The following is a 57,671-nucleotide window of genomic DNA, read 5'->3' on the forward strand; positions in this document are numbered from 1 at the left end:
AAATCCCCCGTATAAAATAACTTGTAGGTGCGATTCGGTGCATTATATTTCAGCAGCATACAAGTCGCGCCGGGCAGGTGACCAGCAGGAAATAGGGTGATGCTTAGTCCTTCCTTCAGTCGGACTTCTGTTCGCAGCGGTAGGGATTGGCAAAATTTCGGCATTTGCCCTGATGACAGTTCCTCTGGCCAGTTGATGGGTAACAATTGGCTAGTAACATCACTGGCATAAATTGGTAACTCTGGACAGCTTTCATGTAGTGCCAACAAACCCCTAACATGATCCGCATGAGCATGGGAACAAATCACCAAGTCAGCTATACATCCTTGGGAAGATTTTAGCAGCGGCGAAATATCCCGCAAACCACAATCAAGCAAAATGTGATGGGGCCCCATGCGTAACAACAAACATACCCCATCATTTTCGTGTCCAACACTATAGGGAAAACACTCGAGATCAATCACGGTGATTTGAAATAATTGTCGGATGCGTGCTAAGACAATGTTAAGAAGTATCTCACATTTTAATCTTAAATTGTGGGAACCTGCTACGTCGATTTTTGATTGTGGCGTGGTACGGCGATCGCATTATCGGGCGCATTATCGATCGCATTATCGGGCGGGTTGTCGGGTGCGTTGTCGGGCGGGTTTACTAGGCTAACCCCTGTGAACCGAACACGCTACGGCGGAACCCGCCCCTACCATGGCGTGGTGCTGGTTATCGGGTGGGTTCTGGGGCGGGTTTACTAGGCTAACCCCTGTGAACCGAACACGCTACGGCGGAACCCGCCCCTACCATAACTTTCTCTCAGGCGATCGCATCGTGAATTTTATTTTTGTAACAAAATGTTAAGAAATGTTGCAAAAAAATTTTTTTTGGGGGGGTAGGTTGCTTTTGCTTGTGACTTCTGTTATTATTTTAGATAATAGGAATATTTGCAATTTTAAAATTTACGCAAATTATCGATTATAAAAAAAGATTATGTCAATACTATAGCATCAGTTTCCGTATATTGTCAACCCCCCCTATAGGGTTATTTTAACGGTGAATCCAACCATTAATGGTAAATCGGCTATCCTCGAACCTCCCAGAAGGACAGAAAACTGGGAGAACTTCGTGTTTCATGCGACTATCAAAAAAGATGATACTGTTATGGCGAGGTTCCACTGTAACAAACTGTTCACCAATCGTATAACCATCACCATTAATGTAGGTGGGATAAATCCTTAAATCTCCACCATAGAAGGCTTTTGGCTGTTCATAGAAATAGTAGACGTATGTTAAAACTCGATTGGCAATTTTTTCGCCATCCATGTCTTGATGGATATAATAATAATCTCCATGGTTATGGGCTGTCATTTGCATTTCCACCCAGGAAACCAAAAAAGTCGGTAAGTTGAGTTGGGCTAAGATTTGGGGTCTAATTTGCAGAATTTTATGTCTGATTTTGTTATAGTATTCATCAAAGTTTTGCACCAGCAAAACCGAAGATTTGCGGGTGTTTTCTTCGTTGTTGGCGACTCCAGACGGGAAAAACTTATCATGATTTTGGAAGGCTATCTTAAAGGTTTCTGCTTGTTCTTCGGGTGATAAAAAGTTGTCAACCTGGATAAAGTTGGCTTCTAATAACCTAGGGGTGTCTGTGGTGCTAGTCTCAGCAACTTCGGGATCATCATTAGAATTTTGGGGGCGATTTAATTGATGATAGACACCAGAGATATCCAAAATTTTTAAGGCTATTTCGACTCTTTCAGATAGAGATATTTCAGAACTATTTAGGGCATTTTCGACTAAAGTTAGAGAATCTGATAATAAATTATCTAGGCGTTTTTCTGAGGCGATCGCTTTATTGAGGAGAGGGGGTAACTGGTCATTCACAACTTATTTAATCCTCCGATTTGCTGGCATTGTATTTGCTACTAATTAATCTGGAATTGCTGAACGCTTATAGATAAAAAATCAACCAGGTTTTTGATGTGTTAGTCTTACCCCCGCCGCAGCCAACCGTTTAGGGTAAAACGACCGTCTTTAAAGTTGGGGGAATTACAACTAACAGGGATGACCTCGTGTTTGCAACGGCTATCAAAAAACACGATACTATTATTAATGGGTTCAATAGTCTTAAAGGTCTCTTTGTTGTAGGCGACACCATTGCGTAACTCGGTTTCATAAAGTCGCAGTTGTCCGCCGGTAAAGGCTTTGGGTTCGTCATAAAAATAATAGACATAAGTGATGGTGCGAGTTTTGGTTTTGGCACTACTAGAGTCATTATGAATCTTATAATATCCACCATTGTGGTGGGCGGTTAGCTGCATTTCCACTTCTGCGACGGTAAAAGGGGGATGTTTCAACTGAGATAATACCTGCGGTAAAGTTTCTAAAATGCGACCTTTCATAAATTTATAGTATTCGGGGAACTTAGTCGCATATAGAATCGACGATTCTCGGTAGTTGACAGCCCCGGTTGTAGTTGTGGATGCCACAAATTGGTCAGCGGAAGCGATCGCTATTTGTAAAGCCTGTTTATTTTCTGAGGGAGACAAGAAATTTTCCATCTGAACATAACTACCCAAAACTAGGGGAGAGTCGGGGATATTAACATTAACAGATGGTAAAGTTTGACGGAGATCACTCCCCGTCGCTTCCAGGATTTTCAGAGCGATCGCCGCCCGGTCTAAAGGGGAAACTTCCCGGTCTTGTAACAGAGACTCTAACACATCAATAGACCGATCCACTAATCTTTGTAGTCGTGGTGATGTGACATTTAAAGATTTCCGATTTAAGCGATCGCCATTCATAGTCTTACCATAGCACGAACATTAGCCCTCAACTTGCCAAAAAAGTTGTCCTACCATACACAAAGTATTTGACAATCAGTATAATCCATAAGTTAACATTCTCAATTATCCAGATTACCATCACTCTATGCTACCACTAGCGATCGCTCCCCTAATCCTGTCAGTCACCCCCCCGCCGCCAGTAGTCATCACCCGACCCCAAGAAGTGCGTCCCCTTCCTGGTCAACTAGATAATATTCCAGTGTTCAATAGCAATAGCCCGGAAGTTGTACCAGTCGAGGGTATCTTACTATCAACCTTTCCCCCCGAAGGTAAAACCCAAACCAATGCCCATCTTAACTTTCCCTTTGACGGTAGGTTCGACATTTTTGCCCATCATATCGCTCGACCTACCGACCCCGAAGACTTACGCACCCTATATCTGGGCTTATTAGCTTACAACCCCACCAGCGAACCGGTCACCTTAGAGATATTACAAGCAGCCAGCTATCTCAGCCAACCAGACGCACCATTTATCCCCTTACCCCCCGTATTAGACAACAATGATGGGACAGTATTTGCAGGTCCAGGAAGTCGAGTCATGGGGGAGATTTTGCGAGTAGGGGGACAGTCATCACCTCCCGACCAAGTAATCATTCCACCACAGCAGTTTCAGATGGTCTTTAAAGCCCCTATTCCGGTAAAAACATTAGAACCACCTCTCAATGGGCGATCGCTTCTTATGCGGCTCCAGAGTAGCGGTGCAGTGCATATAGCTAGTCTAGCTCAATTTGCCATCCAAAACCCCGACGGTAGCGAATCTAGCCCCGCCCTAGAATCATGGGTAGAATTATTACAGAATGGTTCTCTAGTCACTCCCCGCGACCTAGCACCCACCCCCCCGAATAGTCGAGAGAACATCATTTATGGTCGAGTTGCTGGAGTCGCCCTAGGTTCAGTCTGGAAAGCCGAGATAACTAACCTAACCATTCCCGAACCCGGTCAAGCCATTTCCTATATTTTCAGTTCCCTACCTGGAGGTAAATTAGGAACCAACCAAAACCAAAGCGCCCCCATGGTAGTTCGTTATGAGGATACCGCCTATCAAGCCCATGGGAACTATGGCATTCAATATAGCCTAACCCTCGACTTATCCAATCCCACCAATACCCCTAAAACCGTAGTCCTCACCATGGAAACCCCCCTCAAAAGTAATGAACTCACCGACGGGGGAGTGCAATTTTTCGAGGAACCTCCCAGCCGGGTATTTTTCAGAGGAACAGTGCGTTTCCGCTATACTGATGATTCGGGAACTACAGTTAGCCGATACTTTCACCTAGTCCAAAACCGAGGACAAAAGGGGGAACCTTTGATTGAATTAGACATTCAACCCCGAACACGGCGACAGGTGGAATTTGACTTTCTGTATCCCCCAGACGCGAGTCCGCCCCAAGTGTTAACGATTAAAACATTAGATTAATCACGATTATGCCTTGGTTTGCCAAAATTGAAACTGGAATTGTCGAAAAGGCGGTTTTTGATCAATATGTCCCCGCCCATATCGAGTATGTCAAGCAGTTGGCTGCTAAAGGACATCAAGCGCGCAGCGGCTATTGGGTCCGGCGAGGCGGCGGAATGTTGCTTTTTGAGGCTGAGTCTATGGCCGCCGCCCAAGCTATTGTGGCTGATGACCCTCTGGTGGTTAATAATTGCGTGACTTACGAAATTTTTGAGTGGTGTGTGGTTGCACCGTGAATTTCTGTGTTATAATAAATTTTGTGGCCTGGACCTATGCGGTCAGAACGCCTAAATCTTGTCAGGACCGGAAGGTAGCAGCAACACGGGATGCTTCTGATAGGCGTGGAATCCGGGTCACTCCCATTTTTAACTTCCCCTATTATTGCCTGGAGAGTTTTTCCCTATGCCCGGTTTTGGAGATTTAGTCCAAAAAGCAGTTTACCTTGGGGTTGGTTTGGCTTCCTACGCCGGGGAAAAGGCGGGGAATAAACTGGCTGAGTTACAGGTAGAAGCCCAAAAATTAGCAGATGAACTGGTGAAACGTGGCGAAATGACGACGGAAGAAGCCCGCCGTTTTGTTGACGATGCTCTCCGACAAGCACAAGAACCAGGCGCTGATTATAATCCTACACCACCTCAGTCGGCGCAACCTCGTCGGATCGAAATTATTGATGATGAGGAAGAAGCGCCGGCGAGTGATGATAATATTGAAGACTTGCGCGATCAGGTTGATAAACTCAAGGATGAGTTGCGTAACTTGGAAAATGATTGATTTAATTGATCCAGGAATGCGATCGCTCTGTGTAAGATGGGTTTATCCTTGACACGGCAAAAATTCGGGAGTTTGGTAGCTCCGTCTTTTTAAAGCGGGGCGGAAAAACGACTCGGCGGCTTTAGCCGCAATGACTATGATAGAATGGTATCGCCTTCTCTATGACCCAAATGAAAGGGGCTTAACATCCCGTGAGGGCAGACTTGCATCATGCAGAAATGTCGGCAGCAAAGACGTTTCATTGGCGAGAGACAAAAGGTGATTGAATGAAAATAAGTAAAAGGAAGCCTTCGGGCAACCTATAGAGGCGTATTTGACTTCGCCTAGGAGTCCGACTTGTCGGAAGTTCTGAAATCCCTCCGGGGAATCCCCGTCGCTTTAGCGCGGGGAGTAGTCAAATAATCCTGTAAGACCTGAGTATGGGAAACCAAAAAGGGCTATGATTAGCTCAAGAGCATGATTTCATCTCAAATTAGGTTAACATTTTACGGCCATACGGTATAATACCAAGTATGGTGCGAGACCTTCGGGTATGAAATAGAGCTGAAATGGGCGTGGGGACTACCCGGTGAGGACTTCAACCCCTTGCTTGATTGGGTCGCATCCCTGGCCATCCCATAACACAGCCTGATTTTTTTGCCCACCTTCGAGACTTCCAATATGGTTGCCAAGGTGAAGCGTCTAATCAGGTCTAAGACTGCCCGAGCCATGCTGACATGGGCGCATTATCGATTCAAACTAACCCTGAGACATCAAGCCGAGATAACTGGAACCACAGTTGTAGATGTGACGGAAGAATACACCAGCAAAACCTGTACTCACTGTGGTCATGTGCATTCCCAGCTAGGTGGCTCAAAAGTGTTCCGATGTCCGGAGTGCGGGTTCACTCTACCCAGGGACTGGAACGGTGCTTTTGGAATCTTTCTAAAAGCTTTGCGGGATACCGCCTCTGTTACTTTAACGGGTAATAGTGCTATCGTCGCATTGTCAGGCAATAGCCGGATAAATGTCGCGTAAATGTATCAGTGTCAAATATTGAAGCAGTTAGCCGCTAAAGCCTAATGGAAGATTGGTCTAATGAGTTGGTTAAGAGTATAGAAGCCACAGTTCTTGAGGTGGAAAAGTTATTTGTATATGCGACGGAAGAATTTAATCATATCATGGATGACCTGACCCAATTTTCCGAAGAAATTGCTGAGGAAGTCCAGAATAAGTTGATTCCCGACTTAGACCAGTGTTTAAATGATATCCTTGAGCCGATTCTGGATATATACTTAGATTTGGAACTAGATGATCTTGAGGAAGAGGAAACTTTTGATCCCTTTGTCACCTATGTTCACCCCAGCGCCACCCAAAACCCAGCCTGTCGCGGATGTAATCACTATCATGGTAAAATCTACGGCGGGAATTTGTTAGTTTGTGGAATGCACCCATTAGGTGTGGAGGGTGACTCCTGTCCTGACTGGGAATCAGATCATGATTGATTTTTGATGGGTGATTTTTGATATTTATATAGGGCTTGTGTTTCAGCGGTGAGTCTACCTGGTATCCCTGTCATTCCCCCACAAATACACCTGAGACACTACCAACGTCAGGCGGTGTCCGAATGGTTTGCTAACCAGGGACGGGGAACCCTGAAAATGGCAACGGGTACGGGTAAGACTATCACAGCCTTAGCGATCGCCTCTGAATTATATCATAAAATTGGCTTACAAGTTGTTTTAGTTATCTGTCCCTATCGCCACCTAGTGACTCAGTGGGGACGGGAAGCCCAGAAATTTGGGATGACTCCCCTACTCGCCTTTGAAAGCGTCCACAATTGGCAGAAACACCTATCTACCTCCCTTTATAACATAAGTTCGGGTCATCTCCCCTTTCTCGCAGTCATCACCACTAACGCCACCCTAATTTCCGATAGCTTTCAGTCTCAACTGCGGTATTTCCCCCCCAAAACTTTGATTATTGGCGACGAAGCCCACAACTTAGGTGCGCCTCGCCTAGAAGCTAGTTTACCACGACATATCGGTTTACGTCTAGCACTTTCTGCTACCCCAGAACGTCATTTTGATGACCAGGGTACAAATGCTTTAATGGAGTATTTTGGTCGGGTTTTACAACCGGAACTTACCCTGGCTGAAGCTATCCGCCAAGGGGCGTTAGTTCATTATTTATACTATCCGATTTTGGTAGAATTAACCCCGGCTGAAACTCTGATTTATTCCCGCCTAACTACTCGCATTGGTTGGGCTTTAATGGACAATGATCAGGACTGGGAAACTAACGAAAATATCACGGCGCTATTGATGCAAAGGGCGAGAATAATTGGGGCTGCTAATAATAAAGTTAAAGCCCTGAGACAGTTAATGAGTAATCGTTTACAGACCAGCCACACGCTATTTTATTGTGGGGATGGTATCACGGAAAAAGGCACTCGCTTTGACCGACAACTAGAAGCGATCGTCTTTTTATTAGGGTCAGAATTGGGCTATCGTGTTAATACCTATACCGCCGCTACTCCTATGGCAAAAAGGGAAGAATTGCGGCAACAATTTGAATCAGGACAACTACAGGGTTTGGTAGCTATTCGCTGTCTTGATGAAGGGGTAGATATTCCAGCTATTCGTCATGCGGTAATTCTGGCAAGTAGCAGCAACCCCCGCCAATTTATTCAACGTCGAGGACGGGTTCTTAGACCTCATCCCGGAAAGGATAGGGCGACGGTTTTTGATATGATTGTTTTACCGCCAGACTTGGGCAGAAATACGTTAGATGTTGAACGGAATTTGTTAAAAAAAGAGCTAATCCGGTTTATGGAGTTTGCTGATATTGCGGACAATGCAGGAGAGGCTAGGGTGAAGTTATTACAACTACAAAAACGCTATGGTTTATTGGATTTATAAATCATCCATCATTAACCATCACCCCAGAGGGTGGTTTTCGGGGACGGAAAAACCCGGTTTTTATCGGCCTTTCTGGTTGTTAACCAAGATTTTTATAAAAAACCGAGTTGTTTGACTGATACCAAGTCTAATTAACAGCAGAACCCGCCCCTACATTATCTCTCTCACCCTCGCGGGTTTCGGGGACGGAAAAACCCGGTTTTTATCGGGCTTTCTGGTTGTTAACCAAGATTTTTATAAAAAACCGGATTTTTTGACTGGTGCCAAGTCTAATTAACTGGGGAACCCGCCCAGACATGATCTCTCGTTGTCTCAGAGTTGACGTGATTATGGGGGTTGTGCTAGAATGAAATGTCTTGATGTTAAATCGCCTATTTTTCGCTAGTAAAAAACCATCGATAACTCACGTTTGGAATAGTCTATGTCTTACCAATACTCAGAGGGTTTAATTCACGCGATTTCTAATGTATTCTCGGAGGCAAAATCTACCTATGGAGAAAACGCTAATCAGACATTAGTTCATGACCCGATTACAGATGCACCACCAGAGGTTAGGGAAATTATCGAAAGGGTTTTGCAGGCGGAAAGAGATAAACTATATATGAAAAGTCCCTGGAACATTAATGATGATGTTCTCAAGATTATTAAAGAGGTCATACAATGAATTTACTATCAATTCAGTTGTGTAACTTTCGGCAATTTTACGGAAAAAGCCCGATTATATATTTAGCTAAAGGGGAACGAAATACTACGGTAATTTATGGGAATAATGGTGCGGGTAAGACGACGATACTTAATGCGTTTAGCTGGGTTTTATATGAGAAATTTAGTGCAGCATTTGCGGTTTCGGAACAATTGGTTAATAAGCGATCGCTAACGGAAGCAGAACCGGGGAAGGCGGTAGGTTGCTGGGTGGAAGTTATCTTTGAACATGACCATAAACGCTATCAGGTTAAACGGGTCTGTCGCGCCTATAAACAACATGGGGAAATCGAACATTCTGACAGTGAGTTATATATGCAGGTGGCGGGAGATGATGGGCGCTGGACTTTGCCACCGCAGCCACCAGAAGAGATTATTAATCGCATTTTACCGATGAGTTTACATCAGTATTTCTTTTTTGATGGAGAACGTATAGAGCAAATTGTTAGGGATGAGAGAAAAGCGGAAATTGCGGAAGCTACTAAAGAGTTATTAGGGGTGGAGGTATTAAATAGGGGTATTAAACATTTAAAGGAAGCGAGAAAGTCTTTAGAAACTGATTTATCGATAATTGGTAATCCTGAGACAAAAAAGTTTTTAAACGACAAAAAAAAGCGGGAAGACGAAATCCAAAATTTACAGAATAGACAAAAGGAAATTGAAACAGAATTAGCCCATCATGAACAGTTGAAACGTACCCTAAATGCCCATTTATTAGATTTAAGTGGGGCGGCAGAGTTGCAACAATTGCGAAGTGAGTTAGAGAGTCAAATTATTTCAATCAGAGATAATTTAAAAAAGTCGAAACAATCGATTAATAAACTGTTATCAACTAGGGCTTATCCGGTTTTGTTGTCAGATACGATCGCTGATTTTCGTAACCTATTTTCAGGAATGCGAGAAAAGGGAGAGTTGATGACAGGAATTACTAAGCAATTTGTGAATGAGTTAATTAACCGCCAGCAGTGCATTTGTGGAACTCCTATAATAGAAGGAAGTTCGGAATGCGATCGCCTCAAAAGTTGGTTAAATAAAGCCGGAATGGCAGATATTGAAGAAACCGCTATCCGTATGTCTACCCAAGTTGATGATGTGGATCGCCAACTAGCAGAATTTTGGCAAGAAATTGACCATCATCAAATATCTATCAGCAAAAATAGGGCGGAATTATCCCAAATAGAAACCCGACTAGATGATATTAAGAAAAAACTACGCAATTTCCCAGATGAGGATATTCAAAAACTGCAAAAACGCCTAGATGAAATCGAAAGCAGCATTGGTGAACTGAACCGAGAAATGGGTTCAAATTCTCAACAAATTGAGACTCTCACTCAAGAATGCGAGAAACTATCGAAACAAATAGATCGCCAACAAATGAATGAGATGAAGCAGATAACAGCGCAGCGACGCATTGCGGCGACGGAAGATGCGATCGCCAGATTATCCCAAGTCCTGGAACGTTTAGATCAGCAATTCCGTCAACAGTTAGAAAGCCGAGTGCAAAATATTTTTGCCAAAATTTCTTTTACCCCCTATCAACCGCAACTCAGCCCCAAATACGAACTTAAATTAGTGGAAAGAACCTCTGGAGAAGATGCGCCAGTAGCCTCTTCCACCGGAGAAAATCAAATTCTCAGTCTATCCTTTATTGGCGGAATTATCGAAGGTGTTAGAGAATGGAGTCAAAAAAATACCCTTATGGGACCAGATAGCAGTACATTTCCCATTGTGATGGATTCCCCTTTTGGTAGTTTAGATGAAATTTACCGCCGCCAAATAGCCCGCATTATTCCAGAGTTAGCTAACCAGCTAGTTGTATTAGTCACCAAAACCCAATGGCGAGGAGAAGTCGCTAGAGAAATTCAACCCAAAATTGGGCGAGAATATATCCTAGTTTACAACTCGTCCAAACCCGATTGTGAGGAAGATTTCATTAATTTACAAGGGGTTAACTATCCCCTAGTTAAACTCAGTCCCAATCAGTTTGAGTACACAGAAATCATCGAAGTGGAAGCGGAATTTTAGACATCCCAAGTATGATAATCATCTAACAATCCTGCGAGGAATTATAAAATATCCTGAGTAAATGTGATAGTATGATGTGGTTGTCGCTACTATCTTAAACTATGACTCCAGAAGTTGCGATCGCTGAGATCAGTATCAAAGAGAATCTTGAACAATTTTTGCTGGTCCTGCTGATTTCCCTCAGTGTAGCCACCATGTCTCGTCTATTCCCTTGGCTGCGCAAAATCCCCTTTACCCTATTATTGGTAATTGTCGGATTATTTTTAGCCTTTGAAGACATCCACCTAATCCAATTATCACCGGAACTAATCCTGGAAATTTTCCTGCCTCCCTTACTATTTGAAGCCGCCTGGAATCTGAATTGGCGAGACCTAAAACGAGATTTATTCCCGGTATTTTTATATGCAACTATTGGGGTAGTCATTTGTGTAGTAGGGATAGCTATTGGCTTAGATTTAGCGGTAGGAATGCCGATAGCGATCGCTCTGTTGGTAGGTGCAAGTTTATCAGCCACCGACCCCATCTCAGTAGTCGCCCTAATGAAGGAATTAGGAGCGCCTAAACGTCTGCGAGTCTTAATGGAAGGGGAAAGCCTATTTAATGATGGTATAGCGGTGGTAGCGTTCATCATCTTAGTCGGTTTTCCTATGGGAAACATCGAAATATCCCCGGCGGCGATCGTTTTAAAACTCTTATTATTTACAGGAATTGCGGTAGTTATTGCGGGGATAATTGGGTTTGGGATATCCTATCTAACTCAGCGTTTTGACTCTCCCCTAGTAGAACAATCCCTCACCCTCCTAGCCGCCTATGGAACCTATGTAGTCACCGAAGACTTAGGCGGATCTGGAGTTATTGGCGTAGTAGTAGTAGGGTTAATTTTAGGAAATTTTGGTTCCCGAATTGGTATGAATCCCCGTAGCCGATTAATCGTCAGCGAGTTTTGGGAATTTATGGCATTTTTGGTGAACTCAATCGTCTTCTTATTAATTGGCGCTCAAATTGAATTTGCGAGTTTAGCAACCAACATAAAACCCATTGCGGTTTCCGTCCTAGCCATGATGCTAACTAGGGTAATATCCACATTTACTTTAACCGCCATCAGTAACACATTAGCCAAATCAGAAATAGACCTACAAAATCAAACTATGCTGTGGTGGGGAGGCTTACGAGGTTCTGTTTCTATCGCCCTAGTCTTGAGTGTTCCAGTAGCTATACCTGAACGGGAAAATCTGATCGCGACAGTCTTCGGGGTGGTTTTATTTAGTCTACTATTTCAGGGTTTAACTACCCAGCCTTTGTTAAAGTGGTTAGGACTCCTCAGCGACCAACCCTTGCGTGAAGAATATCTGGAATTAGTAGCCCGTCGTGTAGCCCTAAACCGAGTACAAAACCACCTCTCCCAATCGGTTGTTAAGCAGGAATTAGACCCTGATGCTTATCAACATCAAGCCCAATTGATTAAATCTAAATTAGAAGCTATCACGACCAAAACTCAGCAGTTACTATCACAAGAACCCAAACTGCAAGAGTTGACCATAGAATTACTTCAGGAAGAATTAGTTGATATTGAGGCGGAAACCTATGCGGAATTTGTCAGATCCGGCCGTCTGAATACTCAACTATCAACCCTTTTATCGGAGGTTATGGAAGAGAAAGACCCAGAAACCGCATAAATAGCCAGGAGTCTGGCGCAGTTATATGACTCCCGTTAGAAGCGATCGCCTTAATGGCGAGATGAATTTTGACCAGTAACTAGAGGAAAAAATACCCCCTAGATACTAGGCTTAGGGTAGAACCTAGCTGGGAGAAGAAACCTAGTTTAAAATGCTTGTGGAGTCAGTATGAGGGGGGTTTCAAGAGTAATTGAGTGGTATAGTTAAGAGGCAGTCTGAAAGAAGCAAGAATCCCCCGTTAGATGGCTTTAGCGATTAACGGCGGGAGTTTCAAAGCTATTAACCTTGTTCCAATTTATCAATCGCCAATGAATGTAATACCCGCCATAGACTTATTAGAAGGGCGCTGCGTCCGCTTGTATCAGGGAGACTACACCCAAGCCGAGACTTTTAATGAAGATCCTGTGGCTGTCGCCCAGGAATGGGTGTCCCAGGGCGCTACTCGTCTGCATTTAGTTGATCTTGATGGGGCGAAAACTGGACAACCTACTAACCATGCGGCTATTGGTGCGATCGCCAAAGCTGTCAAAGTCCCGATTCAAGTCGGCGGCGGGTTGCGTAGTCGTGATACTGTCGCCGCCCTATTTGATTTAGGGGTAGAAAGGGCAATTTTGGGGACCGTAGCGGTGGAAAATCCCCAATTGGTAGCTGAGTTATGCGCTGAGTTTCCCGGACGAATTGCTGTGGGAATTGATGCCCGTGATGGTAAAGTGGCGACTAGGGGTTGGCTAGAAACTTCTGAGGTCAAAGCCACAGACCTAGCCCACCAAATGGCACAGTTGGGCGTGGCTACCATTATTTACACTGATATTCACCGGGATGGGACTTTACAGGGTCCCAATAAAGCGGCATTGCGGGAAGTTGCGGAAATCGTCTCAATCCCTATTATTGCCTCCGGCGGTGTCAGTAGCATTACTGATTTATTAGGGTTATTGGGATTAGAACCCTTGGGGGTAACTGATGTCATTGTTGGCCGTGCTTTATATACTGGAGATGTGGTTTTAAAAGAGGCTATACAGGCGATCGGTCCTGGACGTATTCAGGATATACCCCCGGATTTTGGCAATTCAACTTTTGCCTAATCCTCTTCTCCCCAGAGGGCGGATTTATTCATATTATCCCCCTCTGATGTCATTAACGGCAGAACCCCATAAATAGGGCGGGTTAATTATTAATTATCCGGTGGGGCGAGTTAATTATTAATTATTAATTATTAATTATTAATTATTAATTATTAATTATCCGGTGGGGCGGGTTTATTCATCTGATCGCCCTTTGATGTCATTAACGGCAGAACCCCATAAATAGGGCGGGTTAATTATTAATTATTAATTATCCGGTGGGGCGAGTTAATTATTAATTATTAATTATTAATTATTAATTATTAATTATCCGGTGGGGCGGGTTGATTCATCTGATCGCCCTTTGATGTCATTAACAGCAGAACCCCATAAATAGGGCGGGTTAATTATTAATTATTAATTATCCGGTGGGGCGAGTTAATTATTAATTATTAATTATTAATTATTAATTATTAATTATTAATTATTAATTATCGGGTGGGGGTTTATTCATCTGATCGCCCTTTGATGTCATTAACAGCAGAACCCGCCCCTACATGATTTCTGGGCTATTAATTATTCATGGTGAATAACACGATATAATAAAATTTGCTTGGAAATGCGAACCAGTTGATAATTTCCCTGTTCTATTAAAATCGGATAATCTCCCGGTTGTAGTCCAATTCTGGCTAAATCCTTGGCGCGACTAACTACGAGGGCTGTGGGGGATTCTGAGGTGTTTTGTAGGACATCAAGGATATGCAAGAGGGGTTCACCTTCTGCCCTCAAAAAGTCGTTTATTCTGAAAAAATGGACGGGTTGCTGAGAATAGAATACTACGGTAGGTTTAGCAAATCCAATCATCCATAACTCTTCTTGGGGTTGTTGGAAAGTTGCCAAGTTTTGGGCGATATTTTTTAGAGGTATTTGTCGGTATTCATCTACTAAGAATAATCCGGGTACAAACACCATATTAAAGAATAAAATAAAGCCGATGAGGTTGGCTGCAATAATTAGTCGCCACTGACGTTTATTGCCTATTAACCAAGCAATTAAAACAGCAGTAGCTGTCCAGATCATACCACCTTTTATCGGTAAGCCAGAGTTATTAACTACTGATGCTAAATCTTCAACGGCTGGGTCGGGTCCGATAAATTGGGGGCTGTAAATAATGGCGATCGCTAAAACCACTAAAAACAGTATATTAACTAATGCGGTATTAAAAAACCAGCTATTTTTAAGATTAATATAATTCCCAGTTTTGGCAAATTCTTCTCCCCAAAAAATCCCGATTAAAATCGCCGCCGCAGGCATCAAAGGCAGCACATAACTAGGAAGTTTAGTAACGGCGATAGTAAAGAATACAAAAATACAGGCAAACCACACCCAAGCAAATAAACCCAATTGCTGATTTCTGGGTTGATTAATCCATTGATTACGCCGCCAAAATCCCAGCCGATATATGGCTATGGGCAAATAAATAGACCAGGGTAAAAACCCGATTAAAACCACGATAAAATAGAAATACCACGGCGCACTATGACCATTAACAACACTGGTAAATCTCTGGACATTATGATAACCAAAAAACGAATCTATATAGTCTTGACCATTTTCAATAATTACCAAAATATACCAAGGTACAGTAATTAATCCGAAAATAATCCCACCCCAAATCACTCCCATTTCTGGCAAAACTGACCACAGGCGATTTACATAAGCCAGAAAAACCACCACAATTAAGCCGGGGATCACAATACCCACAGGACCTTTGGCTAATACGGCTAATCCTGTAAAAATATAGAATCCTAAATACCATTTATTCGGAAATTGCCAGTGACAACAATTTCTGAGTTTATCCATCAATTTAATAGCGGGACTATGATCCGGTTCCTTAGTAGTGGCATATCCCCAAAAAAAGCTAAAGAGACTCAAACCCATACAGCCACTTAATAACATATCCGAAACTCCCTGACGCGCCCAGATGAGAGTTTGTAAATTCAAAGCCACTAAGGCAGTAGCTATCCAAGCAGAAGGCTTAATCTGGGCAAATTTGAGATGTGGGTGGGTAGTAGTTACGAATTGTTGTACAGTCAAAAAACAGCCTACCATTAAAGCGATCGCTGAGATAGCAGAAGGTAATCTTACCGCCCACTCATTCACCCCCACCATATAATAACCCAGGGCAATTAACCAATAAATCAAAGGCGGTTTATCAAAGCGAGTTTCCTGATTAAAATAGGGAGTAATCCAATTACCGGAGATTTTCATATGACGGGCGGCTTCAGCAAATAAAGGTTCCGTTTCATCCACCAAACCCACACTACCAAGATGCCACAGAAAAGCCATAATGGCGATCGCCACTAACCCAGCCATAGATAAAATCCACCCCGACTTAGGATGACGACCCCACATCATCAAAGTTTTTCCCATATTTCCAGTTAACTTCAACCCGTCTAACTCCCAGAATCTGATCTACAACCCCTTAATTTAACAGCCCAACTCAGAAATCGGTGTACCCTGTGGAAAATGTACAATTTTAATCAACATTTTCCAGCGAGGACGAATGAGAAAAGCCCTATTTCCGACCTATTCCTTACCCCTAATCATTTTCCTAACTAGCTTAGTCCTATTTTTTGGTAGCAGTTGGCGACACGCCCTATTTCAGTCCAACGCCTTCGATTTAGGAATTTTCGATAATGGCATTTATCTAATTAGCCAAGGCGAGAAACCCTTTGTCACCTTTCGGGGTATCCACATACTCGGCGACCATGCAGCTTGGATTTTATACCCCATAGCGCTGCTTTACAAGCTATATCCCGATGTACACTGGCTGTTTGCAGTCCAAGCCATAGCCCTATCAGTCGGGGCGATACCAACCCAATGGCTGGCTTTACAGGCGGGTTTAAAGCCAACCCAAGCTAACTTAATGGCGATAGTTTATTTGCTATATCCCCTGATTTTCAACGTCAACTTATTCGACTTTCACCCAGAAGTTATCGCGCTTCCCCTGTTATTGGTCGCCGTTTACCAAGCCAGGGCGAAACAAGTCCTGTGGTTTTCCCTAGTGGTCCTGGTAATTTTGGGCTGTAAAGCCGTCCTGTCCCTAACCGTGGCGGCGATGGGAGTTTGGTTATTCCTATTTGAAAACAGACGTAGATGTGGTGCGATCGCCATAATTTTAGGGCTGACATGGTTTATAATCGCCACAGGTATCATCATCCCCCACTTCAGCGGCGGTCAACCCGAAGCCGTCGCGCGATATGGTGAATTAGGTAACTCAGTCACAGAAATTGCCAAAAACCTCTTCTTAAAACCCCGACTGGTGGCGCGACAACTCTTCACATTAGCCAACCTAGAATATCTCTTGCTATTGATACTTCCCCTGCTGTGGGGACTCTCACCCCGCCATTTAACCCCCATCATCGGCGCATTACCAATTTTAGCCCTTAACCTCCTTAGCAGTAGTCTCCAACAAAAAAACCTCACCCAGCATTATTCTGTCCCCATACTGCCATTTTTGTTACTAGCCGTAATTTCCGCCCTAGGGAGTAACTCCCATTGGCTACGAAACCCCCGCCATATTATGTTATGGTCGCTACTAGCTTTCTTGGCTTTAGCTAAATACGGTTATTTTTGGTCGCGATATCTCGAACATTTTGACACTGTTTCCCCCTCGCGGGAAGCTGCCGCCCTCGTCAACAGTCCCGGAAGCGTCTTAACCGCAGACCATATCGCCCCCCACCTTACCCACCGCCAGATTTTGATGTTGGCTACCCAAGGGGCGGAAAGTTTGGACCTCACCCAGTTTGAGTGGGTCTTACTAAACTCTACTTACCCAGGCTGGAATAGTTCACAGGAACTTGTGGACGGTCTCATCGTCAAACTTCAAAATATCCCAGAGTTTCAATTGGGATATAGTCGCGACGGGGTACTTTTATTTCACCGGGACACCTCCCCGAAAAATTAAGATTTTCTCAACCGGAATTTGAATTTTCCGGAGTGATGATAAGCAGGTTAGTACCACATTAATTAATAACCTATGTCTAGCACTGATTTGACCCCACCTGTTCACAATTCTGAGGACATTGCTATATCCCGGACTCTTCTACCCACAGAAGAAACCACCACAGGGGATATGGCCTCGCCTTCCCCGAATTGCCCTCGTCAATTGGCCTCAAATACCATGATAGAGTATCTCGGTCATGCTTTTTTCATTGTCATGGCTTTGATTGTCATAGACTGTCTACAATACAGGGAACCTGTATCAACTGAAATAGGAGTAACTCCACATTTACAAGATTTGCAAATTATCAGACGACTGAAAAATAGATTATTGTAATCTCAAATACGCCCCAAAGATTAGGGTCATCATACATCATTTGATGCAGCCGGGAAATCGCACTAAACATTACCCTCACCCTAAATCATTCTCCCCCTCCCTCTCCCCAGAGGGCGGGTTTCTTCATCTTCTGGTTGGGAGCCTAGGAAGCAGCAGAACCCCAGAGGGCGGGTTTCTTCATCTTCTGGTTGGGAGCCTAGGAAGCAGCAGAACCCCAGAGGGCGGGTTTCTTCATCTTCTGGTTGGGAGCCTAGGAAGCAGTAGAACCCCAGAGGGCGGGTTTCTTCATCTTCTGGTTGGGAGCCTAGGAAGCAGTAGAACCCCAGAGGGCGGGTTTCTTCATCTTCTGGTTGGGAGCCTAGGAAGCAGTAGAACCCCAGAGGGCGGGTTTCTTCATCTTCTGGTTGGGAGCCTAGGAAGCAGTAGAACCCGCCCCTACAATTATTAATTATTCATTATTAATTATTCATTATTAATTATTCATTAATATTAGACTGATATAATTTCAGTAAGATTTCTTGATGATATTCTCTGGTAATTGGATAAAAATAGGTAAGGATAATTCCCACGATAGATAAGATCATAGGTAGAGGTCCGATCGCCAATCGAATTGCCAATAATACTGATTCGGGTTGAGTTGGTATAGGTTGACCAGCTACGGATTCAATAAAACCCGCCCAATCCAAAGTTTTACCTACCATAAAAATACCCAAAGCCAAACCAATTTTTTGCAGGAGAACCATAAAAGAATAGAAAATTCCCTCGCGGCGCTGTCCGGTTTTTAGTTCATCATAATCAATAACATCCGTAATCATAGACCAGGGAATCAGATAAGCGGTAGATACTCCCAATCCGGCAATAAAACAGAGAAAATACATCAAAAACAACTGTCCTGGCTGTAGAAAAAATAAAGATAATTGAGCAATTATCCAAAATCCCATGCCGCTGATATATACAATTCTTCTGCCGTATTTTTCACTAATTTTACTCCACATAAATAAGGTTAATAAAGCGGTTCCCTGAACGACGATCGCCACTTGAGTAAAATAGACTTCGGGAAGTTCCATACAATAGACTACAAAATATTGGAGAATTGCAGCCGTCAGTTGTACCGCCAACCAAGAACATAAATAAATGCCGATGACAAACAAAAAAGGACGGGTACTAAAAGCAATTTTGACCTGTTCCGAGAGGGGTAAAGATGTAGGTTCATCAACTTCTCCCATGGCCGCCTGTACCTGGGCGACGCGATCGCGAGTTCCCCAAACACATAAAAATATGGGTGGGACTGCTATAATAGTACAGAGTAAACCCAAAACCATATATCTGGTAGCTGGGTCTTCAATAGCATCAAAAATCACAAAAGCTAAAACTAGAGACAGGATGCTACCACCAAGAGAAAAAGAAAAGCGAAACCCATTGAGGCTAGTACGTTCGTTGTAGTCGCGAGTTAATTCGGGGGTGAGGGTGGCATAGGGGAGATTAACTGCGGTGTAAGCGGTATGAAAGCCGATCGCAATAATTACATAATACCAAAACAGAGTCTGGGTATTGGTACTAGGTACGATCCACATTAAAAAGAAAAATATGCCAAAGGGAACCGCAGCAAAAATCATCCAGGGATAGCGCCGTCCCCATGGGTGCTTAGTGCGATCGCTTAAAACCCCGATAATTGGGTCGTTAACCGCATCCCAAATTTTACCCACCATGGGTACACTGGCGGCCATTCCTGCTGGTAGTCCCGCGACAGTGGTCAGAAAAAACAACAGGAAAAAAGCGAAAATATTAGCAGTCATCGCCGTCCCCAGGTCTCCCACCCCAAAAGCTAACTTGGTGGAAAACTTCATTTTGGGAATAGTAGGACTAGCAGAAGATGACTCAAAGGAGGAAGAATGACTCATAATTTTTGTCCCAAGAGGTTCCAGGATAGACAAAAGATCGCGATATCCTAAAAACATAACTGATCTGTTTGCAGTAATCCAATGAGGAGTCAATTATGGCCAGCTTAGGCGATCGCTTTAATAAAATGATGGGTAAGACCCGCTTTGTCGTCTGTCGGCTATTCCTACACTTAGGCGGCGCTGAAGTTGCGCCACTACTAGGTATTCTTAACCAAGTCACCCGCGAAGCCATAGACCACGATGGAGATCTGGAAATCATGGGAGAGGGACTCGTAGAAGTCTGTCAAAGCCTTCTCCAGTACAATACCTATTGGCAGTCCGCTGGTAATGAAGGAGACGTGATCTGGGATGAAGAAGAAGCCGGGGACTATGTGAACGAGTTATTCACGGACTCCGCCCAAAGGTATCTCAGTCAACCGGACTTGAACCAAGAAGAAATCGATCCAGACGAACCCCTGTCCCTACCTATCACCTATAACTTGGTTGTAATAGTTACAATAGCTTGTGAGGGGGAAGTTCCTGACCTTGAAACTGACCTAGCCAGTTTTGAAGCCATGGAAGCTGGACTGAAAAGCATCATTAACCTCCACTACCAAGGGAGTTTACGCGCCATTCAAATTCACTTTTCCCCGGCGCGGTTGGGTGATGTACTCACGGAAGACCAGCTTTTACAAAACTTTCCCGAACTCGTACCCCTATAAAGGGTGCAGAGAAATTTCCTAAGTTAACTTTAGCTAAAATTATGTTACCCAAAAAAGTAATCACGGTTTTAATGGTATTTGCGCTCTGTTGGACAACCGTGGCTTGTGGGTCTTCCTCACAGACCACCACTCAACAAACAGTCCGCAGTTCAGCATCGGCGACTAACCGACTCGCTGATGGCAAATATCCCGTTCAACAAGCGCAATATGATGATGCTACTGGAGAGTATCGCTTAATGCTACTGAACGCCAGACCGCCAGTATTTCAGACCTCTGAGTTGCAAATGGCGCGTCTGACGGACGAACAAATTGAAGCTGGTGAAAAAAGTCATCTGTTGATCGAAAATAATCAGCCAGTTTTTTACCTGACGGAAGATTTCCAGATTGAGTATGTCCACAATGTGACTGAAACCCGCACCGATCCTCAAACTGGTCAGACTCAAACGGTGGTGGTGCGCCGAGAGTCTAATTTCTGGACTCCTTTTGCGGCTTCCTTTGTGGGTAGTGCGATCGCCACTAGCTTATTTTCCCCCCGTTACTATGTTCCCCCCGCATATCAGTCCGGTAGTTCATTAGTTGGCTATGGCGGTTCTGGTAACACCTACAACCAGGCGGTCACCCAATATCGCACTAGGTACAATGAACCTCCCGCCTCCGTTAGAAATCGGCAAACCTTCCGCACTACTGGAACCGCTCGCAGTTCTTCCCCTAGTTCTACTACTCGCCAAACTAACCCCAATGTTAATCGCTCAACCGGTTCTGGCGCGGGAACTAGCAATTTGCGTCAGTCTCAGCAGGCTCGTCCCCAAAGACAACGTACACCCAGTTTTGGTAGTGGTAGTAGAAGTCCCAGCCGTTCCGGTTCCTCTGGAAGACGGCGACGTTAATTGACATCATGATCTAGGGGGTGGGTTCGAGAGCATGATTTAATCTCAAATTCGGTTAATATTTTAGGGCAATAGGGTATAATAAGCGAGAAGGGTTGAGGATAAACCTATTGCCAGATATGTCAAACCCAAGGAAGCGGCTCAAATCCTTCGAGTCCATGAAAGAACACTCCGCAGATGGGACGACAATGGCTCAATCGACACCATCAGAACCCCCGCTGGGCAACGACGATACAACGTTGAGTGATATACTGCCAAATCAGGCAGTGACAAACGCAAAGTCGTTATCTATGCCAGAGTTAGTAGCCGCGCCCAGCAGTCCGACCTCAACCGACAGGTGGCCGCACTGTCCAACCTCTACCCCGAAGCAGAAGTCGTCTCAGAAATCCGAGGCGGGCTCAACTTCAAGGGAAAGAAAATGCTGGCCTTACTGGGACATCATTTGTCAGGAGATGTCGGCATGGTTGTCGTTGCCCACAAAGACCGATTGGCAATATGGGGATTTGACTTGTTTCGATGGCTCTGTGAGCAAAACAGGTGCTCACTCATGGTTCTCAACGAGACAAGTCTCAGTCCAGAACCAGAAATGGTTGAGGACATCCTCGCCATCCTCCACTGCTTCAGTTCCCGATTATACGGAGTGCGTAAATACAAAACTCAGGTCAAAGAAGATCCGGATTTACCCCAGCCCCGAGCTAAATCAAGTCTGGCGTAAATGGCTGGCTGCTTGTAGGTATTGCTACAACCAAGCAATTGCATTATCTAGGAGTGGTAAACGACTAAGCAAGTTAAAGTTACGCAATAAAGTGATGCAGAGTGACTTACCCGAATGGGTCAAAGAAACACCCTGCCACATTCGGCAAAATGCCATCTTTGATGCCTATCAGGCTTTGAGCGCCAGTCCTGATGCCAGGTTTAGAAGTTGTCGTGACAGCTCTCAAGGGATTAAGTTCAATAATACTAATTTCTCTTCAGGGAGTTGGTATCCAAGACTAACGAAAGGATTAATTTTCATGGTTTCCGAACCCATCCCTAAAGCTTGCGGGCAAGGGACTCAGTTGGTGTTTACCAAAGGTCGATGGTTGGCGATTTTCCCTGAACCAGTTGCCGTTACCCCAACTGAAGCTACTGGCGTAATTGCATTAGACCCGGGTGTGCGAACTTTCATAACTGGGTTTGATGGCTCTCGGTTTCTGGAATTGGGCTCCGGGGATATTGGAGGCATTACTAGGCTATGTCAACATTTGGATGATTTGATGAGCCGAATCGCCAAGGAACCCTGTCGTTCAAGAAGGCGACGGATGAGGCAAGCGGCTCAACGAATGAGAACCAAAATCCGCAATCTAGTTGATGAAGCCCACAAACAAATTGCTCACTACTTGACTCACAACTACAGCCTAATTTTTTTGCCCACCTTCGAGACTTCCAACATGGTTGCCAAGGTGAAGCGTCTAATCAAATCCAAGACTGCCCGCGCCATGCTGACATGGGCGCATTATCGATTCAAACTAACCCTGAGACATCAAGGGGAAATAACTGGAACCACAGTTGTAGATGTGACGGAAGAATACACCAGCAAAACCTGTACTCACTGTGGTCATGTGCATTCCCAGCTAGGTGGCTCAAAAGTGTTCCGATGTCCGGAGTGCGGGTTCACTCTACCCAGGGACTGGAACGGTGCTTTTGGAATCTTTCTAAAAGCTTTGCGGGATACCGCCTCTGTTACCTTAACGGGTAATAGTGCTATCGTCGCATTGTCAGGCAATAGCCGGATAAATGTCGCGTAAATGTATCAGACCCTCTCCCTATGCCAGTGTTTTGCCCAGGGGATACTCCTGGCCGCGTGCTGTTTAAAAACTTATTATTGTTTGATAATAATATGGCTTATGATCGGAGATAGCAAAGTGCGCGGAAAATGGGTTATAGGGTGGAAACTTGGGATTGTTACCTATTACCTATTCAAATCTTGCATCAAGTGTTAAACGCGCCCTTAAAGCCTTGGTCTGATTGAGTAGAGAGGTGCACTGAAAATGACCCCAGAACCATCTGTACAATCTGAGTTGACAGGTAAACATGGAAATCTCATGAATGAATGCCAACAACTTCAAGAATTAATGGCGGGGATTTCTGGGGTATTTTATCAATATCTATTGTCTGCTGATGGTAGTGAAAAATATACCTATATTATTGGCAATTTTAGAGATATTTATGGGGTAGAATTAGATGATTTTTGCATCAATTCGGACAACATTTTTGGATTAAAAAAAAAGGGCGATCGCCAAAATTTTTATAAGTCTATTTATGATTGTGCAGCCAGTTTAAAAACTTGGTCTAGACATTGGCAATATACCACCCCAGATGGCCAATGGAAATTGCTATATGCCAGTGCCAAGCCCGAGAGAAAACCTAATCACGATATTGTCTTGAATGGCTTTATTTTTGATACGGAAATGGCTGGGGACTATCATGATGGTAATAATCCCGCAAAATTGCCAGCTATTATTACCTCGAAATTTACTCATATTTTCAATTTCAGACAGCACAGGTTACTGGCTTCTCTACAAAAACGTTTAGCTGAATGGTGGCATCATAGAAATCAAATCGATCACCTATTTAACCATACCGTTGACCTGGTGGCAATTCTCAACCTGGAAGGTAACTTTAAGTTTCTTAATTCCGCCTGGGAAATTAGCTTAGGCTATGATTTTAATGAACTGATAGATAGTTCTTTTATGAGTTTGGTATATGAGCCAGACCAAACCATAACTTTTCAGGAATTTAATGCTATACATTATGGCAAAACTCGTCAGTTTGAAAATCGACTTTTATCTAAAGATGGCTCCTATCAATGGTGGTCCTGGACTTTTGTGCCTGTGTTCGAGTCGGGGTCTATTTATGGAGTAGGTCGAGATATTACTGAACAAAAAGCGATCGCCGATAATTTCAAGGCTGTTGAAGATAAGTTCCGAAGGATTATCGATTTTACCTATGATTGGGAATATTGGATTAATCCTCAACAGGAAATTGTATATGTTTCTCCCTCCTGTGAACGCATAACTGGCTACTCGGTCAAGGAGTTTATGCAAGACCCTAGCCTATTGGCAAAAATTATTCATCCTGAAGATCGCGATCGCATAATTCCTTATTTATATGAAAATGTCTGCGATCGTAATCAGCAGGAAATAGATTTTCGTATTATCACCCGCGATCAACAAGTGCGTTGGATTGGTCATAACTATCAGCCTATCTATGATGCAGCCGGACAGTATCAGGGAAAACGGGTGAGTAACCGAGATATTACTCAACGTAAACAGAAAGAAACTGAAGCCTTGCGAGTAGCTGAAAACCTGGAAATGGCCCAGCGTATTGCTCATGTAGGTAATTGGGAATATGATGTTGTTACTCAAAAAATTACTTGTTCTGATGAATTTTTGCAGATTTTGGGTTTGGTCAAAGACCAAGATTGTTTAACCTTTGAGGAATTACTAAAACTTATTCATCCTGACGATCGCGACAATTGGCTAAACCAAGTTGAGAGAGCTTTAGCTACCGGAAAATCCTACGAAATTGACCACCGTATTGTTAGACCTGATGGCATTCGTTATATTCAAGGTCGCGGGGAGGCGGTTCGTAACCAAGTCGGACAGGTACTGCGCCTATTTGAAATTGCTATGGATATTACCGATCGCAAAAACTCTGAGCAAATTTTGCGCGATCGTGAGCAGTTCCTCTCTAGTATTTATGATGGAATTGAACAAGCAATTTTTGTCGTTGATGTTACCCAAGATGGAGACTTTCAGTTTGTGGGATGGAACCCCGCATCCGAAAAAATTACTGGCATCAAATCTAGGGATATTATCGGTAAAAAACCCGAAGATATGTTTTTAGATGAATATGCTAAAGCTATCCGCTGTCACTATGAAACTTGTTGGCTGAAAAAGTCATCATTACAGTATGAGGAATATTTGAATTTTGGTCAAAATAAATTTTTTTTTCTCACTACTCTTAATCCTATTATAGACGATTCGGGAAGAGTTAACCGAATTATTGGCACAGCTTTTGATATTAGCAGCCTTAAAAAAACTGAGGAAAATTTAAGAATTTCCGAAGCACAACTGCGAGAACTAGCAGAAAGAGAAGCACTCGAAAATTGTCTATCTGGGTTGATTCGTAACTCCCTGGATACAGATACTATTTTGGCAACTGCTGTCGCTGAAATTAGGCGTGTATTAAATATAGATCGCACCTATTTTGTCTGGTATAGAAGCGACTTAGATACCCCTGAATGGGAAGTTCGCAAAGAAGCCAAAATTGACTCTCTCACGAGTATTTCTGAACTTTACCCCGGCGATGCTTTGCGTCCAGTTAGCAAATATATCCGATCTGGAGAAATGATGCGAATTGATGATATTGCCACCTGTCCGACTCCCACTATTCGCAATTTATTTTTGGTGTTAGAATGCCGTTCTGTTTTGATTTTACCCATTCAGACACAACAAGACACTAAAGGAGCTTTAGTCCTAGCACATTGTCAGGATATCCATAATTGGACTCATTCAGAAGTCGCGCTATTAGAAGCGATCGCTAATCAATTAGTCATTGCTCTGAACCAAGCAGAACTCTACGCCGCCACCCAGGAAGCCGCCAGAGTAGCACAAGCGCAAACTGAAACCCTAGAAGCTACATTAAACCAACTTCAACAAGCACAAGTTCAATTAGTGCAATCCGAAAAAATGTCTAGCCTAGGGCAAATGGTAGCAGGTTTGGCTCATGAAATCAACAACCCAGTCAGCTTTATTTACGGCAATATTACCCATGCTAAAGAATATACCAGAGATTTATTAGGACTAATTGAACTATATCAAAAGCATTGCCCCCAAGCACACCCGGAAATCACCGAAGAAATAGAAACTATTGATTTTCAATTTTTAATAGAAGATTTGCCGCGTCTATTTAAATCAATGACTTTGGGAGCAGATCGGATTCGAGATATTATTAAATCCCTGCGAACTTTTGCGAGGCTGGATGAATCGGAAGTTAAATATATTAACCTACATGAAAACCTCGACAGTACCTTGATGATTCTTGATAATCGTCTGAAAGAAAAACCATTACATCCCGCGATTCAAGTCCATAAACAATATGGAGATATTCCCCAGATTGAATGTTGTGCTGGACAGCTTAATCAGGTGTTTCTCAACCTAATCAATAATGCTATTGATGCTATTTGCGATCGCTACAAAAAACAGACCCTGGAACAAATTATCAACGAGCCAGGTATGATTTGGATCAGCACCATGCTAACCGAGCAAAAAACCGTCCAAATTCGCATTGCTGATAACGGTATTGGTATCAGTCAGGAAATCATCTCCAAAGTCTTTGACCCTTTCTACACCACCAAACCCGTGGGTTCAGGAACAGGTTTAGGACTATCCACCAGCTATCAAATTATCGTCGAAAAACACGGAGGAACCCTGCGTTGTGTTTCCCAAGAGTCTGTGGGAAGCGAGTTTGTTATTGAAATACCCCTAAAACTTCCCCAAAACTCTTCCTCAACTTCATGATCACTCCGACTTTGTAGGTTGGGTGAAACCAAGTGTAACCCAACTAAAGACTTGGTAGAGACTTTGTAGGTTGGGTGAAACCAAGTGTAACCCAACTAAAGACTTTGTAGGTTGGGTGAAACCAAGTGTAACCTAACCAGAGACTTTGTAGGTTGGGTGAAACCAAGTGTAACCCAACTAAAGACTTGGTAGAGACTTTGTAGGTTGGGTGAAACCAAGTGTAACCCAACCAGAGTCAGCAAAGCGATCGGCTAAATTCCCCAAAAAATAGCAGCAGATTATCTATCACCATCCATCAACTCTGCTGCTACCCCCCAAATTAATTAATCAGTGGTGACAATTGCAACCCTTATGACCGCAACCATCCCCATTAGGATGGCCATTAGCACAGGCTTCGCTACAGTAATATTGGCCATTTTTGGCGATCGCTTTTGTCGTATCCACAATACACAGACAGGACTCGCAGGCGCATTTCATTTGAGTTACCGTGGTCATCAGAACTTCTCCTCAAGATATAATAGACTTATGCTTGAACAAGCTTTCATAGTAACTACTATAACATCTGAACAGACTTTCAGATATATGTATCTGGAAGTTTAATAATTTCTTTAGAATTGAGATTAATCCCCCACAGTCAAACCCCCACATCACAATATGTCTGACACCCTTGATAGCAATCCCCATCACCACGACCACCAGCCCCTCGCCCCAGAGAAAATTTTGAGCATGGAAAAGGCCCAACGGATGGCAGAATTTTTTAGTACCCTAGGAGACCCCAACCGCTGGCGTATCTTGTCAGCACTAGCCCTGAAAGAAATGCGTGTGCGAGACCTAGCCGCCGCCGTTGACATGACCGAATCCGCCGTATCCCACCAACTGAGAATTCTGAGGACCATGCGCTTTGTCAGTTATCAGAAAAGGGGACGCAATGTAGTCTATGGTCTCAAAGACCATCATATTTTCAACCTTTATCGGGATGTATCCGAACATCTCGATGAACCCGAAGATCACCCGTGAAAATCAACCGCCAATTCTGTTTCCGGAGGACCACCAATTTATAAAACCGCAATTTTACCATACAAGCGAAAAATATGCAATAACTTTCACAAAAAGCCAGCAATTCTCATTATGGAAATTTTGCCCCAGCTTATTGAGAATCATCTCAAGAGCGATTCTTGAAAGCCCCATTCTTTCGTTCAAGATTGGGCATCATCGGGCATCTTGGACAGGATGCGGGTCAAAATGAGAATTGCTGACAAAAAGCCATCCTCGGCTACCTTAAAGAATGGGGCTTTGTACCCCATTTTTTGATAAAATGGCTAGGAGTGTGACAGGTTCGGGAATATAAACTCCACCTCTGGCTAGGAGTGTGGGAGTAATTGGTCTGAACAATTTAGCAATTTTGCTTTAAAAATCGCCGAAACTGATCAATCTGTCACAGTTTTTGGGTGAACAGCTCAGTATTGTTAAGGGAGAAATAACGAATGTACAGTCCAACTGGAACTGGTGTTGCTATGAGGACAGGAGCGGCGGGCCGTATCTTTGTCTTTGAAGTCGAAGGGATGCGTCAGGGACAGAACACTGACAACTTTAACTATCCCATTCGTCGCAGTGGCACAGTCTACCTCACCGTTCCCTACGAACGCATGAACCAGGAGATGCGTCGCCTATCTAAAATGGGGGCCAAGATTGTCAATATCTACCCTGCTGGCGAAACCCCTCCGGTTCGGACTCAAGCGGCACCAGAAAATGGACAACAGAGCCAATCATCTGGAACCCAAACCCCTACTATGACTCAAGCGAAAGCCAAAACAGATATTCCTGTTAACATTTACAAGCCCAAAAATCCATATATCGGCAAATGCCTGTCTAACGAAGAGTTAGTTAGGGAAGGTGGAACCGGGACTGTTCGCCATTTGATTTTTGATATCAGTGGCGGCGACTTGCGCTATCTCGAAGGTCAGAGTATTGGTATTATTCCGCCAGGAACTGACAACAATGGCAAACCCCATAAACTCAGGCTGTATTCGATCGCCTCTACCCGTCATGGCGACCATGTAGATGATAAAACAGTTTCCCTATGTGTTCGTCAGTTGGAATATAAACACCCAGAAACCGGGGAAACCGTCTATGGAGTTTGCTCAACTTATCTGTGCAACCTGGAAGCTGGGGCTGATGTGGCTATTACTGGCCCGGTCGGTAAAGAAATGCTGCTCCCAGAGGATGAGGATGCCACTATCATTATGATGGCAACGGGTACGGGAATTGCGCCTTTCCGGGCATTCCTGTGGCGGATGTTTAAGGAACAGCACGAAGATTACAAGTTCAAAGGCTTGGCTTGGCTGTTCTTTGGCATTCCTTACAGCCCCAACATCCTCTATCAACAGGAACTTGAAGAATTACAGCAACAGTTCCCTGAAAACTTCCGCCTGACATTAGCCATTAGTCGGGAACAACAAAACCCAGAAGGTGGCAAAATGTATATCCAGGATCGGATTAAGGAAAATGCCGATCAGTTATGGGAATTGATCCAAAAACCCAACACCCATACTTATATTTGCGGTCTCAAAGGTATGGAAGGCGGCATTGATGAGGGAATGTCGGCCGCAGCAGGTAAGTTTGATGTTGACTGGTCTGATTATCAGAAGCAACTCAAGAAAAAGCACCGTTGGCACGTTGAAACCTACTAGGACATCAACTTAACCATTTGACTGGCGGGCGTGGCTCTTGAGTCGCGCCCTTTTTGTGGCTGGATTGGACTGATTGGACTGCTCTCGGCAATTATCATCAAAAAATCGCGATCGCTCCTCGAAACCTCAGAGACAAGGCAGCCCAGAGACAAGGCCTGCCTTGTGGGAATCTTAGTCAATCAGTTGATTTCCGCGTTTGTACTGCTGATAGGCTGCAAAGAATAGTCCCGCTAATGTCACCAGGATTAAGCCTAAGACGATCCCCGAAAGTAATGGTTCAATCACGTTGAAACTCCTTGATGTTAAGTTTTGATCGTTATGGTCGAAAGGGAAGTCGCCTTCCCCAACTCCAATTCCAAACCGTACTTGAGACTTTCACCTCATACGGCTCCTGATGTAGATACCCTTCATTGTCACTAGGAACAGGGTTACGAAACCCCGCTTTATGATTCCAACTTTGGGAGCTACTAATACAACACGTAGTCTTTAAACTCGCTCTCGTCATATTACTCCTACTTGTCGCAGTCTCTATATCTACACCGTGACTAGTGGGCATATCCTAATCATTACAATTAGGCTTTGGCTTTCAGTCACATCCTTTCCCCTTAAAGGGTTAGGGGTCGAGAGTGAAGTCACCTTCACCCTCTCCCATTCAGAACCGTGCTTGATAGTTTCCCATCACACGGCTCCTGGTGTGGATACCCTATTTGTCAAAGGAGCAGAATCAAGAGACCTGCTTTCTACTTCGATGTTCAGAGCTATATGCACCACGTAGTCTTTAAACTCGTCCTCGCCATTATACTCTTACTGACCGCAGTATCTATATCCCCACCGTGACCTGTGGGCATATCCCAACCATGACAATTGGGCTTTAGCTTCTGGTCACATCCTTCACCCTCTAAGCATGCGCTTACATTTTTCACTACTGCCTTGTGAATAGCATTACTCACTGGTTTATAGGCAGAGCATTAGAGGGGTTACAACGTTCCGATTATATGGGCATGCCATCGTTAGATTTGTCCTCTCCGCCGGGGTACTTTTAAAGGTCTGTATAGGTAGTCGCACGAACCCCCTACTTTTCCCCTTGCCCTTTTGAGCGCAGCGTGTCAACCTATTTCGCTGCTAGTGTATTACGATGGTTCAAGTCGGACATTCGGTCTTCCTAATCATAGATGGTTGGCAGTGGTCGCGTCTTGGTAATAGGTTCTACCTCACGCCTTCCGTTCCCCGCTTCAATCCTGGAGTTATGATTTCCAAAACTGGGGGTGGCTATCGCCGTTACTCTCTACTCCCTGATTTCTCAGTTCGTTTATGACCTTGAGTTCCCTGCCTTGCTTAGTTCCCTAAGCGTCGGGACATATAACCAGTTATGAGGATGGTCAGGAGAGGTCTCCTTATATCCAGATTCGGAGCTGGAATCCTCACCGGGTAGTTATTTCGGGCATTTCAGCCCTATTTCATACCCGAACGTCTCGCACCATACGCTTACACTTTTCACTACTCTTGTAAGTAATATTGCTCACTTATTTATGAGAGAGCCAATGAGGGGTTTAAACGTTCCGTTTATACGGGCATTCCATCTTTAGACTTGTCCTGTCCACCGGGGTACTTTTAAAGGTCTGTGTAGGTAGCCAAGAAACACCCCTACTTTTCCCCTGCTCTTTTGAGCGCAGCGTGTCAACCTGTTTCGCTACTTATTAATGACGATGGTTCAAGCCGGATCATTCAGATTTCCTTAGTCACGGATGGTTGGCAGTGGTCGCATCTGGTAGTGGGTTCTACTTCACGCCTTCCGTTCCCCGCTTCAATCCTGGGGTTGTGATTCCCAAAACTGGGGGTGGCTACCGCCGTTACTCTCTACTCCCTGATTTCTCAGTTTGTCTATGACCTTGAGTTCCCTGCCTTGCTTAGATTTCTCCAAGCGTCGGGACATATAAACAGTTATGGGATGGTCAGGGAGGTGAATCCCTTATATTCCACCAAGGGGTGGAAGTCCCACTGGAAGGTTATTTCAGGCATTGCAGCCCTATTTCACTCCTAAACGTTTCGCACTCCTTGGATTAATATCGCATATTCTGATACATTTACCCGACATTTATCTGGCTATAGCCATTAGGGGTCGAAAATAAAGTCGCCTTGATCTCCTCCCATTCAGAACCGTACTTGAGACTTTCACCTCATACGGCTCCTAGTTTGACCGTGTTATGGTCGAAAGAGAAGTCACCTTCCCCAACTCCAATTCCAAACCGTGCTTGCGAGTTTCCCAGCACACGGCTCCTGATGTAGATACCCTATTTGTCAGTAGGAACAGGGCTACGACCCCCCGCTTTGTAACCTCAACTTTAGGAGCTATATACAACCTCGTAGTCTTTAAACTCGCACTCGTCATCAAACTCTTAATTGTCGCGGTCTCTATATCCACACCGTGGCTAGTGGGCATATCCTAACCATTACAGTTAGGCATTAGCTTTCAGCCACATCCTTTCCCCTTAAAGGTATACGCTTACACTTTTCACTACTCTTGTAAGTAATATTGCTCACTTATTTATGAGAGAGCCAATGAGGGGTTTAAACGTTCCGTTTATACGGGCATTCCATCTTTAGACTTGTCCTGTCCACCGGGGTACTTTTAAAGGTCTGTGTAGGTAGCCAAGAAACACCCCTACTTTTCCCCTGCTCTTTTGAGCGCAGCGTGTCAACCTGTTTCGCTACTTATTAATGACGATGGTTCAAGCCGGATCATTCAGATTTCCTTAGTCATGGATGGTTGGCAGTGGTCGCATCTGGTAGTGGGTTCTACTTCACGCCTTCCGTTCCCCGCTTCAATCCTGGGGTTATGATTCCCAAAATTGGGGGTGGCTATCGCCGTTACTCTCAACTTCATGCTATACTAGGTGGGTCACAACTCCCACCGTTCAAGCGTTCTGTCTTGACCTTGAGTCCCCTGCCTTGCTTAGATTTCTCTAAGCGTCGGGACATATAAACAGTTATGAGATGGTCAGGGAAGCGACTCCCTATATTCCACCAAGGGGTGTAAGTCCCACCGGGCAGTTATTTCGGGTATTGCCACCCTATGCGCGTGCCTGAACGTTTCGCACCTCTCTGTTAAGAGTACAGCAACCTCTCTTCATCAAGAGCTGTTTGATCATCGTGACAATGGCGGTGTAGTAACTGAAGATTCTTGTATTCATCCTTTCCACCGTGGCTTCGAGGTACAATGTGGTCTACCTCAGTTAAATCTGATGGGGTAAAGTATTGCCCACACCAGGTACACCTGCCTTTTTGCTTTTTAAGTAGTTTGGCTACCTTTACTGGCGTGTCGATTGCTTGTCCTTTTCTGGTTGCCCAGTAAGTTCAATTCCCGTCATAAAGTGTTGCGTCTGGGCGTATTAGGGTATGTCTGACAATCGGAGTCCAATTATGTTTCCATAGTGTAAGTCCATCTTTGGTTTTGAATAACCAAGTTTCATGTCTTTCTTTCCCGTTACTGAGTGTGACCGTTCCCGGTCTATAGTAATTTCTCAGTTTTTCGATGTTTGCCTTTCCGCATTTTGAAGCTGTCCATGCCCGCAACATTTGCCAGATTGTGTGGTCTAGCTTATTGAAGGTCTCAGATGAGATGACTCCTGAATAGTAATTAGACCATCCCCAAATAATCGGGTTTAGTTTGTTTATCGGGGTGCATCTCAGTTAGGAAATGAGTAATTGTACTTAGTGCAACCTTCACCCACAGCCCTACATAATGAGCGAAGCACCACTCACCCTCCCTCTACTCATGGATTCTCAGAAACCAGCTCAACTCCAGCAACACCTTGACGCGATTGCGGCCATTCTCTACAGCGAAGCTAACCCTGCTATCACCAGACTAGGATTATAGACTACCAGGCTGGGCAGGAAGCGGGGCAATCGATTGGTTCGGGTCGGGTGGAGTCGTTGGTGAAACAAATTGGGATGAGGGTGAAGTTGCCGGGGGCACAATGGCGAAAGGAGAATGTGCCGAAGGTGTTGAGGCGTCGCTGTGCCTACCTAAATGGCGCGTTAGCTGCTTAATCAGGGTAAGAGTAGATTTTTGCCCTGAGTAATTATACTTATCTCCCAATTGAGATGCACCCAACATAAAGTGATTCACCGGGATATTAAACCGGAAAACATCATTAGACGAGCCAGTGATAACAAGTTAGTCCTAGTGGATTTTGGAGCATCTAAACAGGTGCAGCGCACATCTATGAGCGTGACGGGAACGGTTATCGGTTCGGCGGCATATTGCGCCCCGGAACAGGCTATGGGAAAACCTCAATATGGGAGTGATTTATATAGTTTAGGGGTGACTTGTTTATACCTGCTAACCCAAGCCAGTCCGTCAGATTTATATGACCCCTTAGAAGCCGAATGGGTGTGGCGGGAGCATTTAAATGGCAATCATGTGAGTGATAAATTAGGCGAAATCTTAGACCGTTTGGTTGAGACAGTCTTTAAAAAACGCTATAAATCTGTAGCGGAAGTTTGGGAAGATTTACGGCGATATTATGGGAAATCGCCCAACCCAACAAGTCCTCAAACCGTCATCCCAGAGACTGTTAAACAGACTCCCAATACAACTGGCAAACCGGTAACCCAGAAGTTTGAATTTGATATCGTTACGGTCAATTCAATGGGTCGAGAAATTAACCGTCGTCCCGGTCAGGCTGAATGTATTATCGAAGACCTGGGAAATAGTGTGACTCTGGAGATGGTGCTAATTCCGGGGGGAACCTTTACCATGGGTGTGCCGAGTGGTGAAACAGGAAGTTCTGATGTTGAAAGACCCCAACACCGAGTCACGATTAAACCCTTCCTCATGGGGAAATATCCGGTTACCCAAGAACAATGGCGACAAGTGGCTAGTTTCCCCAAACTCCAACGGGACCTCAACTATAACCCCTCCAAATTTGCCGGATTAAATCTTCCCGTTGAATCGGTTTCATGGTATGATGTGGTGGAATGGTGTGCGCGCCTCTCGAAAAGAATTGGCAAACCCTACCGATTGCCCAGTGAAGCCGAGTGGGAATATGCAGCCCGCGCCGGAACCACTAGCCCCTTTCATGTCGGTGATACCCTGACGACGGACCTCGCCAACTACGATGGCGGCTACACCTATAGCTCAGGACCGAGGGGAGCCTACCGCAAAAAAACCACCCCCGTCGGTCAGTTTCAACACGCCAACGCCTTTGGCTTGTATGATATCCACGGGAATGTTTGGGAATGGTGCGCTGACCCCTGGCACGAAGGCTACGCTGGTGCGCCCTCGGATGGTACGGTGTGGGATAGTCAGGATATATATGTTGACAATTTAGTCAAACTTTGGGAAAGCGCTTTAGTAGCTTTAGTAGGTTGGGTGAAGCGCAGCGAAACCCAACTTCCCAGCCAGCCGTTATCAACCGGGTTTCTGTGAAAAAGCGGGTTAATTTTCGGCATTTATGGTAATGTAGAATCAGGTATCAATAACCATCCTGATTATGAGCCAATGTCTGAACCCAGCTTTAGTAGCGCTTTAGTAGGTTGGGTGAAGCGCAGCGCAACCCAACTTCCCCAGCCGTGATAAATCAGGTTTCTGTGAAAAAGCGGGTTAATTTTCGGCATTTATGGTAATGTAGAATCAGGTATCAATAACCATCCTGATTATGAGCCAATGTCTGAACCCAGACTGCCTCCACATCAACCCCGAAGGTTGTAATTTCTGCCAAAAATGTGGTAGTAAACTCCGACTGGTAGAACGCTACTATGCTAAAAGCATCCTCGGACAAGGCGGGTTCGGACGCACATTTCTGGCAGTGGATGACTTCAAACCTTCTAAACCTCCCTGTGTGATTAAACAATTCCTTCCCCAGGCGCAAGGAACCGCTACCCTAGAAAAAGCCGCCCAATTATTCGACCAAGAAGCCCAACGTTTAGAACTCCTCGGCAAACATTCCCAAATCCCGGAACTGTTGGCTTATTTTACGGCTGATAACCGTCAATATTTAATTCAGGAATTTATCGAAGGAGACACCCTACAACAGGAGTTAGACAATCAAGGCGCTTTTACAGAAAATCAAATCATTTCGCTGCTCAAGGATTTATTGCCAGTTTTGTATTTTGTACACAAACATAAAGTAATTCACCGGGATATTAAACCGGAAAACATCATTAGACGCGCCAGTGATAACAAGTTAGTCCTAGTGGATTTTGGGGCGGCTAAACAGGTGCATAGCACATCTATGAGCGTCACCGGAACCGTTATCGGTTCGGCGGAATATTGCGCCCCGGAACAGGCTATGGGAAAACCTCAATATGGGAGTGATTTATATAGTTTAGGGGTGACTTGTTTATACCTGCTAACCCAAGTGAGTCCGTCAGATTTATATGACCCCTTAGAATCACAATGGGTGTGGCGTGAGCATTTAAATGGCAATCAGGTGAGTGATAAACTAGGCAAAATCTTAGAGCGTTTGGTTGAGACAGTATTTAAAAAACGCTATCAATCTGTAGCGGAAGTTTGGGAAGATTTACGGCGATATTATGGGAAATCGCCCAACCCAACAAGTCCTCAAACCGTCATCCCAGAGACTGTTAAACAGACTCCCAATACAACTGGCAAACCGGTAACCCAGAAGTTTGAATTTGACATCGTTACGGTCAATTCAAAGGGCCGAGAAATTAACCGCCGTCGCGGTCAGGCTGAATGTATTATCGAAGACCTGGGAAATGGGGTGACTCTGGAGATGGTGCTAATTCCGGGGGGAACCTTTACCATGGGTGCGCCGAGTGGTGAAGCTGGAAGTTCATACGCTGAAAGACCCCAACACCGAGTCACGATTAAACCCTTCCTCATGGGGAAATATCCGGTTACCCAAGCACAATGGCGACAAGTGGCTAGTTTCCCCAAACTCCAACGGGACCTGAGCCTAGACCCCTCAAGATTTAAAGGATTAAATCTTCCGGTTGAACAAGTTTCATGGTATAATGTGGTGGAATGGTGCGCGCGCCTCTCGAAAAGAATCGGCAAACCCTACCGATTACCCAGTGAAGCCGAGTGGGAATATGCAGCCCGCGCCGGAACCACTAGCCCCTTTCATGTCGGTGATACCCTGACCACCGACCTCGCCAACTACGATGGCAACTGCACCTATAGCTCAGGACCCAAGGGAGCCTACCGCCAACAAACCACCCCCGTCGGTCAGTTTCAACACGCCAACGCCTTTGGCTTGTATGATATCCACGGAAATGTTTGGGAATGGTGCGCTGACCCCTGGCACGACAGCTACACTGGTGCGCCCTCGGATGGTACGGTGTGGGATAGTCAGGATATATATGTTGACAATTTAGTCAAACTTTGGGAAAGCGCTTTAGTAGCTTTAGTAGGTTGGGTGAAGCGCAGCGAAACCCAACTTCCCAGCCAGCCGTTATCAACCGGGTTTCTGTGAAAAAGCGGGTTAATTTTCGGCATTTATGGTAATGTAGAATCAGGTATCAATAACCATCCTGATTATGAGCCAATGTCTGAACCCAGCTTTAGTAGCGCTTTAGTAGGTTGGGTGAAGCGCAGCGCAACCCAACTTCCCCAGCCGTGATAAATCAGGTTTCTGTGAAAAAGCGGGTTAATTTTCGGCATTTATGGTAATGTAGAATCAGGTATCAATAACCATCCTGATTATGAGCCAATGTCTGAACCCAGACTGCCTCCACATCAACCCCGAAGGTTGTAATTTCTGCCAAAAATGTGGCAGTAAACTCCGACTGGCAGAACGCTACTATGCTAAAAGCATCCTCGGACAAGGTGGGTTCGGACGCACATTTCTGGCAGTGGATGACTTCAAACCTTCTAAACCTCCCTGCGTGATTAAGCAATTCCTTCCCCAGGCGCAAGGAACCGCTACCCTGCAAAAAGCCGCCCAATTATTCGACCAAGAAGCCCAACGTTTAGAACTCCTCGGCAAACATTCCCAAATCCCGGAACTGTTGGCTTATTTTACGGCTGATAACCGTCAATATTTAATTCAGGAATTTATCGAAGGGGAAACCCTACAACAGGAGTTAGATAATCAAGGCGCTTTTACCGAAAATCAAATCATTTCGCTGCTCAAGGATTTATTGCCAGTTTTGGATTTCGTCCACCAAAATCAAGTGATTCACCGGGATATTAAACCGGACAACATCATTAGACGCGCCAGTGATAATAAGTTAGTTATAGTGGATTTTGGAGCATCTAAACAGGTGCGACGCACATCTCTTAGCGTAGCGGGAACGGTTATCGGTTCGGCGGAATATTGGGCCCCGGAACAGGCTATGGGAAAACCTCAATATGGGAGTGATTTATATAGTTTAGGGGTGACTTGTTTATATCTGCTAACCCAAGTTAGTCCGTCAGATTTATATGACCCCTTAGAATCACAATGGGTTTGGCGTGAGCATTTAAATGGCAATCAGGTGAGTGATAAACTAGGCGAAATCTTAGACCGTTTGGTTGAGACAGTCTTTAGAAAACGCTATCAATCTGTAGCGGAAGTTTGGGCAGATTTACAGCCATCTGATGATAGTCCAAAACCCCCAACCCAGAAGTTTGAATTTGACATCGTTACGGTCAATTTAAAGGGACAAGAAATTAACCGCCGTCGCGGTCAGGCTGAATGTATTATCGAAGACCTGGGAAATGGGGTGACTCTGGAGATGGTGCTAATTCCGGGGGGAACCTTTATTATGGGTGCGCCGAGTGGTGAAGCTGGAAGTTCTGATGATGAAAGACCCCAACACCGAGTCACCATTAAACCCTTCCTCATGGGGAAATATCCGGTTACCCAAGCACAATGGCGACAAGTGGCTAGTTTCCCCAAACTCCAACGGGACCTGAGCCTAGACCCCTCAAGATTTAAAGGATTAAATCTTCCCGTTGAAAGAGTTTCATGGTATGATGTAATCGAGTGGTGCGCCCGCCTCTCGAAGAGAATCGGCAAACCCTACCGATTACCCAGTGAAGCCGAGTGGGAATATGCAGCCCGCGCCGGAACTACTAGCCCCTTTCATGTCGGTGATACCCTGACGACAGACCTCGCCAACTACAATGGCAACTACACCTATAGCTCAGGACCCGAGGGAGCCTACCGCCAACAAACCACCCCCGTCGGTCAGTTTCAACACGCCAACGCCTTTGGCTTGTATGATATCCACGGAAATGTTTGGGAATGGTGCGCTGACCCCTGGCACGACAGCTACAATGGTGCGCCTTCGGATGGTCGTGTGTGGGATGTTGGGAACGATAATCGTTATCAAAATCCTATTGAATATTTAGTCAAGTTTTTGGGAAGCCAAGAAAGCCGAGTGGTGCGCGGCGGTTCGTGGCGCAACTATCCAGATTACTGCCGTTGCGCCTACCGCCTCAGGCTCGACCCGGACGGCCTCGACCGCAACCTCGGTTTTCGGGTAGCCTGTGCCCCCCCGACTCTTAGCCTGTGCGCTTTAGTAGGTTGGGTGAAGCGCAGCGAAACCCAACTTCCCAGCCAGCCGTGAGCCACCGGGTTTCTGTTTCGGCAACCCAAGCAGCAGCGGATTTTGGTAAAATACGCCCATATTTTATCGATTCCATCATGTTGTGGCAAAACGGACAGAAACTCAACAACGGGAACTATATGGTCGATCGCATTTTGGGACAGGGGCGATTTTCCGTCACCTATCTCGCGAAGGAAGTGCGGACGAATGGCTATGTTGCCATTAAAACCCTGAATCCCGACGCTTCCATGTTAAAAGATCTCAAGCCCTCGGAACGGGAAAAATATGCGACCAAATTTTATGATGAAGCCCTAAAACTCTCCCAATGCCAACATCCTCATATTGTCAAAGTGCGAGAAATTTTTGACGAAGCGGTGCGGGAGGGATGGTTTGCCAATACTCGCTATCCGTGTATCGTCATGGACTATATTGATGGGGTCAGTCTCGGTCAGCGGGGAGAACCTCAACTTCCCGAAAAAATTGCCCTGGGCTATATTCAACAAATTGGTTCGGCTTTGATTTCCGTCCACCAACGGGGTCTTTTGCATCGAGATCTTAAACCCGGAAATATTATGATTCGCGCAGGAAAACAAGAGGCGATTTTAATTGATTTTGGCTTGGCGAGGTCTTTCGATCATCCCCTCACCCAACAAATTACCGTTGATGGCTTTGCACCCATCGAATTGTATTCCCACCTGGAACCCAAAGGACCCTGGACGGACGTTTACAGCCTGGCGGCGACCCTGTATGTGCTGCTGACCGGAAAAAAACCTGAAAGTGCCTTAGATCGCCATGATACCGATTCCGATGTGCATTTGACTCCCCCCCGTTTGCACAATCCCAAGATTAGCCAAAAGGTTAATCAGGCGATCGTTCATGCCATGGCTTTAATTCCGGGCGATCGCACCCAGAGTGTACCGGAATTTCTGCGGGAATTGGGAATCGGGCGCTGGTCGCCAATTCCCCAATGGGATAGTCTGCCGATCCCCCTTCAATTGGCTGCTACTGTTGCCGGCATTCTCGGTGCGATCGCAACCATAATCGCCCTATTTTTAAATAAATAGCCCTGGGTGGGTGTACAATATTGACATCCTCACCGACTGACACCCGGACAATGTACTGGCAAAACGGACACTCACTCCAAAACGGCAAATTCACCATCGAAACTGTCCTCGGACAGGGTGGGTTCGGCATTACCTACAAAGCCCTGCATCGGGGCTTCAATGCCCCCGTGGTGATCAAAACCCCCAATGCCTTTTTGCGACATGACCCCGACTATGCCAAATACGTCCAACGCTTCATCCGGGAAGCCCAAATTTTAGCCCAACTGGAGAGGGACCCCAACCCCCACATCGTCCGCGTCAAGGACTTATTTGAAGAATCCGACTCCCATTGTCTGGTAATGGAATTTATCGAGGGCAAAAACCTCTATACTCTGGTGCAGGAACAAGGCCCCCTTTCGGAAGCGACCGCCCTGGAGTTAATTTGTCCGGTGGCTCAGGCTTTGGCACAGGTGCATCGCGCTGGTATTGTTCACCGGGATGCCACCCCGGTTAATATCATGTTGCGAGGTAACCGTCAGCCGGTATTGATTGATTTTGGCATCGCTGGAAATGTCGTCCCCAGTGTCACCAGTTCCAAGATTTTTGGCAATAAGGCTTTTGCACCCTACGAACAGTTAATTAAAGGCGATCGCTCCCCCACCGTCGATATTTACACTCTGGCAGCATCTCTCTATTATGCCGTAACGAAGCAGTTGCCGAGGGACTGTTTTTCCCGCAAGGTAGACCGGGAAGAGTTGTTGCCGCCCAAGGATTTGGCATCGGTGAGCGATGCTATTAATGATGCGATTATGGCGGGGATGGCGTTAAATAAAACCCAGCGCCCTCAGTCGATGGAGGAGTGGTTAAAGCTGTTGGAACCGCCGAAACCCACCCCCCTTTACCGACCAAAAACGACTTCTTTTTCCTTTGACATCGTTACGGTAAATTCAAATGGACAAGAAATTAACTGCCGTCGCGGTCAGGCTGAATGTATTATCGAAGACCTGGGAAATGGTGTAACCCTGGAGATGGTGCTAATTCCGGGGGGAACCTTTATTATGGGTGCGCCGAGTGGTGAAGCTGGAAGTTCTGATGATGAAAGACCCCAACACCGAGTCACCATTAAACCCTTCCTCATGGGGAAATATCCGGTTACCCAAGCACAATGGCGACAAGTGGCTAGTTTCCCCAAACTCCAACGGGACCTGAGCCTAGACCCCTCAAGATTTAAAGGATTAAATCTTCCCGTTGAAAGAGTTTCATGGTATGATGTAATCGAGTGGTGCGCCCGCCTCTCGAAGAGAATCGGCAAACCCTACCGATTACCCAGTGAAGCCGAGTGGGAATATGCAGCCCGCGCCGGAACCACTAGCCCCTTTCACGTCGGTGATACCCTGACGACAGACCTCGCCAACTACAATGGCAACTACACCTATAGCTCAGGACCCGAGGGAGCCTACCGCCAACAAACCACCCCCGTCGGTCAGTTTCAACACGCCAACGCCTTTGGCTTGTATGATATCCACGGAAATGTTTGGGAATGGTGCGCTGACCCCTGGCACGACAGCTACAATGGTGCGCCTTCGGATGGTCGTGTGTGGGATGTTGGGAACGATAATCGTTATCAAAATCCTATTGAATATTTAGTCAAGTTTTTGGGAAGCCAAGAAAGCCGTGTGCTGCGCGGCGGTTCGTGGCTCAACTATCCAGAGAACTGCCGTTGTGCCTACCGCTACAGGCTCGGCCCGGGCCTCCTCAGCGACTACTACGGTTTTCGGGTAGCCTGTGCCCCCCCGACTCTTAGCCCTTAGCGCTTTTGTTTTTTTGCCCTTTACCCTGTTAGCCATTTACCCTTTTGAGCGATCGCAGCGAGCTTTTTTTATATTTCCCCAATTTTACACCATAAATATGGATTTGTGTGTAAAGAAATGTTAAATTTAAATTGCCCTTGTGTAAACAACAACGATGTCCAGCCCCGAATTACCGATTATTCAGAAAACAAAGGATCTGATTAAATGGTATGTCCCGATTTTGAACCGTCTTCCCAAGGATCACAAATTTATTCTGGGAACTCGCATTATTAACAGCCTTTATGATATCCTACAGGGACTCATTCGCGCCAGGTATGCCAAAGAAAAACTCTCTTACCTGGAGGCGATCAACACCGAGCTGGATATTTTGCGCTATCAAACCCGATTACTTCTAGATTTTGAGTTAATTTCTCTCAAGCGCTACGAATACATCGGGAAACAGGTGAACGAAATCGGTATCGAACTCGGCGGTTGGATCAAACAACAGCGAAACCGTAAATAAAGGCTCACCCATGAAACGATATAGCAATCTCTGGCTGGATGTCATCGACTTTGAGAACCTTTTTCAAGCGTCTCGCCAAGCCCAACGGGGGAAAAGATACCGCCAAAACGTTCTGGAGTTCAATGATAACCTAGAATCGGAATTAATACAACTCCAGCAAGAATTATCCACCCAAACCTACCAACCCGGAGAGTATCGAACCTTCGAGATATTTGAACCCAAGAGACGGGTCATTTCCGCCGCCCCTTACCGAGATCGAGTCGTCCACCACGCCCTTTGCCACGTCATCGCCCCCATTTTTGAGCGCACGTTTATTGCCGACTCTTATGCTAACCGGGTCGGTTTCGGAACCCACCGCGCCCTCAAAAAGTTTACTATATTTGCCCGTTCAAGTTCCTACGTCCTCCAGTGCGACATCAAGAAATATTTTCCCAGTATCGATCGCGAAATTCTCAAAACCCTGCTGCGGCGGAAAATCAAATGTAAAAACACCCTCTGGCTAATCGATTTAATCATCGACAACAGCAACGAACAATTACCGGTGATTGACTACTTCCCCGGCGATGACCTCCTCACCCCCATCCAGCGCCAACGGGGACTGCCCATCGGCAATTTAACCAGCCAATTTTTCGCCAACGTCTACCTAAACGGCTTGGACCATTTCATCAAAGAACAACTGAAAGTCAAGAAATATGTCCGCTACGTCGATGACTTCGCCCTATTTGCAGATTCCCACTCATTCCTTGCTGATGCCCGCACCGAAATCGAAACCTATTTAACCCAACTGCGGCTCAAAATTCATCCCATCAAAAGCCAACTGTTTGAAACCAAACACGGTGCCAATTTTCTCGGCTTTCGCATTTTCCCAGATTATATTCGCGTCCGCAGCGACAACTTGAAGCGGAGCCGAAAACGGCTGCGAAAGTTGCACAAAAACTATGTTTGTGGTAAGATTGGCAAGTCAGAGGTAGAACAATCTTTGCAGAGTTGGTTCGCCCACCTCAACCACGGCGACACCTGGCGACTGCAACAACAGCTATTCGCTTCTCTCGCCTGGGTGAGGGAGTGAAGAGGGGTTCAGGCTACCCCGAGTGCTGCGCGGCGGTTCGTGGAACAACAATCCAGAAAACTGCCGTTGTGCCTACCGCAACAGGAACGACCCGGACAACCTCAACAACAACAACGGTTTTCGGGTAGCCTGTGCCCCCCCAAGACTCTTCCGTGCCAGAGCCGATGGATGGGAATTTGTCGGGTGTGCCGTAGAAGAGTCTAGCCTGATTCCCGAGATGTCGGCGACGGCATCCGAAAATCAAACCGAGTCAGGTAGCTTGGTAGGATAACCGAACAGTTGCCTGACTCAGCTATCTGCCAGTGAGCAACGGGGTTTGTTTCCCAATGCGGAACCCGGAACTTGAGCCCCCATTGTACCATCACACTGATGCACTCAAAAGCGATCGCATTATTGGGAGTGAGTGTAAAACGAGTGCAAATGCCAACACGGTTAACAGTGGCATATATCAGCCCAACTTTCCCCAGCCCATTTCCTTCCAAATGCGGAACCCGGGACTTGAACCCGGAAGTCCTTGCGAACACTAGAACCTGAATCTAGCGCGTCTACCAATTCCGCCAGTTCCGCATGAGTGGGTGTATTTGTTTGGCACAATTTAATATCCTGCCATAGTTGGGGGAATTTGTCAAGCCTTTAATTGGGAATAAATCGACTTAAACAATTTTTGTTGTCGATTGTGGTCTACAATGGGCTGTGGGTAGCCACAGGCTTGTCGATCGCTACTGGAAATTTTGCCAGTCACGAGGTGGGCGGTGTCCAAATTCCGCAATTCTGGCAACCACTGGCGGATATATTCAGCTTCCGGGTCATATTTTTGAGCTTGGGAAGCGGGGTTAAAAATCCGCAAAGGCTTAGGGTCCATCCCACTGGAGGAACTCCACTGCCACCCACCATTATTTGAGGCTAAATCCCCATCAATAAGTCTTTGCATAAAATACTTTTCTCCCCATTGCCAATTGATGATTAAATCCTTGGTCAAAAAACTGGCGACAATCATGCGACAACGGTTGTGCATCCATCCGGTTTCATTGAGTTGACGCATAGCGGCATCAACAATAGGATATCCGGTGCGTCCTTGACACCACGCCTGGAAATGTTCTTGATTATCTGACCAAGGAAAACGGTCAAAAGGCTGACGAAATGCACCGGTGGCTAAGGCGGGGAAGTGATATAAAGCCTGTTGATAAAACTCCCGCCAAGCGATTTCCTGCTGCCAAGTTTGAATATGGTCGCGGGCTTCGTCACTGCGAGTTAAAGCCATAATTTCTTGGGTTTTTTGCCATAAGGTACGGATACCGATCGCCCCAAATCTCAAAGCCGGACTCAACAGAGAAGTGCCATCAATAGCGGGGAAATTCCGCCCTTGGTCATACTCATAAATGGCTCGATCGCAGAAGAGTTGCAAGCGATCGCTCGCGGCCGTTTCTCCGGGTTCTAGGATAAAAGGTTCCGACCAGATAAATCCCAAATCCTTAGCCGTGGGTAAAGCGATCGCTCCCGCCTCCAGAGCCGCCTTTTCCTGAGCCTCTGTCAGCCCCCTAGATTTTAGGGTATCACAGGGTTCTGGTTTCGGCTGCTGAATCCATTTGCGCCAATAGGGAGTATAAACCTTATAGGGTTCCTTAGACCCCGTAAAAATGGCTTCTGGGGAATGCAAAACCTGATCCCAGAAAGTCTCAACTTTAATCCCCACCTCTGTGAGAGACTCTTCTACAGAGCGATCGCGTTGTCTGGCGAGGGGTTCAACGTCTTGATTCCAATAAACAGCGATCGCCCCCAAAGCCACCGCCAATTTTCGCAGACCTTGAGCCGGGTTATCCTGAATAATCAGTAATTGACTCCCCCCCCGTTGGTAGTCGCGTTGTAAACATTGGAGACAGCCGATCATATAAGCCACACGGACGGGGGCGATATCATCACCGCTCAAAATTGCCGGGTCAAGACAGAAGACCCCCACCACCTGAGAAGTCACCCGACGCGCCGCCGCCAGTCCCCAGTTATCGGAAATCCGCAGATCTCGACGATGCCAAAATAAGATTAAATCCGACATAAACACACAGAGTTATAGAAACGGTTTAGCCAACATAAAACTAGCGATAGATTTAGCATCCACAGGTTCCCCCTCCCAAATCGCCTTTTCCAACTCTTGGGGAGTCATCAAAACCGTGTCTATATCCTCATCTTCATCTTGTGCGGGGGGAGTTTCTAGTTTTTCGAGATCTTCCGCGAGAAAGGCGTAAATAATTTCATCAGAATAACCCGGCGCGAGGACAAATTGCCCTAGTTTACGCCACTTATGAGCGCGGTAGCCTGTTTCTTCTTCAATTTCGCGCCGGACGGTTTCGGCGGGGTCTTCGTTAACTTCTACCGTCCCGGCTGGAAATTCCAAAGTCCGCCCTTCCACTGCAAATCGATATTGTCTGACCAATACCAATTTACCTTCTGGGGTAACGGGAATTACCAAAGCACCTCCGGGGTGTCTAACACATTCCCACTGACCGATCGCCCCATTAGGAAGGCGAAGGCGGTGGACATCAAAGTTAAATTTCCGACCTCGATAAAAGAGTTGTTGTGCGAGAATTTCGGGGGGTTCTGAACCTAGTTTCATTAGTTAGTTAAAGTTAGTTTTTGGACTCCTGACTGATCGATAGTTTCCAGCAATTGGGCGATCGCCTTTTTACTGATAGGATCTATCCACTCCGGGGCTATTTCCGCTAGGGGGACTAACACAAAAGCGCGATCGCGCATTCTCGGGTGTGGTATTTCTAGGGTAGGTGTATTCAAGATTAAATCATCGAACAGCAATAAATCAAGATCTAGGGTTCTCGGTCCCCATCTTTCCCCACGCACCCGCCCCAATGTCTTCTCAATTTCTAGCAGAGTTTCCAAGAGGGACTGAGGGGAGACAGTCACCTCCAGAATAGCACACCCATTGATATAATCCGGCTGAGGGGGTCCCACAGGAATTGTCCGATACCAATGCGATCGTTTTTTCACCCTAATTCCCTCATAGCCTTCCAGTAATTCTAGGGCGGTTTCTACTGTTTGACCAGACAACCCCAAATTACTACCCAAACCTATTGCGACATTACTATCCATAATTAACAATTAACAATTAACAATTAACAATTAACAATTAATAATTAACAATTAATAATTAACAATTAATAATTAACAATTAATAATTAACAATTAATAATTAGTAATTAACAATTAATAATTAACAATTAATTATTAATTCCCCGGTGGGGTGGGGCGGGTTTATTAAGCGCTTCCCTCATTCCTATAGCTAACTGCGGAACCCGCCCCTACAATTATTAATTATTAATTATTAATTATTAATTATTAATTCCCCGGTGGGGGTGAGGGCGGGTTTATTAAGCGCTTCCCTCATTCCTATAGCTAACTGCGGAACCCGCCCCTACAATTATTAATTATTAATTATTAATTATTAATTATTAATTCCCCGGTGGGGGTGAGGGCGGGTTTATTAAGCGCTTCCCTCATTCCTATAGCTAACTGCGGAGGCGCGCCCCTACAATTATTAATTATTCATTATTAATTATTAATTCCCCGGTGGGGCGGGTTTATTAATTCCCCGGTGGGGTGGGGCGGGTTTATTAAGCGCTTCCCTCATTGCTATGACTAACTGCGGAACCCGCCCCTACAATTATTAATTATTCATTATTAATTATTAATTATTAATTCCCCGGTGGGGCGGGTTTATTAATTCCCCGGTGGGGGTGAGGGCGGGTTTATTAAGCGCTTCCCTCATTCCTATAGCTAACTGCGGAGGCGCGCCCCTACAATTATTAATTATTAATTATTAATTATTAATTATTAATTCCCCGGTGGGGCGGGTTTATTAAGCGCGTCGCTCATTCCGATGACTAACTGCGGAGGCGCGCCCCTACAATTATTAATTATTAATTATTAATTATTAATTATTAATTATTAATTCCCCGGTGGGGTGGGGCGGGTTTATTAAGCGCTTCCCTCATTCCTCTGACTAACTGCGGAGGCGCGCCCCTACAATTATTAATTATTCATTATTAATTATTAATTATTAATTATTCATTTTCATTTTCCGTTAACTTTTCTTCCAGGGATTGAATCGTGTTGAGAGTCGCCTGTGCAGCTTCTGGGTCTCCAGCTTCTTGGATGATAGATAACGCACTTTTTAAAGTTTCTAGCGCCTGGGAATAGTTCCCCAAGTTCTCATGAATGGAACCTATATTATTGAGGATTTGACTAATCTCTGGCTGCTGGTCTGACTCTTGGTAAAATTCTAGGGCTTGCTGGTAAATTTCCAGGGCTTTTTCCCACATTTCCTGACTGTTATAAAGGCGACCTATCTGGCTAAGTGCCGTCCCCGCTAGACCCACATCATTAGCTTCCTTAGCCAAATTAGCAGCCTGCTGATAGGTTTCGATCGCTTGGGGAACCTGGTCTAAATTTTCATAGATCATCCCCATTAAATTCAAGATACGAGCCGCCCCAGCGTTATCTCTGATGCGTTCCAAGAGTTGAGCCGCTTGCTGAAAATGTACTAAGGCTTGGAAATCATCTCCATTTTCGCGGTAGATATAAGCCATATTACTTAATAACCGCCCTACCCCCGCTTGGTCTCCTATTTGGCGGCGAAAAGCTAGGGCTTGTTGATAAATTTCTAGGGCTTTTTCTACCTCTCCTATGCTAAAATAAAGTGCGCCTAAATTGTTCAGGGTGCGAGAAAGATCCCGTAAATCTCCCACCTCTTGACGGATAGCCCTGGCTTGTTCATAATAGTCGAGGGCTTGGGTAGGTTGAGCTTGACTAGCATAGACAGCCGCGATATTATGTAAGGATTCCCCCATTTCACTGCGATCGCCTGCACTTTGAGCTAATCTGAGGGCTTCTTGGTGGTGTTGGAGGGCTTCGGAAAATTCACCCTGTTGGCGGCGAACAAAACCGAGGAGATTGAGACTGCGGGCTTTACCCCTTTGGACGAGAGCCGTTTCCGAGGCGGCTTCGGGGTTTTGTTGGCGATAAATTTCTAGGGCTTCTTGAATAGCTGGTAAAGCGCGATCGCTTTCGTTAAAATTGCTGTAAACTTCACCAATAGCATTGAGTGTTTCTGCTACAGCCAGGCGATCGCCTTGTTGGCGGCGAATTTGCAATGCCTGTTCCAGGCTGTCTAGGGCTTCGCGATGTTCCCCTTTATGGAATTGTTCAATTCCCTGATTGTGTAATTGATTATGATCAACAGAGGGGCGATCGATTTCGGAAGTGGGGGACGATTCCGGTGCGGGTTCTTCCTGAGCTAGAATAGGTGCGATCGTGAACAGGAACATAGTTGCACCCATAAGCATCACCATCGGTACATTCCCCAATTTGGGGGAAAACCAGAGCAGTTGTGGTCTGGGAACTCGAATAGATAAAGCAGATTGTAATATCATTGCTGTCATCCAATTAACTAAAGAACTTGAGTAAATATGCTGACCGATGTAACTTGGGACACTATCGAATAGATTGTATGTTAACTCAAACCGTTGATGCCATCTTAGATTACGCCTCAGAAGGGGCTGATTTATCCCCAGAGCAAGGATTAACCCTACTGGAAGCAAATCACCCGAAAGTTACCGAACGTCTGCGAGAGGTAGCAGATAAGTGGCGATCGCGTGATTGTGGGGATACTGTAACCTATGTAATTAATCGCAACCTGAATTTTACCAACATTTGTGAACAGCATTGCAATTTTTGCGCTTTCCGGCGTGATGAAGGGGAAGCCGGAGCCTTTTGGTTGGGTTTTGAGCAAATTCTCGAAAAAGCCCAAGATGCTGTCGAAAGGGGGGCGACTGAAATTTGTATGCAGGGGGGATTAAATCCCCAGGCTCAGATTAACGGTCAGTTTTTACCCTACTATCTCCAGTTGGTGAAAACCATCAAAAACGAGTTTCCCAATTTACACCTTCATGCTTTTTCCCCCCAGGAAGTGCAATTTATTGCCCGTGGCGATCGCCTCAGTTATGATGTAGTCATAGGTTCACTGCGGGATGCCGGAGTCGGTTCTATGCCAGGAACAGCCGCCGAAGTATTAGACGATCGCATTCGCCAGGTCATCTGTCCAGAAAAAATTAATACAGCCACCTGGTTGGAAATTGTAGAAACCGCCCACAGTCTAGGAGTTCCCACCACTAGCACCATATTATGTGGTCACATTGAAACCCCCCAACAGCAGATCGACCACTTGCACAAATTGCGATCGCTACAACAAAAAGCTATAGACCGGAATTATCCCGCCCGAATTACCGAATTTATTGCTTTGCCTTTTGTCGGGGAACAAGCACCTCCCCCCTTACGCCGCCGAGTAGGAAGAGACCAACCAATTTTAGCTGATAGCCTCAGATTAATGGCTGTAGCCCGGATTTTCCTGGGTAACTGGATTATTAACCATCAACCTAGTTGGGTAAAATTGGGTTTATCCGGTGCCACAGAAGCCCTGAAATGGGGCTGTAATGATATCGGCGGCACCCTAATGGAAGAACATATCACCACTATGGCAGGGGCTAAGGGGGGAACCTGTAGGACAGTAGAAGACCTGAAAGAGGCGATCGCCTCCGTCCAACGAAAACCCCTCCAGCGTGATACTCTCTATAGAATTATCCCTTGATTTGCCCCAACCGTGAATCACTACTCGACGGACTAGGAAAAGTAGGTGTTATAATTTTCCGAGTCAGCTACGGCCAGTGAGTCTCACATAACGGCTATATGCGGAATGTCGTTAAATATGTCATCTAAAAAGCCGGACCCGAAGTCAAATACAGTTATAAATGCCATCACCCAGGTTGTGCAGACTATTCACGCCCGGGTTAACTTCTCTCGGCTGTTGCTAAAGCCTAATAGTAGGGTTCCTGAACTTTGGGTGCAAAATGCCGATGCGGATAAGGCTGATGTTTATCCGCTATTGGGCGATCGCTATATCATTGGTCGTTCTTCGCGATCTAGTGATATCGTGGTTCGCAATCCGGTCGTTAGTCAAGTGCATCTGTGTTTACTACGACAACCACCACATAAAACCATTTTGGGAGAACATCCCTCTCGACAATTTTATATCAAAGACGAAAATTCTACCAATGGCATCTATAAGGGACGGCGGCGACTTGAGGTTTTTCCCCTGCGTCATGGGGATGTCATTACTTTGGGTCCCCCAGAACTTGCTAATGGTGTTAGGGTTCAGTATGTAGATCCCCCTAGCTGGTATGTGCGGTTACTGCGCTCTGGTCTTTATGCCTTCTGTGGTATTAGTGCTTTAGTTGCCTTGGTCGTCTTGTGGCAGTGGCAATATTTTACAGTGCGACCTCTCCCTCGCTCTATCAATGGCCCCGTCGTCGTTTATTCCCGCGATCGTCAGCCGCTGCGGGGTATCACTAACAATAATTTACAACTGGAATTGGAGGCTTTATCCGATTTTGCCTCTTACCTACCCAATGCCGTTATAGCCTCCGAAGATAGCCGTTTTTATTGGCATTTTGGTATTGACCCCATCGGGATTTTAAGGGCTTTTGTCACCAATTTACAAGGGGGTCAAATTCGAGAAGGTGGTAGCACCATCTCCCAGCAGTTAGCCCGGACTTTATTTAGGGAGTATGTCGGCACAGAAGATTCCCCCGGCCGCAAGGCTAGAGAGGCGATCGTTGCCCTAAAATTAGAGACTTTTTACGGAAAAGATACCCTGTTACTTACCTATTTGAACCGAGTATATTTAGGCTTAGACCTCTATGGTTTTGAAAATGCCGCTCAGTTCTATTTTGGCAAATCAGCCACTAATTTAACCCTGTCGGAAGCCGCCACCCTCGCCGGGATTCTGCCCGCCCCTAATAGTTTTAATCCTATTCAAAATTATGAGTTAGCTGTTCAGTATCGCGATCGCGTTTTGGCGAGAATGCAAGCCCTGGGAATGATTAGCTCAGAAGAGGCAGATCGGGCGCGGCGATCGCGTATTGAAATTAACCCCAGGGCGCGGGAAGTTCTCGAAAGTACCATAGCCCCCTACTTTTATGATTATGTATTTACCGAAATAGATCAACTGCTCGGCAGTCAATTGGCGCGAGAGGGTAACTTTATTGTCGAAACCTCTTTAGATCCTCAAATGCAGGCCGTCGCTGAGAGGTCTCTGCAACAACATCTAGCTACTGTAGGGGCGGGCGCTGGCTTTTCTCAGGGGGGAATAGTAACTCTCGACTCCGGCAATGGTGCTGTCATGGCTATGGTCGGAGGACTCAGTTATGGGGATAGTCAATTTAACCGAGCCACTCAAGCCCTACGACAGCCCGGATCTACCTTTAAGCTGTTTCCTTATGCCGCCGCCTTAGATAAGGGTATCCCCCCTGGTAGAACCTATTCCTGTGAACCTCTGACTTGGCAAGGGCAAACTTTTCGAGGATGCGATCGTAGTAGTGGGTCTGTCGATATGTATCGCGGCATGGCTTTATCCGAAAATGTCACCGCCCTACGAGTCGCCCAGGAAGTCGGCTTAAATTCCGTCGTCGAGATTGCACGACGGCTAGGCATTCGCTCCGATTTAAATCCCGTTCCCGGTTTGGTTTTGGGTCAAAGTGAAGTTACCCTATTAGAGATGACAGGCGCTTTTAATGTCATCGGCAATCGAGGTTTGGCTCACCGTCCCCACGCCATTAGACGTATTTTAGATAGTAGTGATTGCACCGACCCCCTCGATATTAATAGCTGTCGGGTCATTTATGCCTATGATCGGGAAAATCCCAGAGTCCCCCAGGTCCTTTCTCCCCTCGTCACAGAAACCATGACCTCCATGCTACAAGGGGTAATTCGTTGGGGTACAGGTCAGGATGCTAGTTTGGGTTTAGGGGAAGCCGGAAAAACTGGCACCACTAACTCCAATGTTGACCTCTGGTTTATTGGCTACATACCCAGTCAGAGACTCACCACAGGCATTTGGCTCGGTAATGACGACAATTCCCCTACTTTTGGCAGTAGCGCTAATGCAGCCCAATTATGGGGCAATTATATGCGCCAGATCCTCCCTTGAGGTTAGCCAACTATCACCAAAGAGACAAGGGTAGAGACCACTCTCGCAATCTCTACCCTAATCTTAACTTTTGAGTACCCCCAAGGGAATTCGAATCCCTGTCGCCTCCGTGAAAGGGAGGTGTCCTAGGCCTCTAGACGATGGGGGCTTGTGTTTTGTTTCGCCTTTTGGTTTCGAGCTTGTGTCGCTCTCACCTTTATTAACTTAGCGAATCTTTCAACTTATGTCAACCCTTTTGCCGATTTTTTTAAAAAAATTTTCCGGTTGGGGCTTAATCTGCCTCTGGGTAAGCGTTTCAGCCTTTGAGAGCCCCATAGATTTCGCGGCCGTCCCTAGAACCATAACCGTCACCGCCCAGCCTTTAGCTCCATCCTAACATGACCCATAAAATTTAGCCATGAGTCTCCCCATATCCACAGAGACCCCAACCACTCTCACCTCATCACCATCACCTCAGAATTGATACAGCAACATCATCAGACAGCATCTGAAGTGAGTCTCAAACCTCCATAGAGATTATTATTGACAGTTGGGGCAATGATTATTTGCTATAATTAGCCATAATTGATTGCGGAGTTCAAAACAGGGTAAATATCATGGTTCAGAAAATCGCCCTATTTAATCACAAAGGCGGAGTCAGTAAAACCACCACTACATTTAACTTAGGTTGGATGTTAGCAGCAAAAGGCAAAAAAGTGATTATTGTAGATGCTGACCCACAATGTAATTTAACTGGTATGGCTTTAGGTGAAGATACCGAAGATGACCAAGGGAGAATCGAAGCTATCTACAATACACATTCCAACATTAAAACCGGACTCGCGCCAGCTTTTGAAGGTCAACCCAAACCCATTGAAGCCGTAAATTGTGTTGCTTTATCAGGTCAAGAAGGCTTATTTTTACTTCCGGGTAATGTAGGATTTGCTGAGTATGAAGTTACCCTAGGTATTGCTCAAGAGTTAAGTAGTTCGATTCAAACACTCCAAAATTTACCCGGGTCTATTACTGACTTGTTTAACAAAACTGCCGCGCGGTTTAATGCGGATTATATTTTAATTGACATGAGTCCTAGCTTAAATTCAATTAATCAAAATTTGTTGATGACCAGCGACTTTTTTATCATTCCTACTACCGCTGATTTCTTCTCCGTGATGGCGATTGAATCCTTGAGTAAAATTTTGCCAAAATGGTCATTATGGGCGAAAAAAGCCAGTTCCTTACCGATTTTAAAAGAGGCAATATATCCATTTCCTGATTTTAAACTTCGGTTTCTGGGAACTATTATTCAGAATTATCGCATTATTCACGGTAGGGAAACTGTAGCTTTTCAAAAATGGATTGATAGAATCGAGGCAGATGTTAAGGATAAATTGGTTCCTGTGTTCAGACAATCTGGTTTAATGTTACCTACTCCCAGTTATCTTGAGCAAGGTATTAGCGAAACTTTTACTTTAACTAAGATTTCTAACTTTAATAGTCTGATTGCTCTGTCTCAACAGCATCAAACTCCGATTTATGCTTTAACTCGTGAGCAATTAAAACAAGCTGGCAAAGTTTACCAAAACAATCAGAAAAAACAGCAAGAATTTTATCAGGTATTTGCCGACCTAGCAGATAAAATTATCGGATTAACTTCTCAGAGTTATGCAATTAGCGCTTGACCAATTTCGGGTCAGTATTGCTCGTGTTAGGGATTTAATTGATGTTCATAACTATATTAAATCTCAATCGACCCCGGCTTTAGATTTATCTGATATTTTACGAGCATCCCTGGTTTTAGCCGTAAGTGCATTAGATTACTATATCCATGAAGTTGTCACCCTGGGAATGTTAGAAATTTATAAAGGTGAACGTCCTCAAACTGCCGCCTTTTCACGTTTTCAAGTGTCATTAGGTAACACTACCAATGACAGATTAATGCTGATGAATATTGAATCTTGGTTAGAAACAGAAATTCAGTTAAGCCAAGCCGGGTCATTTCTGCCAGAATCTCCCAGTGTATCAGATTTGCTTCCGCTGATATCAAGCGCGATTCAAAATAAACTCAATCAGACTTCATTACTCAATGATGAACTCCGAGAAAACCTGGGATATAAGAGTTTTCAAAAACCAGATAAAATAGCCGATGCTATTCGTCTTATTTATGAGCAAAAATTGTGGGATGAGGTAGCGCAGCAAATGGGGAAATCAGCACAAGATATCAAACAACAACTTAGTGCAATAGTCGATCGCAGAAATAAAATTGCTCATCAAGCTGATATAGACCCTTCTTTTGGCATCGGAAACAGATGGCCTATTGATGACCGTCTAGTTAGCGACTGCGTTGATTTTCTTGAACAACTTGTAGAAACTATACACCAAGTCTTAACATAATTGATTATGATTACTTGCTATTATCCTCCATTTATGCTATAATAGGGCGAGTTTTTCCGGTTTTTCCGAGTCTATCTATCGGATACCACTAACAATCCAGAGGTAGTTCGTCCGAACTCTTCTGGGTTATATTGTAGATAGGCTTCTGCACCCGGCCAGATGAATTCGCCGGGGGTGACAGAACGTACTAGATAATGAACATGATAAGCACCAGGTATGAGACGATCGCTATAAGCCATAATGCGATCGCGATAAATAGTTTGATAGGCAATTTCCCAACTATCAGTCTGAGGTTGTAACGCTTGATTACTGGTATCAAAACTCCTATCAATCGCTTCTAAACCCGCCGGGAGGGGGTCAACAATCACCACTTTATCCACGGGATGATCTGCGATAATTTCCAAGCCAATATCAAAGACCTGTCCCGGTTTGACCGTTAAAGGTTTAGACTCCGCTGCGAGGCTATAGGTTTGCCAAATTTGAGTTTCGTTAGCTGGTCGAATAGTCCGAATAACCCGAAGACCATTAAGTTGACCCGGTTGTTTTCCTTCTAAGCGATAACTGTATTTGATCCAATAATGCAAATTACCCGAATTCTCAGGTTGAATCGATAGTTGATAATTTCCTTGGGGTAATTCTGCCATAGGTAGGTTAAGATTAAAGCTAGAATTACCATCATTTCCTAACTCGATTTGCTGTGATATGTAGTTCCCTACTTGCAAATTAACCCGCAAACTTTCCGACGTGGTTTGGGTTTGTTGATAAGCCACTAACGCCGTTAACGCCTCGGCGGTATCATAGTCATTTTGCCAAATTCCCTCACGACGCAAGTTTAACAGACTTTCGACTAATCTACTGATAGTTTCTGGCTGTTGGTTTTGGGTGATATATAGGCGTAATGCTTGAGACTGTAAAACCGTCGGAGAGGCTAACCATTGATATCCGGGGGGTAAATTAACCGTCGCTGTCCGTCCCGTTTGATAAATGTGTTTTTGGATATCTTGGAAAATGGTATTAAATTCCGTTTCCCATTGGGGGAAGTTGGCTAAATAACCAGCTAGTTTAATTTGGGTGGCGGGGTCAAATTCCCGCCAATTGCCGTAAATTTCTGCCATGAAATCACTGCGGGTTTCTCCCAAGTAGGATAAGGCGATTAAGGCTTCAAGACGCAGGCGGCTTTTACATATATTATCAACACAGAAGCCATCATCAGCAGGATTAGCAACTACTTGATTAAGGTAATTTCTCAGGCGGTTAATCATATTATTATTAACCGTAAATCCAGCCTGAGATGCTTTGGCTAAAGCTTCGGCAGCGTAACTAGATAGGACAGGATCGGAAATATTCGCGGCGGAAAAATAGCCGAAACCGCCATCCTCTTTTTGTAAACCTGCTAATCTGGTGATAGCATCATTAGCTTGCAATTCCAAATTTAAGCCGGATAAATCATTAGGATTTTTATCCAGAAGCTGGAGATTACTTGCTATTAATAAACGACTGGCTATTGGTTCTAAGAATGGTAAAGTTGGCTGTTGGAAAATTTGGGTCGCAGGTTGGGTTAATTGGGGGATTAAACTATTAGCCAGGGAAATAGTTAGACCTCCCGCATTTGGGACTACCTTTTCATCAATATTAATGGGAATGGTAACAGTTTCGCGGGTAGTCCCTGAGGCGATTACCTGTTCCGTTGTTTCTAGGGGTTTTACCTCCAAAGGAACTTGAAAACTATCAGTTTGATTTTGCAGTCTGCTGGTGAATTTTACCTGGGAATTTCCCACTTGTTCAACTAACACCGGAAAACGATAGGCTTGCGTGTCTACTTCGGCTTGGGTTTTCAGGTGGTGGCTGGTTTTATTCCCCGCTGAAAATAACAGTCCACCACTCAGGTCTCCGGTGATGTCTAATTGTCCTTTCAGGTGGTCTCGGTTGGTGATGGAAACTCCCGCCAAAAAGCGATCGCCTACCCGTGCGAATTGTGGTAGTATCGGATTAGATAATAGGGATTTACTGGTGATAAATGTCGCTTCCCCTGACCCAAATTCTAAATTTTCGTCAGTAGCGATCGCCATAACTCGCCAGGTGGTTAAATTATCAGGTAACGTAAAATTAACCGTGGCTTTTCCCTGGTTGTCCGTGATAATTGAACCGTTATAGTAGGCTAACGCTTGGAAGTCTTGACGCAACTTAGATGTATCAACAGTGGCGGCGGAAAATCCTCCACCATAACCCCAACCTTTAGCTAACGGTGACATTAATGATTGTACTACCACATCAGGACGGTTATCTGTTAATCGGGTCGATATTGATTGTTCAGCATATACAGTATCTACTAAGTTGGGGGGTCGGTAGCCGTTAAGTTGCAAGATCGCATCATTAACCACCATTAAAGTAATTTGTCCGCTAATCGGTTGATAATTATCCTTCGTTAACTCTAGGTTAATCGTAGCTTGGGAACCCGGTTGAAATTCCGGTTGATTCGGGTTAATTTTGACTTGTAAGTATTTGCTATTTTTGCTGACATTTAACGGAGTCATTCCGATAGATACCAGATTATCTATACTTCCCGGTTCCAGTTGTGATAGAGGTTCTCCCTGACGGACTAAGACCGCTTCTACAGCCACATTAGGTAGCATTTCGGGTGTGACTTGAAATCGGACTTCTGGTGCGCCGCCTTTCACCGGAATTAGGGTTTGATACAAAATGCGATCGCGAATTACTGCGAAAAATAACTCTCCCTCCCTATAGGGTGATTGAATTAAAGCCGTCGCCATATCCCCAGGTTGATAATTATCGCGGTCTAGTTGAAT

41 protein-coding genes, 2 tRNA genes, 1 other RNA gene and 5 pseudogenes (2 of these 49 only partly in view) are annotated in these 57,671 nt (G+C 45.2%); 34 read left to right on the forward strand and 15 right to left on the reverse strand.

The genetic code is table 11. The features are described 5' to 3' along the window. On the reverse strand, positions 1-395 hold the 5' end (the start) of the coding sequence (locus XZ46_RS20110; RefSeq protein WP_228116380.1) for an MBL fold metallo-hydrolase. It extends 1,147 nt beyond the left edge of the window; only the first 395 of its 1,542 coding nucleotides appear in the window; the start codon lies at positions 393-395; the stop codon falls past the left edge of the window. A 91-nt stretch (positions 396-486) separates the two neighbouring features. Here XZ46_RS20110 and XZ46_RS34630 point away from each other — a divergent pair, with 91 nt between their 5' ends. Beyond that, positions 487-660: a hypothetical protein gene (locus tag XZ46_RS34630; protein WP_008053166.1), complete on the forward strand. Its 174-nt coding sequence runs from the start codon at positions 487-489 to the stop codon at positions 658-660. A 378-nt stretch (positions 661-1,038) separates the two neighbouring features. Here the strand turns inward: XZ46_RS34630 and XZ46_RS20115 are convergent, their stop codons facing one another. Further along, the gene (locus tag XZ46_RS20115) at positions 1,039-1,878 is read right to left on the reverse strand and encodes a 2OG-Fe(II) oxygenase (protein WP_008053167.1); all 840 of its coding nucleotides are present in this window, start codon (positions 1,876-1,878) and stop codon (positions 1,039-1,041) included. 107 nt (positions 1,879-1,985) lie between these two features. Further along, on the reverse strand, positions 1,986-2,798 hold the full coding sequence (locus XZ46_RS20120) for a 2OG-Fe(II) oxygenase (RefSeq protein ID WP_008053168.1): 813 nt from the start codon (positions 2,796-2,798) through the stop codon (positions 1,986-1,988). 127 nt (positions 2,799-2,925) lie between these two features. Here XZ46_RS20120 and XZ46_RS20125 point away from each other — a divergent pair, with 127 nt between their 5' ends. The 11 genes and pseudogenes from XZ46_RS20125 (at position 2,926) to hisA (ending at position 13,452) form a co-directional block, all read left to right on the forward strand. Further along, positions 2,926-4,257, forward strand: coding sequence for a DUF3370 domain-containing protein (locus XZ46_RS20125; protein ID WP_008053169.1), 1,332 nt, complete (start codon positions 2,926-2,928; stop codon positions 4,255-4,257). An 8-nt stretch (positions 4,258-4,265) separates the two neighbouring features. Further along, positions 4,266-4,532 carry a YciI family protein gene (locus XZ46_RS20130; protein WP_006624042.1) on the forward strand — a complete coding sequence of 89 codons (267 nt, stop codon included), beginning with the start codon at positions 4,266-4,268 and terminating at the stop codon, positions 4,530-4,532. Positions 4,533-4,557: 25 nt separating this feature from the next. After that, an RNA gene (ffs, locus tag XZ46_RS30495) (signal recognition particle sRNA small type) lies at positions 4,558-4,654 on the forward strand. A 44-nt stretch (positions 4,655-4,698) separates the two neighbouring features. Beyond that, on the forward strand, positions 4,699-5,067 hold the full coding sequence (locus XZ46_RS20135) for a phasin family protein (protein ID WP_006624043.1): 369 nt from the start codon (positions 4,699-4,701) through the stop codon (positions 5,065-5,067). Between the two features lie 621 nt (positions 5,068-5,688). Further along, positions 5,689-6,084: pseudogene (locus tag XZ46_RS20140) on the forward strand (zinc ribbon domain-containing protein); the annotation flags it as partial. 44 nt (positions 6,085-6,128) lie between these two features. After that, positions 6,129-6,551, forward strand: a complete 423-nt coding sequence (locus XZ46_RS20145; protein WP_008053173.1) for a hypothetical protein — start codon at positions 6,129-6,131, stop codon at positions 6,549-6,551. A gap of 48 nt (positions 6,552-6,599) precedes the next feature. After that, positions 6,600-7,967 (forward strand): DNA phosphorothioation system restriction enzyme, encoded by a 1,368-nt coding sequence (locus XZ46_RS20150; RefSeq protein ID WP_008053176.1) that lies wholly within the window; start codon positions 6,600-6,602, stop codon positions 7,965-7,967. A 421-nt stretch (positions 7,968-8,388) separates the two neighbouring features. Continuing rightward, positions 8,389-8,631 (forward strand): hypothetical protein, encoded by a 243-nt coding sequence (locus XZ46_RS20155; protein ID WP_006624028.1) that lies wholly within the window; start codon positions 8,389-8,391, stop codon positions 8,629-8,631. Continuing rightward, positions 8,628-10,694, forward strand: coding sequence for an AAA family ATPase (locus tag XZ46_RS20160; protein ID WP_008053177.1), 2,067 nt, complete (start codon positions 8,628-8,630; stop codon positions 10,692-10,694). Before XZ46_RS20155 ends, XZ46_RS20160 begins: the two co-directional genes overlap by 4 nt. Positions 10,695-10,795: 101 nt before the next feature. Then, positions 10,796-12,370, forward strand: a complete 1,575-nt coding sequence (locus tag XZ46_RS20165) for a cation:proton antiporter (RefSeq protein WP_008053178.1) — start codon at positions 10,796-10,798, stop codon at positions 12,368-12,370. Between the two features lie 308 nt (positions 12,371-12,678). Then, positions 12,679-13,452 (forward strand): 1-(5-phosphoribosyl)-5-[(5-phosphoribosylamino)methylideneamino]imidazole-4-carboxamide isomerase, encoded by a 774-nt coding sequence (gene hisA / locus XZ46_RS20170; protein ID WP_174447167.1) that lies wholly within the window; start codon positions 12,679-12,681, stop codon positions 13,450-13,452. A 555-nt stretch (positions 13,453-14,007) separates the two neighbouring features. On the opposite strand, the gene XZ46_RS20175 is transcribed toward hisA, so the two are convergent. Continuing rightward, complete coding sequence (locus XZ46_RS20175; RefSeq protein ID WP_048895199.1) at positions 14,008-15,882, reverse strand: ArnT family glycosyltransferase; 1,875 nt, start codon at positions 15,880-15,882, stop codon at positions 14,008-14,010. A gap of 115 nt (positions 15,883-15,997) precedes the next feature. Between XZ46_RS20175 and XZ46_RS20180 the strand changes: the two genes are divergently transcribed. Both XZ46_RS20180 and XZ46_RS20185 read left to right on the forward strand, forming a co-directional pair. Further along, positions 15,998-17,401 carry a DUF2079 domain-containing protein gene (locus XZ46_RS20180; RefSeq protein WP_008053180.1) on the forward strand — a complete coding sequence of 468 codons (1,404 nt, stop codon included), beginning with the start codon at positions 15,998-16,000 and terminating at the stop codon, positions 17,399-17,401. 72 nt (positions 17,402-17,473) lie between these two features. After that, positions 17,474-17,773, forward strand: coding sequence for a hypothetical protein (locus tag XZ46_RS20185; RefSeq protein WP_006624022.1), 300 nt, complete (start codon positions 17,474-17,476; stop codon positions 17,771-17,773). A gap of 476 nt (positions 17,774-18,249) precedes the next feature. Here XZ46_RS20185 and XZ46_RS20190 read toward each other — a convergent pair whose 3' ends face one another. Continuing rightward, a complete protein-coding gene (locus XZ46_RS20190; RefSeq protein WP_046320798.1) occupies positions 18,250-19,674 on the reverse strand; it encodes an MFS transporter in 1,425 nt (474 codons plus the stop codon). A gap of 95 nt (positions 19,675-19,769) precedes the next feature. Here XZ46_RS20190 and XZ46_RS20195 point away from each other — a divergent pair, with 95 nt between their 5' ends. From XZ46_RS20195 to XZ46_RS20215, 5 genes and pseudogenes are all read left to right on the forward strand, one after another. Then, complete coding sequence (locus XZ46_RS20195; RefSeq protein ID WP_006624019.1) at positions 19,770-20,375, forward strand: DUF1517 domain-containing protein; 606 nt, start codon at positions 19,770-19,772, stop codon at positions 20,373-20,375. Between the two features lie 41 nt (positions 20,376-20,416). Beyond that, positions 20,417-21,262 (forward strand): hypothetical protein, encoded by an 846-nt coding sequence (locus XZ46_RS20200; RefSeq protein ID WP_006624018.1) that lies wholly within the window; start codon positions 20,417-20,419, stop codon positions 21,260-21,262. 109 nt (positions 21,263-21,371) lie between these two features. Then, a pseudogene (locus tag XZ46_RS20205) lies at positions 21,372-21,977 on the forward strand (IS607 family transposase). After that, on the forward strand, positions 21,940-23,049 hold the full coding sequence (locus XZ46_RS20210; protein ID WP_230428118.1) for an RNA-guided endonuclease InsQ/TnpB family protein: 1,110 nt from the start codon (positions 21,940-21,942) through the stop codon (positions 23,047-23,049). The pseudogene XZ46_RS20205 and the gene XZ46_RS20210 overlap by 38 nt, the downstream one beginning before the upstream one ends. A gap of 243 nt (positions 23,050-23,292) precedes the next feature. Continuing rightward, positions 23,293-26,826, forward strand: coding sequence for a PAS domain-containing protein (locus XZ46_RS20215; RefSeq protein WP_048895202.1), 3,534 nt, complete (start codon positions 23,293-23,295; stop codon positions 26,824-26,826). Positions 26,827-27,153: 327 nt separating this feature from the next. Here XZ46_RS20215 and XZ46_RS30510 read toward each other — a convergent pair whose 3' ends face one another. Further along, on the reverse strand, positions 27,154-27,321 hold the full coding sequence (locus tag XZ46_RS30510; protein ID WP_006616223.1) for a metallothionein: 168 nt from the start codon (positions 27,319-27,321) through the stop codon (positions 27,154-27,156). Positions 27,322-27,480: 159 nt separating this feature from the next. Here XZ46_RS30510 and XZ46_RS20220 point away from each other — a divergent pair, with 159 nt between their 5' ends. Further along, a complete protein-coding gene (locus tag XZ46_RS20220) occupies positions 27,481-27,843 on the forward strand; it encodes an ArsR/SmtB family transcription factor (protein WP_006624014.1) in 363 nt (120 codons plus the stop codon). 467 nt (positions 27,844-28,310) lie between these two features. Beyond that, on the forward strand, positions 28,311-29,516 hold the full coding sequence (gene cpcD/petH / locus XZ46_RS20225; protein ID WP_006669353.1) for a bifunctional rod-capping linker CpcD/ferredoxin--NADP reductase PetH: 1,206 nt from the start codon (positions 28,311-28,313) through the stop codon (positions 29,514-29,516). Positions 29,517-29,687: 171 nt separating this feature from the next. On the opposite strand, the gene petG is transcribed toward cpcD/petH, so the two are convergent. Together petG and XZ46_RS30540 are read right to left on the reverse strand one after the other, a co-directional pair. Beyond that, positions 29,688-29,801, reverse strand: coding sequence for a cytochrome b6-f complex subunit V (gene petG / locus XZ46_RS30515; protein WP_006616220.1), 114 nt, complete (start codon positions 29,799-29,801; stop codon positions 29,688-29,690). Between the two features lie 2,820 nt (positions 29,802-32,621). Next, positions 32,622-33,191, reverse strand: a pseudogene (locus XZ46_RS30540) (HNH endonuclease); the annotation flags it as partial. A 183-nt stretch (positions 33,192-33,374) separates the two neighbouring features. Here XZ46_RS30540 and XZ46_RS30545 point away from each other — a divergent pair. The 9 genes and pseudogenes from XZ46_RS30545 to XZ46_RS34645 all read left to right on the forward strand — a co-directional run. Continuing rightward, a pseudogene (locus XZ46_RS30545) lies at positions 33,375-33,566 on the forward strand (ISKra4 family transposase); the annotation flags it as partial. A gap of 61 nt (positions 33,567-33,627) precedes the next feature. Continuing rightward, positions 33,628-34,821, forward strand: a pseudogene (locus tag XZ46_RS20230) (formylglycine-generating enzyme family protein); the annotation flags it as partial. A 355-nt stretch (positions 34,822-35,176) separates the two neighbouring features. Beyond that, a complete protein-coding gene (locus XZ46_RS20235) occupies positions 35,177-36,958 on the forward strand; it encodes a bifunctional serine/threonine-protein kinase/formylglycine-generating enzyme family protein (RefSeq protein WP_082113543.1) in 1,782 nt (593 codons plus the stop codon). A gap of 229 nt (positions 36,959-37,187) precedes the next feature. After that, positions 37,188-39,038, forward strand: coding sequence for a bifunctional serine/threonine-protein kinase/formylglycine-generating enzyme family protein (locus tag XZ46_RS20240; protein WP_048895203.1), 1,851 nt, complete (start codon positions 37,188-37,190; stop codon positions 39,036-39,038). A gap of 77 nt (positions 39,039-39,115) precedes the next feature. Then, positions 39,116-40,081, forward strand: coding sequence for a serine/threonine protein kinase (locus tag XZ46_RS20245; RefSeq protein WP_008053274.1), 966 nt, complete (start codon positions 39,116-39,118; stop codon positions 40,079-40,081). Between the two features lie 50 nt (positions 40,082-40,131). Then, the gene (locus XZ46_RS20250; protein WP_008053276.1) at positions 40,132-41,871 is read left to right on the forward strand and encodes a bifunctional serine/threonine-protein kinase/formylglycine-generating enzyme family protein; all 1,740 of its coding nucleotides are present in this window, start codon (positions 40,132-40,134) and stop codon (positions 41,869-41,871) included. Between the two features lie 154 nt (positions 41,872-42,025). Next, the gene (avd, locus tag XZ46_RS20255) at positions 42,026-42,373 is read left to right on the forward strand and encodes a diversity-generating retroelement protein Avd (protein ID WP_008053278.1); all 348 of its coding nucleotides are present in this window, start codon (positions 42,026-42,028) and stop codon (positions 42,371-42,373) included. 10 nt (positions 42,374-42,383) lie between these two features. Continuing rightward, positions 42,384-43,442, forward strand: coding sequence for an RNA-directed DNA polymerase (locus XZ46_RS20260; RefSeq protein ID WP_008053280.1), 1,059 nt, complete (start codon positions 42,384-42,386; stop codon positions 43,440-43,442). A 22-nt stretch (positions 43,443-43,464) separates the two neighbouring features. Further along, a complete protein-coding gene (locus tag XZ46_RS34645) occupies positions 43,465-43,713 on the forward strand; it encodes an SUMF1/EgtB/PvdO family nonheme iron enzyme (protein ID WP_008053283.1) in 249 nt (82 codons plus the stop codon). A gap of 212 nt (positions 43,714-43,925) precedes the next feature. Here XZ46_RS34645 and XZ46_RS20265 read toward each other — a convergent pair. The 5 genes from XZ46_RS20265 to XZ46_RS20285 all read right to left on the reverse strand — a co-directional run bounded on the left by XZ46_RS20265 (position 43,926) and on the right by XZ46_RS20285 (position 48,880). Further along, positions 43,926-44,009, reverse strand: a tRNA-Leu gene (locus tag XZ46_RS20265). Positions 44,010-44,067: 58 nt separating this feature from the next. Beyond that, positions 44,068-45,492 carry an FAD-binding domain-containing protein gene (locus XZ46_RS20270; protein ID WP_008053287.1) on the reverse strand — a complete coding sequence of 475 codons (1,425 nt, stop codon included), beginning with the start codon at positions 45,490-45,492 and terminating at the stop codon, positions 44,068-44,070. A 12-nt stretch (positions 45,493-45,504) separates the two neighbouring features. Then, on the reverse strand, positions 45,505-46,050 hold the full coding sequence (locus XZ46_RS20275) for an NUDIX hydrolase (RefSeq protein ID WP_006669340.1): 546 nt from the start codon (positions 46,048-46,050) through the stop codon (positions 45,505-45,507). Continuing rightward, positions 46,050-46,541, reverse strand: a complete 492-nt coding sequence (gene folK / locus XZ46_RS20280; protein WP_006624005.1) for a 2-amino-4-hydroxy-6-hydroxymethyldihydropteridine diphosphokinase — start codon at positions 46,539-46,541, stop codon at positions 46,050-46,052. Before folK ends, XZ46_RS20275 begins: the two co-directional genes overlap by 1 nt. Positions 46,542-47,512: 971 nt before the next feature. Continuing rightward, positions 47,513-48,880 (reverse strand): tetratricopeptide repeat protein, encoded by a 1,368-nt coding sequence (locus XZ46_RS20285; protein WP_006670665.1) that lies wholly within the window; start codon positions 48,878-48,880, stop codon positions 47,513-47,515. 77 nt (positions 48,881-48,957) lie between these two features. On the opposite strand from XZ46_RS20285, the gene cofH reads away from it, so the two are divergent. Then, entirely contained in the window at positions 48,958-50,094 is a 1,137-nt protein-coding gene (gene cofH, locus XZ46_RS20290; RefSeq protein ID WP_006624003.1) for a 7,8-didemethyl-8-hydroxy-5-deazariboflavin synthase subunit CofH, read from the forward strand. A 117-nt stretch (positions 50,095-50,211) separates the two neighbouring features. Next, a complete protein-coding gene (locus XZ46_RS20295; RefSeq protein ID WP_046320758.1) occupies positions 50,212-52,491 on the forward strand; it encodes a transglycosylase domain-containing protein in 2,280 nt (759 codons plus the stop codon). 75 nt (positions 52,492-52,566) lie between these two features. On the opposite strand, the gene XZ46_RS20300 is transcribed toward XZ46_RS20295, so the two are convergent. Continuing rightward, positions 52,567-52,639, reverse strand: a tRNA-Glu gene (locus XZ46_RS20300). A 448-nt stretch (positions 52,640-53,087) separates the two neighbouring features. Here XZ46_RS20300 and XZ46_RS20305 point away from each other — a divergent pair. Continuing rightward, positions 53,088-54,152: a ParA family protein gene (locus XZ46_RS20305; protein ID WP_006624001.1), complete on the forward strand. Its 1,065-nt coding sequence runs from the start codon at positions 53,088-53,090 to the stop codon at positions 54,150-54,152. After that, entirely contained in the window at positions 54,136-54,864 is a 729-nt protein-coding gene (locus XZ46_RS20310) for a HEPN domain-containing protein (RefSeq protein ID WP_006624000.1), read from the forward strand. Before XZ46_RS20305 ends, XZ46_RS20310 begins: the two co-directional genes overlap by 17 nt. Positions 54,865-54,935: 71 nt before the next feature. Here XZ46_RS20310 and XZ46_RS20315 read toward each other — a convergent pair whose 3' ends face one another. Next, positions 54,936-57,671, reverse strand: the 3' end of a protein-coding gene (locus XZ46_RS20315; protein WP_008053296.1) for an alpha-2-macroglobulin family protein. The gene runs 3,015 nt beyond the window's last position; the window shows 2,736 of its 5,751 coding nt (coding positions 3,016-5,751); its start codon lies off the right edge, out of view; its stop codon occupies positions 54,936-54,938.

Source organism: Limnospira indica PCC 8005 (assembly GCF_000973065.1).
Lineage (GTDB): Bacteria > Cyanobacteriota > Cyanobacteriia > Cyanobacteriales > Microcoleaceae > Limnospira > Limnospira fusiformis.

What these genes read in the sequence shown, in the direction of transcription:
- XZ46_RS20125 (WP_008053169.1), top strand. Translation starts at nt 2,926, where the DNA reads ATGCTACCACTAGCGATCGCTCCCCTAATCCTGTCAGTCACCCCCCCG.
- XZ46_RS20195 (WP_006624019.1), top strand. Translation starts at nt 19,770, where the DNA reads ATGGCCAGCTTAGGCGATCGCTTTAATAAAATGATGGGTAAGACCCGC.
- XZ46_RS20260 (WP_008053280.1), top strand. Translation starts at nt 42,384, where the DNA reads ATGAAACGATATAGCAATCTCTGGCTGGATGTCATCGACTTTGAGAAC.
- XZ46_RS20130 (WP_006624042.1), top strand. Translation starts at nt 4,266, where the DNA reads ATGCCTTGGTTTGCCAAAATTGAAACTGGAATTGTCGAAAAGGCGGTT.
- XZ46_RS34630 (WP_008053166.1), top strand. Translation starts at nt 487, where the DNA reads ATGCGTGCTAAGACAATGTTAAGAAGTATCTCACATTTTAATCTTAAA.
- XZ46_RS20235 (WP_082113543.1), top strand. Translation starts at nt 35,177, where the DNA reads ATGAGCCAATGTCTGAACCCAGACTGCCTCCACATCAACCCCGAAGGT.
- hisA (WP_174447167.1), top strand. Translation starts at nt 12,679, where the DNA reads ATGAATGTAATACCCGCCATAGACTTATTAGAAGGGCGCTGCGTCCGC.
- XZ46_RS20285 (WP_006670665.1), bottom strand. Translation starts at nt 48,880, where the DNA reads ATGATATTACAATCTGCTTTATCTATTCGAGTTCCCAGACCACAACTG.
- XZ46_RS20305 (WP_006624001.1), top strand. Translation starts at nt 53,088, where the DNA reads ATGGTTCAGAAAATCGCCCTATTTAATCACAAAGGCGGAGTCAGTAAA.
- XZ46_RS20185 (WP_006624022.1), top strand. Translation starts at nt 17,474, where the DNA reads ATGTCTAGCACTGATTTGACCCCACCTGTTCACAATTCTGAGGACATT.
- XZ46_RS20180 (WP_008053180.1), top strand. Translation starts at nt 15,998, where the DNA reads ATGAGAAAAGCCCTATTTCCGACCTATTCCTTACCCCTAATCATTTTC.
- XZ46_RS20295 (WP_046320758.1), top strand. Translation starts at nt 50,212, where the DNA reads ATGTCATCTAAAAAGCCGGACCCGAAGTCAAATACAGTTATAAATGCC.
- XZ46_RS20145 (WP_008053173.1), top strand. Translation starts at nt 6,129, where the DNA reads ATGGAAGATTGGTCTAATGAGTTGGTTAAGAGTATAGAAGCCACAGTT.
- XZ46_RS20310 (WP_006624000.1), top strand. Translation starts at nt 54,136, where the DNA reads ATGCAATTAGCGCTTGACCAATTTCGGGTCAGTATTGCTCGTGTTAGG.
- XZ46_RS30510 (WP_006616223.1), bottom strand. Translation starts at nt 27,321, where the DNA reads ATGACCACGGTAACTCAAATGAAATGCGCCTGCGAGTCCTGTCTGTGT.
- XZ46_RS20200 (WP_006624018.1), top strand. Translation starts at nt 20,417, where the DNA reads ATGTTACCCAAAAAAGTAATCACGGTTTTAATGGTATTTGCGCTCTGT.
- XZ46_RS20135 (WP_006624043.1), top strand. Translation starts at nt 4,699, where the DNA reads ATGCCCGGTTTTGGAGATTTAGTCCAAAAAGCAGTTTACCTTGGGGTT.
- cofH (WP_006624003.1), top strand. Translation starts at nt 48,958, where the DNA reads ATGTTAACTCAAACCGTTGATGCCATCTTAGATTACGCCTCAGAAGGG.
- XZ46_RS20215 (WP_048895202.1), top strand. Translation starts at nt 23,293, where the DNA reads ATGACCCCAGAACCATCTGTACAATCTGAGTTGACAGGTAAACATGGA.
- XZ46_RS20270 (WP_008053287.1), bottom strand. Translation starts at nt 45,492, where the DNA reads ATGTCGGATTTAATCTTATTTTGGCATCGTCGAGATCTGCGGATTTCC.
- XZ46_RS20240 (WP_048895203.1), top strand. Translation starts at nt 37,188, where the DNA reads ATGAGCCAATGTCTGAACCCAGACTGCCTCCACATCAACCCCGAAGGT.
- XZ46_RS20160 (WP_008053177.1), top strand. Translation starts at nt 8,628, where the DNA reads ATGAATTTACTATCAATTCAGTTGTGTAACTTTCGGCAATTTTACGGA.
- folK (WP_006624005.1), bottom strand. Translation starts at nt 46,541, where the DNA reads ATGGATAGTAATGTCGCAATAGGTTTGGGTAGTAATTTGGGGTTGTCT.
- avd (WP_008053278.1), top strand. Translation starts at nt 42,026, where the DNA reads ATGTCCAGCCCCGAATTACCGATTATTCAGAAAACAAAGGATCTGATT.
- XZ46_RS20220 (WP_006624014.1), top strand. Translation starts at nt 27,481, where the DNA reads ATGTCTGACACCCTTGATAGCAATCCCCATCACCACGACCACCAGCCC.
- XZ46_RS20250 (WP_008053276.1), top strand. Translation starts at nt 40,132, where the DNA reads ATGTACTGGCAAAACGGACACTCACTCCAAAACGGCAAATTCACCATC.
- XZ46_RS20245 (WP_008053274.1), top strand. Translation starts at nt 39,116, where the DNA reads ATGTTGTGGCAAAACGGACAGAAACTCAACAACGGGAACTATATGGTC.
- XZ46_RS20155 (WP_006624028.1), top strand. Translation starts at nt 8,389, where the DNA reads ATGTCTTACCAATACTCAGAGGGTTTAATTCACGCGATTTCTAATGTA.
- XZ46_RS20275 (WP_006669340.1), bottom strand. Translation starts at nt 46,050, where the DNA reads ATGAAACTAGGTTCAGAACCCCCCGAAATTCTCGCACAACAACTCTTT.
- cpcD/petH (WP_006669353.1), top strand. Translation starts at nt 28,311, where the DNA reads ATGTACAGTCCAACTGGAACTGGTGTTGCTATGAGGACAGGAGCGGCG.
- XZ46_RS20190 (WP_046320798.1), bottom strand. Translation starts at nt 19,674, where the DNA reads ATGAGTCATTCTTCCTCCTTTGAGTCATCTTCTGCTAGTCCTACTATT.
- XZ46_RS20120 (WP_008053168.1), bottom strand. Translation starts at nt 2,798, where the DNA reads ATGAATGGCGATCGCTTAAATCGGAAATCTTTAAATGTCACATCACCA.
- XZ46_RS20165 (WP_008053178.1), top strand. Translation starts at nt 10,796, where the DNA reads ATGACTCCAGAAGTTGCGATCGCTGAGATCAGTATCAAAGAGAATCTT.